Consider the following 57218-nt stretch of genomic DNA (forward strand, 5'->3'; position numbering starts at 1 on the left):
AACTGTCGCTGCCCGAAATTGATTTGGGTATCGCCACCTTCTCGGGTGCGAACATTCTAGAGGTCATCGGCGGGCGCGCTTTGGCGCTTGATCTGATTCAGAGCGGCAGGGCGATGAAGGCTACCGAAGCATTGGCGAGAGGGCTGGTCCGCGAGGTAGCCCTGCGAGACGAACTCCAATTGAAAGCTTCGGCGCTGGGGCAGGCGTTGGGGGCAAAGAGCCCGCGCACGTTTGCCGAAAACAAGCGGTGGCTCAATCGTTCGCTGAGAGCTGCATTGTTGCAGGCTCGGGACGAGCATGCACGACACCGTGCACTGGCTCAGGCCGAGCAATAGCGCAGCGGGCAACGAGTGTGGTTTTGCACGGGCGGCGTGTCCATATCGAACTGAGGGAATATGATGTCTGATCTAGAAGTCAGTACCGTTGGCCGGGTCATGGTAGCCAAGCTAAACCGGCCCGAAAAAAAGAACGCCTTGAGCGAGAGCATGCTGGATTCACTTCGCGCTGCATTGCTGGCTGCCGATGAAAATGATGACATCGGTTGTTTCGTCATCACCGGTGCCGGTGATGCATTCTGCTCCGGAGGCGACTTGGGCCGTCGGGCCGCCGAAAGCGCAGAGGGGGATCCAACGCCGCTCGAGCGTAAAATCAGATTGCAAAAAGTCACCCACCAGGTGGCATTAGCGATCGAGAACTTTGAAAAGCCACTCATCGCGGCGGTAAACGGCGCGGCGGTGGGGGCGGGCATGGATCTTTCGTTGCAGTGCGATATGCGTTTCGCATCAGAGTCAGCTCGATTTGCTGAGGCTTATATTCGTGTTGGCCTGATCCCTGGAAATGGCGGCTGCTATTTGCTGCCGCGCATAGTCGGTACCGCGAAAGCCCTGGAATTATTATGGACGGGCGATTTCGTCAGTGCTGAGGAGGCGTTGGCATTGGGCATCGTCAACCGAGTATTCAGTGATGACGAACTCATGCAGCAAACGCTGGATTTTGCTACACGCCTGGCGGATGGCCCTCCCATCCAGCAACGCAGCATAAAGAAGCTGCTATACCAATCGCTGCGGACTGATTTGCGGACGAGCTTGGAGTCGGTGGCTGCGCAGATGGCCGTGGTGCAATCCACGGATGACTACAAGGAGGCCATCAAAGCTTACAAGGAAAAAAGGAAACCGCGTTTCATCGGCAAATAGCGTGTCGTGCCTGGGCCGACCGGTCCAGGCATCGTTGTGATTGTGGAGGTGTCCGATGGAACTGCGTCAACTGCGCTACTTTGTCCGGGTAGTTGAGTGTGGAAGCATGGGGCGAGCAGCGCTTGAGCTCGATGTTGTCACCTCGGCCCTCAGTCAACAAATCAGCCGATTGGAGAATGAACTGTCGGTTCGGCTGTTACTAAGAAAGAAGAGCGGCGTGCAGCCCACCAGCGCCGGATTGGCATTCTGGCATCGAGCACAACTGGTGTTGCGCAACGCGGAGGATGCGGCCCACGCGGCCAGGACTGGACGGTTCGCCGGGCATGTCACGGTGGGATTGGCACCATCCACCTCAGGCGTCGTTGCACTGCCGTTCATGGAGGCGATGCGAGAGCGGTACCCGGATATTTCCCTTCGTATTGTCGAAGCGTTATCGGGCAACCTGGAGCGGATGCTAAGCGCTAGACAGATCGATCTTGCGATATTGTTTGGCGCTGATCATGGGCGCAGGTTCAGCACTCAGCCGCTGGTAAATGAACGTCTTTTCGCTATTTCCGCAGCTGACTTTTCCCTGGTCCGCAAGAGTGAATCACTTTCAATCAGTGAGCTTTCCAACGTCCCCCTCATATTGCCCGGCAGTACACACGGCCTCAGGGCCCTGATAAACAATGCTTTTGAAAGAGAAGGCTGCACGATGAACGTCATCGCGGAAATCGACGGGCTAGCGATACTCATGGACGCGGTGGGGGCGGGCTTGGGGATGACGGTGCAACCTAGCGCGGCGCTTGCAAGGCATGATAAAGACCGTTTCGATACGGTACCCATTTCCGAGTTCAATTTTACCCGCTTGAATCAAGTCGCCAGTTTGTCGGACGATGAGTTGTCGCCGGCGGGTTTGGCAGCACGTGTTGTTTTGGCTGACGTCGTTCGCACGTTGGTTTCGGATAAACGTTGGCTGGGCACGCAACTGGTAACGGTGCCCGACTGAACAAGGCGCGGCCGCCAGCGGTCTCGATACGCCTCCGTTCTCGAGTCCGGTGGGTGGAACTGAAGTTGGCGAGTGAAATAGCGTCATGCTAGTATATTATTTTGAGACTGATTCTCGTTTGTTGGCGAATGAAGCATTTCGTGTCGAGGAGGATCGTTACGATCAACGATTTTGATGGGGTTTTTCAAGAATGATGCGCTCTGTGCAACGTATCTTGGCAGTTTTCGAAAGCTTTAGTTCAGACCGCAGCAGCCTTACGCTTCAAGACATTGCAGACCGTATCGAGCTACCGAAGTCGACGACGTTTCGTATTGTCCAGAGTCTTGAAAAGGCTGGCTACCTGGTACGTCTCGAGCAGCAATATTGCTTGTCCTTCCGATTCACGCGCTTGGCTGGCCTGGTAAAAAGTACCCTGGGTATTCGTGAGATCGCTCGACCCGTATTGCAAGAACTCGCTGAGCAGACTGAAGAAACAGTCTCCATCCATGCGGTGAGTGATCGCAATCGAGTCTGTCTCGACTCGGTCACTACCAGCTCGGCACCGTTGCGCGCGGTGGTCCAGGCGGGTGAACAGATTCCCTTGTTGGTAGGGTCTGCTTCAAAGGTCTTGATGGCCTATATGCCCAAAGCCCAGCTCACCCCGTTAGTCAAAAATGTTGCCAAAGCGACGAAGCGCACCAATGGCGCGGTGCTTGAAGAGTTCGCCATGATCCGGGAGCAGGGTTATGCCGTTTCCCATGGCGAACGGCTGTTAGGCATCTCGGCGATCTCGGTACCCATCAAGGACGTCAATCAAGAAGTGCACTATTGCTTGTCGGTGGGGGCACCGACTGTCCGAATGAACATGAATGAAAAGGAGTTTATCGAGTTGGCAGTCAAAGGTGCCGAAGTCATATCGCGACAATTCGGTGGAGAGGTGGCCTTGCCCGCCCCTACATCCGACTGATGATGTGCGCCTGACCTCAAGCCTGGATGTCTTGACAGCGGCTCATCGCGAGAACGAAACGCTCCGCGGGTCACTTCCATGCGAATGGACCAGTTGGGACTTCCAGGCGAACGACGACGGTTCACGATTTGAAACGTCCCACCAGACCGTTCAGTTCATCTGACAGACTCGACAACCTGCCGGAGTCATCCTGTGCAGAGTTGGCCAAGCTCTCCACCAGCCGAGCCTCGTCATAAATCTGCTGGATATGCCGATTGATCTCTTCGGCCACGCTATGCTGCTCTTCAGCAGCGGCGGATATCTGCAGGTTTTGATCCCTTATTTCATTGACCGACAATTGGATGCCTTCAAAGCTGTCCCGAGTGCTCTCGATGGACGATACGCTGGCGTGCGAGAGCTCCAGGCAACTACCCATTTTGCCCATGACCTCCTGGGTCTTGCTGCCTAGTGCGCCGAGCAGTTGCTCGATTTCACCGGTCGAATCGGATGTGCGCTTGGCCAGTGCTCTGACTTCATCTGCCACCACTGCAAATCCTCGGCCTTGATCGCCCGCCCTGGCGGCTTCAATGGCTGCGTTCAGGGCCAGCAGATTGGTTTGCTCGGCAATGGCGCGAATGGTGCCAAGGATCTGGTTGATGCTGCGGCTGCCGGCTTCGAGCTCTGTCATGGACTGCGAGGACTCGGTCAGACGGCGTCCCAGGCGATTCACGTTGTCCGTGGTGATCTCGATCTGCTGCTTGCCCTCCGCCACACGGCGATGTCCGTTCTCGGCGGACTCTGCTGCGCCGCTGCATGAGCGGGCCACCTCATTGGCGGTTGCGACCATCTCGTTGAACGCGGTCGACACCAATTCCACCGCTTCGCGCTGTCTTCCGGCGGCCTCGTTCATGTTGTTGGCAACCTCGCTGTTAACCCTCGAGGCATTTTGCAGATTGCTCGATGCGGCGCCGATGTGTTGGATCAACTGACGTATGGCGCTGAGAAACTTATTGAACCAGCCTGCCAGTTCAGCGGTTTCGTCGTTACCCTGAAACTCTAGTTCGCGACGCAGATCTCCCTCGCCCTGTGCGATCGATTGCAGTCCGGTGCTGACCTGGCTGATGGGTTTGACGATGGACTTGGAAAATGCCACGGCGACCAGGGCAAAAATGACTGTCAACCCTCCCACGATGAGGGTGGTGAGGTAGGTCATGCGAGTGGCCGCGCTCATGACTTCACTGCGCTCGATCAAGCCGATATAGCGCCAGCCAAGATCAGGCGACGTCCAGACGTTGGCCATGTAAGGGATCCCATTGAGTTCAACCTCGGTTGATCCCTGCGGGATGGCGGCCAACTTTGCATAGGCCTCGCCCAGGTCCTTGAGCGGCTTGAAGCTATGCGTCGTGTTGCGGGGGTCTACCAGGACGATTCCGTCCTCGATCAACATCACGTAGCCGCTTTCGCCAAGCTTGATGCTTTTGACCAGCTCGGTGAGGTTTTTCAAAGACACGTTCACGGCTAACACACCTTTGACGATGCCATCGCTCGTGATCATTGCCCTGGCTGTCCCCACCAGTGCTGCATCTTCCTTACCGTAATCATAGGCTGGATAAAAAGCGGGTGTTCGTACGGTTTTTCCAGGGCTCGCCATCGCCGCTTTATACCAAGGGCGTGAACGCGGATCGTAGTTGGCCAGCTGAGGATCATCTGGCCATTTGGCATAGGAGCCGTCCTCCATGCCGATGGAGAGAATCGCCGCGGACGGGTGGGCCGCACCGTAATGCGCAAACCTTTCGATCAGTTGCTGGGCCGCAGGAGGCAATGGCCGGCTGGCGGCATCGCCGGTCTGGTAGTTCTTCAGCGCGCCAACCGATACATAAACTGGATCGGTTGCCATTTGATCGATATTTTGCTGGCTGGCGTCGAAAAACTGGCGAATGTTGCCATCGATCTGACGTATTTCCCGCGTACTGCCATCCATAAACTGATCAACTGCCAGCGTTCGTGTGTTAGTCACCGAAATCACTGCGACCAAGCTCACGGGTATAAACGCGACCAATACGAACGTCAGCACAAGCTTGTTTTTTATTTTCATTGTTAAGCCCATAAACAGGGAGAACGGGCAAACGGCCAATTTGGAGCGGTAGTCGCCTTTACACCCGATCCCGTTCGGGTGCGATATGTTCGGCGGCTCAGCCGATGAGGCGGACTGTTTTCAGTCCGCGCACATCTTGAGCCGCTCAGCGATCAGTTGACTGCAAAAAAGGGTTATGTAGAAAGCTCTTGCCGCATTGCTTTCTGGGGCTGCGGCAATTCACTCGCCTTGTTGCTTGTCTTGTTGCCCACCGAGGTGCGCAGGTTTATTCCACGAGTCTCAGGAACAAACTGAGTTGTGATCAGACAGAGCACGGCAATCAACGTGACGTAAAAGGCCGGCGCCAGCGGGGAGCCAAACGCCTGGGACAGGTACGCAGCGATCAATGGGCACGTTCCGCCGAACATCGCGACACTTGTCTGATAGGAAATGGCGTGTCCGGTTGCACGGAACGATGTCGGGAAAAATTCCGCTGCGGCCACAAAGCTGGCTGCCCCATAAATCCCCAATCCGGCAGCGAGGAGTGTTTGTCCGGCCACAGCGCTAGCGAAGGAACCCGAGGCAGCCAAGTACATGGCCGGATACGCCGAGAGTGCTATCCATGCCGCACCAAATGTCAGTACTCGCTTGCGGCCAAACCGATCGCTCAATAAACCTCCTAACGGAAGTAGGGCTGAAAGTACGATGACGGCGATGGCGTTTGAGATCAAAGCCGAGGTGGAATCCAGCTTCCCGACCTCAATTAGGAAGGTGTACATAAAGCCGAGCAATAGGTAAGCCCCTACCGAAAAAACCGGTTGGACCATGAACACGTGCAACATACCCCTCAATCCACCGCAGCGAATGGCGGCTATCAGCGGATTTTTCTTGATTTTGCTGGCTTTACTGGCCTGGCGGGCTTGCTTGTACTCTTCAGGCTCATCGATGTTGCGGCGCAACCAGAACCCGACAACTCCGATAATGCCTCCAAGAAGGAAAGGGATGCGCCACGCCCAGTCTGAATACGCTTGATCCCCCGCTCCAAGCTGGAGTGCGACAACCAAACCAGCCACGACGGCGTTGGGCAGGTGAGAGAAAATCAGCGTGAAGCCAAGCCAGTATCCTCTGCGGTTTTCCGGTGCCGACTCGACGATGTAGCTGGTCGAGCCGGTCGTTTCGCCACCCAGTGCCAAGCCTTGTGCGATTCGACAGAGCAACAGCAGTAATGGTGCGGCGATCCCGATGGTTGCATAGGTCGGAAGCAGCCCGATGATCGCGGTGCCTAGTGCCATGAGCCAAACGGTCATCGCCATGACCCTGATACGGCCAAGGCGGTCCGCCAGATAGCCAAACATCAAGCCACCCAGGGGGCGGGCTACGAAGGCCACTGCATAGACTGCGAACGTGCTCAGAAGCGCGGCAGTTCGATCTGAGCCGGGAAAAAAATGGACGGATAAAATGGGTATTGAGAACCCGAATACAGCGAAATCGTAGATCTCACCGAAGTTCCCGATAGCGCCAGCGGCTAGCGATCGCCGAGAGCTGGTCGTTTTCGTCTTCGTCATGCGTCTTCTCCTGTGACAGGATGGTTTTTATTAGTTGATGCAAAGCTGATGCATCAAGACTGCAGGATGAAACAGTGTTGCTTCGCCATCAGGCCTTAGAGATGTTCGAGGCGTGGATCAATGTTGCGTTTTCGCCGGATGAATCGTGGTAGTCAGCGAGCGTAACGTTTGTGAAAAGCGTTTCTGCGATGACGCAATCCGCTAACGGAGGTTATGTTAGAAAGACGCGTGTTGCTGGGGTTTAAAAGCAATACGCGTTCACTATTTGTTAATAGGTTGGCGAGGTTTGCCGGGCCAGGCAGGTAGCCGAGCGTGGGCTTGTTTCCTGCAGAAGGTGCCACTGGTTTACCGCCGCATCAGGACAGATTTTGGTTTTCATATAGACCTCGATCGATTCCACGCTCACTATTCGTGAGCCGCCAATCAATTGCAGTTGGAGGAGGGCTTGAACTGAACCGCGGAAATAGAGCTGTAGAACGTGCTCAAGTCTTTTATCGGGACGGGTTCGCTGATCTGATGATCCGCTTGCTCGAAGAGGCTTCGTGCAGCATTGGCGATCAACATGGGAGCGCCAAGATCGTTGCCGCGCAAACAGGCCGCTTTGAGGATGGTTTTTTCGCTCGAGAGTGCCGTGTTATCCAGGGCGTGACTGGATAACAATTGGTTATAAATAGAGCGAGAGGATTCACTCCATCCCGATGTCTTTTCCAGGACCAGTGCCATGTCTTCCAATGCCAGCCCATATCGCAGGCCTGCCGCCGTGCATTCATAAGTAATCGCGCTGCATAGCGATGCGATCGCACCCGTGACCAGCTCGATGGCGTGATCTTCAGGGCACGCTTGAGGGGCACCATCCGTGTTCGGCGTCACGGTATCGCCGTCGTACAATTTTGTCGCCGCCATGCTTTCGATGAGCCCGACCATGTCTTCGAGCTGCGCGTTTGGCCCCAAGGTGTTGGTTCCGATTTGCAACAATGCCCTGACCAGAGCGGTTAGCGGCATCGGGACATCCCTGGACATTCCCAGCGCGACGGCTTGATCGACGTCTTTGAGCATCAAAGCGAGGGCGAAATTGGTGGAGGGTTTTCCCTGGGCGAGCGCGGGCAGCATCCTGTCTGTGGTTTGATTTCGCGCTTTGTTGCGGTTCAACACGTCCGCCATCAGGGGCAGTGAAAGGCCGGCTTTTTTGCCCATGGCCACGACCTCAAGGGTCCCTAGTCGGCAGCCAGCATTCATGGCGTTGTTGACCATTTTCATGGCTTGGCCGTCGCCGACCCTGTCGCCACAACGATAAATCGTTTGGGTAATAACTTGTAAAACGGGGAGGGCGCGCTCGTAAACCGTATCCGAGCCCGCAACCATCAGCGTGGCTTTGCCTTCGGCAACGACCAGCGGACTTGCAGACACCGCAGCATCCATCATGTCGATACCGCGTTCGGCCAGTTCTTCGGCCATACGTCTGGTCTCACCCGGAATGCCACTTGTCTGATCAATGATCAGTGTCCCCGGCACCAATCCGGTCGCGAGGCCGTTTGGACCGAACAGCGCAGACCTGACGTCCGAGCTGCGTGGCAGGCACAGGAAGATGACGTCACACCGGCGAGCCAGGTCGGCCGCCGTGGGCGCGACGTCGGCGCCCAGTTTCTTGAACGTGTCGACGGCGGCCGTGTTGATATCCCACACGCATAACGAGTGAGACAGGAATCGACGAGCGAGTTGACTGCCGAGGGCACCGAGTCCGATGTATCCGATTTTCATTGCCTGTCGCCTCTCTTGTGACCATTCAACCGACGCATGCGGCGTATCGGGGGAATGGTGCAGATACTTTTATTGTCCTGGGGTGCGATGAAAGCGTATTGCCTGAACGCTAAAGCAATGAACCGATCATGCCGCCATCAACGCTGATGCTCGATCCAGTGATGAAACCCGCCTGTGTGGATGCGAGAAACGCGACCACGCCACAGACCTCGTCTTGCTCCCCCATGCGGCCGAGCGGTGTGAGTTTGCGGCGTGCCTCTGCCTGCTCCGGGGTGTACGCGGCGGTGCCGGTGCGGTGCGATGTGTCGATCAATGCCGGCGCTACACAATTGACAGTGATGCCGCAAGAGCCCACCTCGTTCGCGAGATGTTTCATGTACGCGGTGACGCCGGCGCGAAAAACGGTTGAAAGGCTATGGTGCGGCATGGGCTGCTTCACCGATGCCGAGGTAATGGCGATGACGCGACCCCATTGTTTCTTGAGCATCTGAGGAACCATTTCCTTGGCGACCTGGATGGTCCCCCAGAGTTGATTTTGATAGGCCTCTTGCCACCGTTCCTCTTCAGTTTCGTCGAGCGTCGCCCGCAGCGGATTGGGGGCTCGTCCCGTGTTCAGGACGAGGATGTCGGTGCCGTTGAATGTAGCGTTCACCGTGTCGGCGAGGCGCTTTACATCAGCGGCGACGCGCATGTCGCCGGGAACCGCGACTGCACGCACGCCGTGCTTTGCCGTTATTTCCTGGGCGAGGGCGGTCAGTTTGTCCGCCGAACGTGCAAATAGCACCACATGAACGCCCTCGGCTGCCAGCGCGTGAGCAATGTTTTTGCCTAAACCTGCGCTGGCGGCGGTGATGACTGCCACTTTTCCGTTGATCTTCAAGTCCATGATTTACTCCGACACGATGATTTCATTGCCTTCGACGCTGAATCGATGTGGCATGTCTTCGGAGGCCCACTCCAGGTAGGAAAGCACTTCCTGGAATCGAGGATCGTCGTGATTCAGCACTTCAGGCCGATACCGTGCGTCCATGACCATCGGAAGGAACGAAACCTTTTGTATGCCGTCTTTGGTCGCCACTGCTTTGGCGAGCAAGCTCAACGTACAGGCCTTGCCGTAGGGCATAAAAGGATATTCGGGATCGAGGTCCGCATGATTGCGAACCGCACCGTGAGACCAGGCGGGCTCGCTCCATGAAGGCGCGGGAAACGACTTGGTCATTGCGAACACGCCGAGACTGTAGAAGACGGCTTTGCCCTTATACATCTCGATCGCTTTGGGAATATGCGGTGCGTGGCACACCACCATATCTGCACCTGCATCAATGGCAGCATGGGCTACGGTCACCTGGTAATCGGAGATCACGCGAGGCAGCCGGATGACGCCGGAATGAAAAGCCAGGATAACGACGTCTACCTCACCTTTCAGCTTCTTGATGTCCTCGACCAGGTTCGCCAGGTCGCTGGAGTCAGGTTCCGTGCGAATGCGAACGGGCTGGTGGGGACCTCGTGTTTCATAGGAGGTATCGACCTTGATACTGGTCACGCCAGGTTTTTGCAGTCCTGCCTCGCTGCCGGCAGGACCGAGCGAGGTATAGCCCAAGTAACCGACCTTGATGCCGTCGTGTTCAATGATGGCTGGACGTCGTGCTTCTTCCAGATCCCGACCTGCGCCTGTCACCTGGATGCCGCGCGAGACAAAAAAGTCCCGGGTATCCACGAGGGCATCCGGGCCGCTGTCGTAGCTGTGATTGTTTGCCAGAGTCACCGCGTCGAACCTGCCATTGGTGAAAATAGCAGCCATTTCAACGGGCTGACCGACTTGAGGGGCATGGTCTGCGCGCACGGTGCGATCCGAGTAGGTGCGCATGCAGTTGATGAAACGCATATCGGCCGAGGCAAGAGTCGGCAGGACGAGTTCTGTGTACCCCTCCACCGGGAAGCCGTCTTTCGCTCCATGCGTGGGGCCGCAGTCCCCGCCGATCAGTATGGTGGCGTTCGATGTCATTTTTCCCTCCTATTATTTTTGTGGGAAATTTATGGTTTCGATCAATGAAACAGATGCTGCTAGATAGAACTAATAATAACACCGCGAAAACGGCATGACCACGATTTGTACAGGCATCATGTCGTTGGATAAAGAGTCAGTCTGGATTTTCGTGGTTCTGATGATTGGAACAGGTATCGATAATAAGAACATGTGATAGTATCGATTTTGACATCCGTCCGGGCGCAGGCGTTACCTACCTGACCGTCTCTATGGCAGGTCGAGGGTCGACACCTGTTCAGGAAAACGACGTTGGTGCCAGTCTACTATTTGAAATTATCAGTTAGTTCAATTGCTTACATGAAAATAAGAGAGGGCGGAAATGGCAAGCTCACTGGATCAAACGCAGGGGCACACACCGGCAGGGCGGCTTGCCGGGAAAGTTGCTGTTGTTATTGGTGCTGGACAAAGCCCGGGCGAAGGCATGGGTAACGGTCGAGCGGCGGCCATTCGATTTGCGCGTGAAGGGGCGCACGTCCTGGCCGTTGATCGGCAAATCGAGTCCGCTGAGGAAACTGCGGCGATGATCATTCAGGAGGGCGGTTCCGCTGCAGCATTTTCTGCGGATGTGACCCGGGAAAACGAGTTGGCCCTTGCCATGCAGATGGCAAAAAAACGTTGGGGGTCCCTGGATGTCCTGCACAACAATGTGGGGGTCAGCCTCGCCGGTGGTGACGGCGACTTGATGGACATCACCGAAGATCAGTTCGATAACATTTGCCGTATCAATCTTCGCGGTACCGTCTTTGCTTGTAAGCACGCAGTAGCAATCATGCGTGAACAAGGGGGCGGGGTTATCGTCAATGTGTCATCCGCGGCGGCATTGGGTAAGTATCCCTACGTAACGTACAAGGCTACAAAAGCGGGTGTCATTGCTTTCACCGAGCAGTTGGCGCTTCAAAATGCCCCTTATGGGATCAGGGCGAACTGCATCCTGCCAGGCTTGATCTCGACGCCGATGGCGGTCGAGGCGCGTATTCAAGCGTGGAACCAGACGCGTGAGCAGGTCAGCGCGGAGCGCAACGCCAAGGTGCCGCTCGGCCGCCAGGGAACCGCTTGGGATGTTGCGAACGCGGCCCTGTTTCTTGCGTCCGATGAAGCCAATTTCATCACGGGTATCTCGTTGGCGGTGGACGGCGGCCGGTTGCTCAATCGTATTTAATCGTAGTCCCCCACTGCTGGCAGTGGGGGACCATCGGCGCATTACCGCTCAATCAACGTAGCCCGACAATACCCATCCAGTACTGAAGTTGATTTCCTGACGTCTCGACATCAACGCTTCGAGCGTACTTGAGATGCCCGTCATCACCTATCCGGAATATCGACAGTGTCGCGGGCGTTACAGTCAGCCCTTTTTCATCATCGTATGCGGCCAAGGCCTTGATACTCGCCGTGACGAGCAAGCGGCCACTGGGATCACAGGCAAATGTTCGGACGTGAAAGGAACGAGTGTCCACATGCTGAACAAGTGTGGGCTCGCCTGTTTCAGGGTTGATAGCGTAGACGGCTATGTTGTTTTCACCTCCGGAGAACACTGGGTGCCCCTGGTGGGAGTGCGTCGCATCTGCGCGATTTACCAGGTAAACAAACTTCCCGCTTGGATGGACATGGATTGCACCTGCGAGTTGTCGTGGGTGCACGTGCTCAGGGGTTCGCAGCGTTCCCCGCGTGAAGGCTGGCTCGGCCTCGATCCGGTCACCGTCATGTCGGAACATGTAGAGACGGTTGGTTCGCTCGTCGGCTGCGTAAAGCCATGGATGCGTCGGATGAAAGTCGACATGCCGCGGGCCGAAGTCATGGCCATGATTCGGCGCAACCACATCGCTCATTTGAAGATGTTCTTCAGTTAGCCGAAATGAACGGAGTGCCCCGGGATCTTCCAGCTTGTCTGTCGTTGCGTTATTGCCGCGGTCAACTACCAGGACGTGTTTGGCGGATGGATAAAACATGACCTGGTGCGGATAGACCCCAAAGTCGGTGTTCGGATCCTGAGCCTGGCAGCTGCCAATTGTGCAGTCTGCGTTGATGCGGTGCACAGTCAATGAGCCGCGCTTGAAATTGTGGGCATTGACGATAAATCGTCCCAGGGGGTCGATACACAAATGTACCGCTCGGTAGGGAAGTCGCGCAGGTAAGCCGTGAGTGTTGAGTTGCCCGTCAGGTCCCAACGAGTAAGCGCTGACGTGATTGTGATGGGACTCCACCCTCGGGCCACCGTCGCTTGTTGAGACATACAGGAAGCCGCCGGATGGATGAGGCCATGCGTATTGCACCTTTGAGGCCACAGTGACGCTTTCCATCCTGTAGAGCGTTGCGCTGTCTACGTCAATCATATAGCGCGTGATGACATCACCTACGGCGCTGTAGAGTACGGCGCGGCTGCTCATTCAAGCCTCCGAATGGTCAATGGTGAACATGGGAACGGACATGCCGCTTTCTGATTCTTTAAACGCGACCCTGACCCGCTGCCCGATGCGAACACTGTCCAGATCAACATCGACAATGTTCGTAAGCATCATCAGTCCCTCGTCGAGGCGCACATAGGCAATGCAGTACGGTGCTGATGCGCCACGTCGTGTGATGCTGAAGGTGTAGATCGCCCCAGTCCCGCTTGCGGTGATCCATTCGACATCGGTGCTCCAGCAAAACGGGCACAACGCACGAGGATAATGATGCGGTTGATGGCAGGCATTGCAGCTCTTCAAGAGCAGACGCCCCTCGGCCGCCGCGTCGAAATAGGGGTCATCACCGGGGTTCAGGATAGGGTCGCTGATGGGGCGTTCTGTGTAGGGGGTCGACATGTTTTTACTCCCTTTCCATGATGACGGTGGCTGCACCGTGCCGATGACCTATCGCGCCGCCGATGCCGGTGGCGAGGGCTAGCGAACAGTTGGGAACTTGCACCTTTGGATGAGCCTCGCCTCGAAGCTGTCGTACGGCTTCGATTATTTTTGTGATCCCGCCGCGATTGGCGGGATGGTTATTGCACAGGCCGCCGCCATCGGTGTTGAACGGCAACTTGCCGATGCCCGAAATAAGGTTGCCGTCCGACACGAATTTTCCGCCTTCGCCTTTTTTGCAGAATCCCAGGTCTTCAAGTTGCAGGATGACGGTGATGGTGAAGCTGTCATAGATGGAGGCGTACTGGATGTCGGCCGGCGTCACACCTGCCTCTTCGAAAGCTCGAGGGCCGGTCCACGCGGCGCCGGTATAGCTCAAGTCGAGGCGTCCGCCCATCTGGTGTTTAGTGGATTCACCGCAGCCAAGTATCCGTACCCGTGGTCTGTTGAGGGCCTTGGCAATCTCCGGGCGGGCAACGATAACTGCGCCGCCGCCGTCGCTCACGACGCAGGAGTCGAGACGCCGCAGGGGGTCAGAAATCATCGGCGATGCCAATACATCTTCGACCGAGACCACTTTGCGCAACATCGCCAGAGGGTTGTGTTGCGCATGATGAGAGGCAGCGACCTTGACCCAGGCCAGTTGCTCGCTGGTTGTGCCGTACTCATGCATGTGGCGCATCGCACACATGGCATAGAGGTTCAACGTGACTGGGTTATAGGGCATCTCGAATGGCGCGTCCGGTAGATTGACGCCTCGTACGCGCGCCTGTATCCCAGAGATACCTTCAGAGTTGGGGCGGCCGGCCAGTGTAATCAGCGCCACGTTGCATCTGCCCGCTGCTATTGATTCTGCTGCGTGAGCGATATGGGCGAGATAAGAGCATCCTCCCATATCGGTCGAATCGACATGCCTCAGTTTGTCCAGATTCAGGTAGTTGGCCATCGACCATACATTCCCGCCGGGTGCATCGCCCGCGCAGAAATATCCGTCGATGTCATCTTTGCTTAATCCCGCGTCTTCAATTGCCCCTTTCGCCGCCTCCGCATGTAGCTGCGCCACCGAATGGTGGGGGGCCTTGCGTAGGGGGTGCTCATACGCTCCGACGATGTATGCCCTGCCTTTTATTGTCATCTCTAGGGTTTCCTCAGTGCATGAAGATGAAGCTCGAATGTGCTTTCCGGTACCTTCGTTCAGGGGGATCGGCCCAGCGTCAAAGGCAAAAGTAGCATGGCGTAAAGTTCCGATCAGTGAAATCTGTGCTGATTATCAAAACTCATGCTACCATCGATTCAACGTTGTTTGGAGCGCAGGATGGCACTGCACTCAAATTTCCGGGCCAAACCAGGATGCTCATTGGATGCGAGCGGTCGCGGGGTAGGGGCAGGCCTTATTTTTTTGAGACAGGAAGATGAGATGAGCGAAAGCCTGATGGTCAGTTACGAAGTCGAAGGCGTTGTGGCCGTAATCACAGTCAACAATCCGCCCGTCAACGCCCTGACTCCCGAGATGAGAGGGAGCATCATTGACGCCGTTGCCCATGCGAACGCCGACCCGGCTGTCGCGGCGATCGTGTTGATGGGGGGCGGTCAGAATTTCATCGCGGGTGCTGATATTCGACAGTTCGGCAAGGCGAGAACAATCACTACCCGCATGAGCGCCGCGGCACTTGACGCCAGCGCCAAGCCGACTGTCGCGGCTATTCATGGGTATGCGCTGGGAGGCGGTCTTGAGCACGCCCTCGCTTGCCATTATCGGATTGCATTGCCCGCAGCCAAGCTCGGATTGCCCGAAGTCGCTCTCGGGTTGATACCGGGAGGCGGCGGTACGCAGCGCTTGCCGAGGCTGGTCGGGGCTGCCGTAGCCACCGGTTTGCTCGTCTCAAGCCGCCATGTCCATGCCGCCGAAGCATTGAAGATCGGGCTTATCTCCCAGATTGTTCCAGGAACACAAAGCCAAGAGCTTCGTGATGCCGCCGTAAGCTATGCAAAGGCCGTGGCGCAGGCTCAACCGCAGCGCGTACGCGATTTGGTGCTCGAACCGATGGATGCGACAACCATGGATGTGCTGCGAGCGGCACGCCGCGAAGTAGCCAAAAAGTCTCCTCACAACAAAGCGCCACAGTACGCGATCGACTGTATCGAAGCAGCTTTCAGCCTGTCGTTTGATGAGGCTCTAGAGGTTGAGAGCCGCTTGTTTTCTGAGCTGGAGGGTTCTGATGTTGCCAAAGCACTTCGCTATGCATTTTTTGCTGAGCGTGAGGCCGCCAAGGTTCCGGATGCGCCACCGGGTTTCAGGCCGGCTGGTGTGACGTCCGCTGCGGTGATCGGCGCGGGAACAATGGGCGCGGGTATTGCCATTTGCTTCGCTGACGCAGGCATTGTGGTGAAGCTCCTGGAAGCGAGTGCCGAAGCACTGGACAGGGGCCTGCAGCGCATACGTGACATCTACGCCGTAAAGGTCAAGCGCGGACGCATGACCGTGGAAGAGATGGATGCGTGCCTTCAGTTTGTCCAGCCTGTCTCCCACTACGAAGAAATCGGCGACTGCGATGTCGTGGTTGAAGCAGTGTTTGAACGGATAGATTTGAAGAAGGACGTATTCACCAAACTCGATGCCGTGATGAAGCCTGGCGCGCTGTTGCTGACGAACTCTTCCGCGATTGATATCAACGTCATGGCCAACATGACAGGTCGACCGCAGTACGTCGCCGGCGCTCATTTCTTCGCTCCCGCGAACGCGATGAAACTGTGCGAAATCGTGAAGGGTGATCAAACCTCGATCGAGACAGTTGTGCGGGCCATGAAGATGGGCCGCGATCTTAAAAAAGTCTGTGCGGTCTCCGGGACGTGCGATGGCTTCGCGGCAAATCGCAGTCGCGCGCCGCTGGTCACGGAAATGATGCTACTGCTTGAGGAGGGTGCACGCCCTGAGCAGATTGACAGGGTCATGGTTGAATTTGGCTATCCGATGGGGCCGTTCGCTGTGAGCGATCTGTCCGGTCTGGATGTCAGCTATGACACGCGCAAGCGCCGCGCGGCGGCTGACCCTCAATACAGGAAGCTCCATGTTCCGGATCGGATGGTGGAACTGGGCCGCAAGGGCCAGAAAAATGGGGCCGGTTGGTATCGCTATGAAGAGGGTGACCGTACACCTCGTCACGATGAAGAAGTGATGCGGATCATCGCGACCGTCGCCCATGAACTTGGCACGCCTCAGCGTACCTTTACCGACAGTGAAATCCTCAAACGTCTGTTATTCGCCTCGATCAACGAGGCCTGCAAGATCCTGGATGAAGGCAAGGCATATCGAGCCAGTGACATTGATGTCATGTGGTTGTACGGCTTTGGATTTCCTCGCCATCGAGGTGGGCTGCTGTACTGGGCTGACACGATCGGGGCCACGGAAATCCATCTGCAAGTGCAGCAATGGCATGAGCAATACGGCAGGCGTTGGGCACCTAGTCCGCTGCTGTCGAAAGCTGCCAATGAAGGGCTGTCCCTGAGAGAGCTGAAATCAGTCATATGAAAAGCACGGCAATGGCAACCATGGCTGCGTGCGGCCGGTAACAGCTGTTCTGGCAAAGTGAAAGCAACGCCCTGGTTGCTGTCCCCCAAGGGTTACGAAACGCTTCCCATGGTCGGCAAAGGGGCCAACAAGTAGAAAATGAAACGGAAGAAAAATCATGAGCAATGACACGTCCACACGAGCCTTGTCCGAGGGCGAATTCAAAATTTGGCAATGCATTTTATGCGGTTTCATGTATGACGAAGCCGAAGGTATTCCGGAAGAGGGCATACCTGCTGGAACTCGGTGGGAAGATGTTCCCCAGGATTGGATTTGCCCTGAGTGTTCGGCGACGAAGCTGGACTTCGAGATGGTCGAGATTTGATTGATTGCCTTTTCGGCACAGTGTTTTTTCGGTGATTGAGGGCGATATCAACCGCGCCCCTCGGCGCCAAATGTAGAGGGAATTCAGATGTCCATTGAAACCAATAATAATGTCATCGCCGATGCTGATCATCCGCGCGTCGGCCTCTTCATCGACGGTGAATGGATTTTCGACCGCCCCTCTTGCTTTGAAGTGTTGGACCCCAGCACCGAAGCATCGCTCACGAGCGTCCCCGGGGCCACGACCGCTGACCTGGAACGCGTGTTGGTCGCCGCTGAGCGGGGGTTCAGGATCTGGCGGGACACACCAGCGGCTGAGCGTAATATCATCATCAGTCGCGCCATCGCCGGCGTGCGTGCACGTTCCGAAGAAATCGCGCAGATCATCACCCGAGAGAACGGCAAATTAATTGCAGATGCGCGTGGGGAGGTTGAGCGTTCGGCGAGCTTCTTCGATTGGGACATGGCACAGGCCCTGCGAGCCTACGGGACCATCGTTCCGGGCGAAGCCCAAATGCAGAAATCGATTCTTCGTCAGCCAATCGGTCCAGTTGCGGCATTCACGCCATGGAATGTGCCGCTGAGCGCGCCGTCGCGAAAAATCAGCGGTGCACTGTGCGCCGGGTGCTCCATCATTTTGAAAGCCCCAGAAGAAACCCCTGGCGCGGCAGTAGCAATGGTTCAGTGCTTCGAGCGAGCCGGTTTGCCTAAGGGCGTATTGAATCTGGTGTTTGGCAACCCGGCGCTAGTGTCTTCGACCCTGATCGAGTCGCCAGTGACCCGCATGGTGACCTTGACGGGGTCGGTGGCAGTCGGCAAGCACTTGAGCCAACTGGCGGGTGCGGCCATGAAGCCGGTGCTGATGGAGCTCGGCGGCCATGCCCCGGTCATCGTTTGCGAAGGGGTCAATGCCGCGGAAATCGGCAAGATGGCACTCAAGAGCAAAATTCGGATCAACGCTCAGTGGTGCGCTGCGCCAGGTCGCTTCCTGGTACACGAGAGTATCTACGACGAATTCGTAGCGGCGTTTGTGGCAACCGCCGATCAGGTACGTGTGGCCGACGGCATGGATACGAAGTCTGACATCGGGCCGGTCACCAGTGTCCGGCGCCTCGCCGCGATGCAGCATTTTGTCGATGACGCATTGGCGCGTGGCGGCAAGGTTGCCGTGGGTGGGCATCGTGTAGGTGAGCGTGGTTATTATTTTGCGCCGACTCTGCTGGTCGACACTCCACTGGATTGCGCCATCATGACCGATGAGCCTTTTGGCCCGGTCGCTGTCGCGGTTCGTTTCTCGACCCTTGATAAGGCCATCGAGATTTCCAACAGTCTATCCGTGGGTTTGGCTGCTTTTGCGTTCACCAATTCACTGGAACAGGCTGAACGATTGAGTCGTGAGCTGGATGTTGGAGTCCTGTCGATCAACCATTTCGGTGCGCCGGATCCTGACACGCCGTTTGGCGGTGTGAAGGACAGTGGTATTGGAAGAGAAGGGGGGCCGTGGAGCCTGGACTCGTACATGGTCAGCAAGACCGTGCTACAGAAAACTGCTCGCGTCTGACTCAGTGCCCCCAGTTTCCGTGGCGGGCGTTGGGGGCTTTGGCTTTATTCGATGATCAAGGCCAATCCAGTGACCACTTGGATTCATAGGAGCATTCACTGAGGCAGGCATTTCCTGAAGCTGCTTCCTGCTAACGTCGGAGTTTTTTTGATGCGCAAGGCATCAATGCGCTTCGCAAGAACGCATCCGACTAAGGAGTCTGCCCATGAGTGCCCATAGTGGTCGCCTGCCTATGATCGGGCTACTTGCCCTGTCCACTACAGCGTTTCTCACCATTCTGACCGAGACGATGCCGGCAGCGGTTCTGCCTGCGATGTCGGAGAGCCTTGGACAGCCCCCCGCTGGTATCGGTTTATTGGTTTCCATCTATGCATTGGCCTCCGCTGCAGCCGCAATCCCCATTGTGGCGCTCACTCGAAGTCTGCCTCGCAAATCGTTGTACATCATGCTCGTGCTGAGCTTTGCAGTGGCTAACGGTATTACCGCCATCTCGACGTCTTATGCGCTGACGGTCGCGTCACGGGTGGTGGCTGGCCTGGCCGCTGGAGTTGTCTGGCCGGTCATCTGTGGTTATGCCATCCGCTTGGTCGATCGCAAAGACATGGGACGGGCTGTAGCGATTACCCTGGCGGGGAGTACCGTGGCCATGGTCGCCGGTTTGCCCCTGGGTAGCATGCTGGGCTCATTGCTTGGATGGCGTTTCAGCTATGGATTGCTTTCGCTGCTCGCACTGCTTGTCATCGTTTGGGTTTTGCTGGTCGTGCCGCCCATGCCGGGAGAGGAGCGCAAGGACGGCACTTCGATTCATGACGTTATTCGCACTCCGGGGTTGAGAGTGATCTTGTTGTCGGCTTTTTGCGCGATCCTGGCTCATTACACGCTGTACACCTACATGGCGCCGCTCGCGCAAAAAACCAGGCTGTCAGGCGGGACCGCTCAGGGCCTGTTTCTGTTCGGTACGGGCGCCATCCTGGGCGTACTGATCGCCGGACGTTTCGTCGATACGAGGCTGCGACTCATAGCGACCACCGCGTTGACGTGCACGGCTGTGACGATGGTTGTGCTGATAGCGGTTCCGTATCAAATGATCGCTTCGGCTGCGATATTCGTCTGGGGGGCTTCGTTCGGCGGCATGCCTACTGTTTTCCAGTCAGCGACGGGGCGGGTGGCAGAAGATAATGCGGAGCTGGCAACGGCGATATTGACGACCATCTACAACTTGGGGATTTTTGGCGGAGGTGCTGTAGGTGGTTTGCTCCTAAGCTACTTCGGGACAGTAAGTCTCTCGGGTTTTGCGCTGCTCATCGTTAGTGCTTCCCTCGTGGTGGTCATGGGAGGGAGGCGTCACGCCTTTCCACGGCAATAAATTATTGCGGGATATATCTCCCAGGAAGAGCGCGCGGCGTAGATGCAATCCTCACGACTGCGTTTCATTGCTGCCTTATGCTCAGTCGGCAGTCACCGAATCGCGACCCGGCGGTGTTCGAATGATGCCGTTCCGTTTATCGCGATACCTCTTAACTCATTGTTTTCATTGGTGCCTTCTTGATTCGGCGACATCTATCTTTGTAGAACGTGCCGCTCATGGCTTAGTCACCGTTGTTCAACGGGACTCGTGGTGGCGCAGTTCAAGCACAAGCACTGTTGAAAAAAGTTCATGAGCGTATCAACAAGGTGCCGTATAGCCAGCGGCCGATGCCGGGGCTAGGTTTGTCTCGCTGCTGCAGCAGAAATGCTTTTGTTGGATGCGGAACTTGAACGCGCGCACCACAGGCATTGCACGCAGTCGTCATTTAATTTTATTACCCAAGCAAAGCAGGGCCGGATATGAATATCGCCGCAGTTAATACCTTGGAGATTCGAGTGATCGAAGAGGTTGACCAACACTTTGAACAGCGTTTAAAGGCGTACGCGGAGACTTTTGAAAAAGTACACGGATGCCTGGGCTATAGCGTGATTCGCAGCTCCCACGATCCTGGTTTGTGGGTCTTCAGTGGCTACTGGAGCGCGGCATCGATGATGACTGAGCACTTTGAAAGTGAGTCGATGACGGCGTTGGTCAATCATTTGGTAACGTCATGTTCCAACCTGACGTTTGCCAGTTTCACGCCCCAAATCGGAAGGGGGCCGCACGATGAAGCTTGATGAAGCGCTATTTACGGCGATCGATCTCAATGCCTTGTTCATTCTCTTGGTGGTCTATCGCGAGCGAGGCGTGACGCGGGCAGCCGAACGACTAAACGTAAAGCAGCCAGCGGTGAGCAATACGCTGGCGAAGCTGCGCGTCCACTTTAAAGACCCCTTATTTATCCGACGTTCGAAGGAGCTGGTGCCCACGGCCAAGGCCAACGAAATCGTGCGCGGGTTGGCCCCGGCATTGATGAGGATCCAGGACGTTATACGCCCCTCTGGAGGATGATCGGCAGTGCTGTCCCTTCTTTTTTTAAGTACCCATTCAAGCAGGAGCTTATCGATGAGAATAACGTTTGCCGTGTCAGTGCTGAGCGCAACCTTGATGATTTCAAGCTCGTTGCACGCTGCCGATGAGCCTGAGAACACGATGCAAATTGCCAGAAACGGGGAGCAACCTGCTGTCCTGGGCTCGTCCAGCAATTTCGTCGGCACCGTCAGGGTTGATCCATTGTTTGCAGCGCGACCGCCATCGAGGGTTACGGCAGGTGCTGTAACCTTCCAACCAGGAGCCCGATCAGCTTGGCACACTCATCCTGCGGGCCAGAATCTGGTTGTCACGGCCGGCGTTGGATGGATCCAGCAAGAAGGGGGGGAGAAAATCGTCATCAAGCCTGGCGATGTGATTTGGACACCTCCGGGTGTAAAGCATTGGCACGGGGCCACGAATTCCACTGGCATGACGCATTTGGCAATTCAAGAGGTACAGGACGGGAAAAATGTCGAGTGGCTGGAACCGGTTACTGATGAGCAGTACGGGCACTCGCAATGAAGCCGACCGGGCATCTGCGGTTCCACGCGGTCTAAAAAACGGGATGGGAAAGTCGACAACTAGGTCTGCATTATTCTGTTACATTGATGCTTGGCGCGGTGGGTCGCCGGTATCTTTTTTTGTCATTGATTGAAGGGTAGGTCTATGAGCCTCCCGAACTCCGTGGGCGCCCCTCGAGCTGCCGCTTATAAAGTCGTCAGCGCACCAGTCTCCGACCTCAGGTAATTCGACCGCTATTAATTACTTTTATGCATGGCGCCATTCAATGGGATGTGGTGTTTTTCGGGCAGCGCCTCGAATAAATTGACGTCGACGAATTGATCCCTTGTGGGCTGAGACGCAATGCCATGAGGGGAAGCGCCCGGCATAAAAAACCAATGCCTCGTTCGGCGTAGCTGACCAACTCACTGGATTGGACTCACTGGCGCTCGTCCAGCCTGGGTCAGGCCGCAGTCGTTCTGGATGTCCACACATCGGTTCTTAATTAGGAACAACACCATGAAGAAATTATTTTTAACGCTGGCCCTGCTGGCTAGTTCGTTTACTGCGATGGCAGCCGATATGTCCAACGGCGCGAACAACTTTTTCAAGAGTGATAAGGTGACTGAGCAAAAGGTATCCTTCAATAATCAGTACCGCATGAAAGTCGTTGGGAATCTGTATGTGCCGAAGAATTTGAATCAGGCCAACAAAAGCCCTGCGATTATCATTGGCCACCCGATGGGTGCGGTCAAAGAGCAAAGCTCAAACCTTTACGCTCAGAAACTCGCTGAACAAGGCTTTGTGACCCTTGCGATAGACCAATCATTCTGGGGCGAAAGCGAGGGGCAACCGCGTAACGCCGTGGCGCCGGATATTTACTCCGAAGCGTTCAGCGCAGCGGTCGATTATCTTGGAACCCAGTCGTATATCGATCGCAACCGCATCGGCGTTCTCGGTATCTGTGGCAGCGGCAGTTTTGTCATCAGCGCGGCAAAAATCGACCCTCGGATGAAGGCGATTGCCACCGTCAGTATGTATGACATGGGCGCAGCCAACCGCGACGCGCTCAAGCACTCGCAAACACTTGAACAGCGCAAGCAGATCATCGCAGAGGCGGCTGAGCAGCGTTATGTGGAGTTCACCGGTGGCGAAACCAAGTACACCGGCGGCACCGTGCATAAACTGGACGCGAGCACCCATCCCATCCAGCGCGAATTCTTCGATTTCTATCGCACGCCTCGTGGTGAGTTCACCCCGGCCGGGTCTTCGCCTGAAGTGACGACGCATCCAACGCTGACCAGCAACGTGAAGTTCATGAACTTCTATCCGTTCAACGATATTGCGTCGATTTCGCCTCGTCCTATGTTGTTCATCGCAGGCTCTGAAGCACACTCGCTGGAATTCAGCCAAGAGGCTTACAAGCTGGCGGGTGAGCCCAAGGAGTTGGTCATCGTGCCAGGCGCAGGCCACGTGGACTTGTATGATCGGGTAAATCTCATTCCATTCGACAAGCTGACTTCATTCTTCCGGACCAACCTGAAGTAACCCATCTTTGAAGCCGCAACTGCCCGGTTGCATAGGATGTTGGGGCTTCAAGTCTGAACGTAGGTCGTAGTGCGCATCGCTCGACTTGCCCTTGGTGGAACGTTCATCCCTTGAGTCTTCATGGCTCTTTCAGGCCCTGCACGCTGTGCAGGGCCTTTTTTTATCCGTCATGACTCGTGTCGCAAGGCGGCGATCAATAACGTCATAGCCCCTGAGGGTTGCCTACGGCTTGGGTAATAGAGATGAAGTCCTGTCCACTGGGGGCACCAGTCCTTCAGTACCGCAATCAGGTGGCCGGCCTTGACGTAGGGCTCGGCGATGTCTTCAGGTACATAGGCGATACCCAAACCGGCAATGGCTGCATCAAGGCAATCATAAATGCTGTTGTAAATCAGCTGGCCGTCAACCCGAATGTTAAGTTGTCGACCATCCTCCCCGAACTCCCAAGGCCACAATCCGCCATGGGTGGGAAGACGCAGATTGACGCAATTGTGCTGAATCAGGTCTTCGGGTGTCTCTGGTTTTGGTCGACTGGCGAAGTAGCGCCTGGTCGCTACTGCGGTAAATCGCATGTCAGGACCGATGCGTACGGCGATCATGTCTTGGGCCACCGCTTCACCCAATCGAACGCCGGCATCGAAACGATCCGCAGCGATGTCGATGAGTCCATTGTCTGCGAACAGCTCGACTTTTATCCCAGGATATTTCGGTAGGAATTTCTTTAGCTTTGGCGAGATGATCGATCGGATGGCGTGATCCGATGCGGTGATGCGTACGGTCCCGGTTGGGCTTTCGCCCAGTTCTGACAATGCCAGTAATTCAGCGTCGATCTCTTCGAAGCGGGGACTGACCGTTGCCAGTAGTCTTTCACCGGCTTCCGTTGGTGAGACTGAGCGGGAGTTGCGGGCGAGCAAGCGCGTGCCCAGATTCCGCTCCAGTGAGCTGACGGCATGGCTGACCGCTGATTGAGACAGGCCAAGATGCGCCGCTGCTCGAGTAAAACTCTTTTCGCGGGCGACGGCAATAAAGGCCATCAATCCACCAAAGGACTGCTTAAGGATGTCGTCTTGCATGGCTTGAATGATCTTCGTGGGTGCGCATGAACAATAACATTCCGGTGCGTGGTGCGTAGAGTTTACGGAGGAGTTTGCTAGCGATGGTGATCGACAGGGAAGTGTTGCCGAGTAGGGGAAACCAGCCCTCGGGCATGCGGACATTTGCGGTGTGGCTTAAGCCTATGACGTTATCTGACGGTGCTCAGACAAACGAATGATCAGCCGTGCCACAAAAGCCCCTGTCAGGATGACCGCAAACAACCGCAGGGTCTGCATTGCCAGCACCAGTCCCACGTCGGAATGCGTGTCCACCGCGATGATCGCCATCGTGTCGAGTCCACCCGGGCTGGTGGCCAGGTAAATCGAGAGGAAGTCCCTGTCCGATATTGAGGCTAATAGCCAGGCAGATAGTGCGCACAGCGCGATCAAAAGCGTCGCCCCCATTATCATCGCCGGCAGGCGCCGCCAGACGTACCCAATCGTTGGGCGGTCAAAGCGCAAGCCGACGTAGCAACCCAGCGCGCCATAAGCAGTAGCGAGGAGCCAGTCGGGCAGCGCGATGTGCAACAGGCCGCTGATTTGCAAGGCGCCACCCAGCAGCAACGGCATCAGCAGCGCACCGGCGGGCACTCGATTGCCCAGTGCAACACCAGCAAGCAGCGTGGCGATGGTCAGGCCTAGATTCAGTAGTCCGAAGCTTTGCGGCTCGACGTTTGTCACGTGCGTTTCGCCGCCTGTCGGTGCCCCGACCCAGTGGCTCACCAGTGCGCCGATCATCACGACGCACACGACTCGCACGTATTGCATGGTGGCGACCACTCGCGAATCGGCACCGTACTCATCCGCCATCGAGACCATCGCCGAGGCAGCGCCTGGAGCCGTTCCCCATGCGGCGGTGCTGGCCGGAATGCCTGCCCATACCAAGGCGAGCCCCACCAGAGCACTGAGGCAAACCGTTGCGGCGGTTGCCAGCAGCATCATCGGCCAGGACTGGGCCATCGAGAGAACCACTGCCAGCGTCATCGAGTGGGCCGCCAGAATGCCTACACAACCTTGGCCCAGCTTGAAGGCGTAGGGATGGAGCTGTATGCCCGCACCGAACGTTCCAAATACGATGGCGACCATCATCGGCCCCAGGAACTGACCGGCTGGCACCCCTAGAAACTTCAGCAACTGACCGGCTGCTCCAGCCACTAGCGCAAGCGCCAACCATTTGAATGGCGCGGGGTAGGCATGTAGAGAAAATCTGGCAGAAGAAGACAAGAGTCGTGCTCCAATCGCTGGTCGCCTTGAGGGCGTGGCATCGCTATCGATGTGCTGATAATTATTGATAACGTATTTGATAAAGTCTATTTTCTAATATCGATTGATTGATAACTTTGGTTGATAGATATGGACCTGCGTGACCTTGCCTATTTTGAAGTCATCGCCGAGCTGGGCCATCTGGGCAGGGCTGCACAAAAGCTCAACCGCAGTCAGCCGGCGCTGACTAAAAGCATCCAACGACTTGAGGAGTCGCTAGGTGCCCGGCTGTTCGAACGCGACGGGCGTCGGATCAAGCTGACGGCAGTGGGGGAGTTGCTGAAGGTGCGTGGCAAACAGCTGCAGCAGAGCGTTGCCGAAACCCAGCGAGAGATACGTGATGTTGCCAACGGGGTGATGGGCAATATTCGCCTGGGCTGCGCTGCTTCCATGGCTGATCACCTACTCCCGCACCTGACCGCGACTCTGCTTTCACGTGCGCCGCAAATCACCTTGAACCTGGTGATTGGGCAGGACGATTTACTGCGCGAATCACTTTTTTCCGGGCGGCTGGACATGGTGATCTGCCCGCAGTACGAAGCAGATCCTTTGTTGGAATTTCATGCGTTGTTTGACGATGAGGCGGTAGTGGTCGCCAGCCGCAACCACCCGCTGTTTAGCGCAGCTTACGAGTTGCGCGATTTGTGCCAGTACCGTTGGGTGCTGCCGGCCACCGCCGTGCCGGCCCGACGCTGGATAGACAATGCGTTTCAGTCCAGAGACCTGCCTTTGCCTCAAGTACAGATCGAAACGACGTCGATCTCCTTGCTGCCACGCCTGATTGGTGAAACGAACCTGCTCAGTTTTCTGGCCCGGGAGACTCTCGAAGACGTAAAGGGTGTGACGCACCTTCGGGAGATCAAGCTCAAGGAAACAACAATGAAACGCACGATTGTCGTTTTCGTGCGAACCGGCGCCTATTTGTCGCCGGCGGCGCAAGTACTGCTGAATGTGCTTAAAGATGATGCGCCGCTGTTATTGAGGTAGCGGATGCATAGCGACGGCTTGGGCGCAAGAGGCTATCGGGCGGGCGTGGACTGGGTAAGCCGCCCGCCATTCCCAACGACTAGCGCTGCCAGGATGAGCAATACGCTGCCGCCAATCAGCGGGGCTGTCACCGATACATGATCCAGCAAGCTGCCACCGAAAGCGCCTCCGACCATGATCGCCATCTGGATAGCTGCAACCATCAGTCCACCGCCAGTTTCGGGCTCATCGCTTACCTCTTTGGCGAGCCAGGTCGACCAGCATACTGGGATGGCCGAGTACAACATCCCCCAGGCAAACATCATGATGGCGGCGGCTGCGAAACTGTAGCCCAGCTCGGCCAGAGCCACCGTCATGACAGCCAACGCCACCGGAAGCCAGCGCAATAATTGGAAGAGGAATTGTTTTTCCAGCAGTCGGCTGACGATGTACGTACCACCGAAACCGGCGATGCCCAGGCTCAACAACAAAACCGACAATTGAGTGGAGTCGACGCCAGTAACCTGTTCGAGAAATGGCCGCAAATAAGTGAAAGCGGTGAACGTACCACCAAACGTCAGCATGGCGGCCAGCAGACCGAACATGACGTTCCGACGTTTCAGCACCCCGAACAGCCTGGAAAGGGGAATGGTTTTTTCTGGCTGCATTGCGGGCAAGCTTTTGTATTGCCAGATCACGTTAATGATGACAATCGGTACAAGCGCCGCGAACACAAAGCGCCACCCCAGATGACCTCCCACATAGGCCCCAATGGGGGCGGCAAACGCAGCGGCCACTGAGTGGCCCATATAGATCATGCCCAAGGCTTTGGGCACAGCCTCCTCCGGGACTATCCGAAGCACAGTGGCGGTGGACAAGGCCCAGAAACCACCGATTGCGACGCCTAGAAAAGCTCTGGCGATCATCAACCAGGTGAAGCCCGGTGCCAAAGCGATGACCACCAGCGAAATGAGCATCAGCAGGGTCATTGAGACCAGGACATGACGGCGATCGAAGCGTCCGGCAATAGAGGCAATGCAAAGACTTGCCACCACCGCAAACAAGCCGGAAATGGAAATGGCCTGGCCAGCCATGCCTTGTGAGGTGTGAAGGTCGTTGGCGATGGGCGTCAGGAGACTCACCGGCATGAATTCTGCCGCGATCAGCAGAGCGACGCAGAGTGTCAGAGACCCCACGGCGCTCCAGATCCGGCTGTCAATCTGGGCCGCATTCAAAGTTGAGGTAGTCATCGGTGTTCCTGTGAAATAGCCAATACATGACGCCCTCGATAACTAGGGAGCCGGGGAATGGACGAATAATGAAAGGAAAAATGACCGGGGATCGACCCCAGCGGGCGATGGGACACTGTCTCATCGCGACTTGCTTGAGACGAAATGATAGGGCGCTAAGGATGATCTGTAATGATCTTAAATCCGAAAGCGCCTATGAATGATGGCGAATAATTCAGCTGCGAAAAAGGAAGGGCACAGGGACAAAGGTGATTATCCGGGGTACCGTAACTCATCGATCAGAACCTGCATCGCCCGAGACTTTTCGCGCTCGCTCGAGTAGTAAAGGTGCAGCCCCGGAAATGTTCTCCACCAAGCTTGCATGACAGGGACCAGAGTGCCGCCAACCAGATGGGGATGGGCGATGTCCTCGGGGACATAGGCCAGTCCGAAACCGGATACAGCAGCATCCAGAATCTGATTGATGCCGTTGAATACGAGTCTGCCTTTGACTCTCGTATTGATTTCCTGACCGTCCTTTTCCAGTTCCCACGCGTACAGGCCGCCACGTGTCGGCAGGCGCATGTTTATACATTCATGTTCCACCAGGTCCTGAGGTCTGGTGGGTATGGCACGAGACTCCATATAGGACGGAGCGCCCACCATGACAAAGCGCATGTCGGGAGCGATACGAACGGCTTCGATCCCGTTTGCCAACCCGTCCCCGAGTCGGATGCCAAAGTCGAAATGGTCGGCCACGATGTCCGTCAAGCCATAGTCGATAACGACTTCTACACTTATTTGTGGGTATTTCGGCAGGGCTTGCGCCAATTTCGGCCAAAGCACAGTTTCGATGACATGGTCGGTTGCGGTGATGCGAATGTTACCGGCGGGGGTGTCGCCAAATTCAGCCACGGCGATCAGTTCGGTCTCGATTTCCCTCAACCGCGGTTCAACGGTATTGAGCAGACGTTCACCGGCCTCGGTGACGGATACGCTACGGGTCGTCCGAGTGAGAAGACGTACGCCGACCCGAGCCTCCAATCTCTGGATGCTATGACTGAGCATCGATTGAGAGATTCCCAGCTGGGAGGCCGCCCGCGTGAAACTTTGCTCTCGTGCAACTGCAATGAGCGCGAGCAGGTCGCTGTAATGTTCCTTTGCCATTCATCAATCTCTGCGTGGAGGCGAATACTGTATCAGCTCAAGCCACTGCTCCAAGGACCAATCTTCATGAGCTGAAACTCGCGAGGGGATTAATCAATTCTGATCATACCTCTATTCGCCGTCGAGCCTTTCACCCGAACGCCATCCGTGTTTTTAATCAAGAAAATAACAAGAGGCCTTATATGAAAATAGGAATTCTTGGCTCCGGCCGGATGGGGAGTCATCTGGGCGCAATGTTCGCCCAAGTGGGCCATGAGGTCACTTTTAGTTACTCGCGAAGTGAGCAGAGGCTAGCCGATGTGGCTGCCTCGGCCGGAAACAATGCGCATGCCGGCACGCCTGCAGAAGCGGCGTTCAACGCTGACTTGGTCTTCCTGGCCGTGCATTGGCTTCAAGTGCCCGACGTCCTCAGCCAAGTGGATGATTTGAGCGGCAAGATCGTCATGACGTGCTGCAATCCTTTAAACGCAGAGGACACGGAGCTCGTCATCGGCCACACGATTTCCGGTGCGGAAACACTGGCACAGATGATTCCTGGCGCGCATGTCGTTGCAGCCTTTCAGTCTACGCCCAGCGAGGTGTTCTTCGATGTGTTCGCGGCAAGAAACGAGGCGCTACGCCCCAGTTTGATCTTCTGTGGCGAGGACGAAGCCAGTAAAGCCACAGTTTCGGATCTTATCAGTCAAGTGGGCTTTGATCCGGTGGACGCTGGGGCTCTGAAGGTTGCCCGTTATATAGAGCCTTTCGCGATGCTCTCCGCAGTGTTGGCTTACGAAACGGACCAGGGGCCCGAATGGGCTTATCGCTTCGAGCGTTTTGACAGGCTGTTCAAAGGCACTTACCGCGTCGGGAAATAGCGGGAGGAGCGGGTACATGCAGATTTATGATTACATCGTTGTCGGTGCCGGTTCTTCGGGCTGTCCGGTTGCGCGCGGTTTGTCTGACGATCCCCGGAACAACGTCCTGCTTATTGAGGCGGGACCTGCTTCAGATCGTTTCTGGGTCAATACGCCTGCGGGAATGGGCAAGCTCTATTTCAATAAGTCATTGAACTGGAATTTCCGCACCTCGCCAATGGAGAAGCTTCAAGGGCGTCGGATGTACTGGCCTAGGGGCAAATTGCTCGGTGGATCCAGCTCCATCAACGGCATGGTATTCATCCGAGGTCACCAAAAGGATTTTGACGGCTGGCGTGCCTTGGGCAACCCAGGCTGGGGGTATGAAGATGTCTTGCCGTATTTCAAAAAGATGGAGCACTTTGAGCGGGGCGGCGATGAATATCGCGGAGCGAATGGTCCGCTATGGATCAGCGATCCGGTCGTCAAAGAAAAGAGTAGCTACGATTTTATAGAGGCCGCTAACCGTATCGGTATCCCGGTGACCGAGGACATGAACGGCGCCTTGCACGATGGCGTAGGTTTCATGCAGCACAACATCCAAGACGGGCAACGGATGTCGACTTACCGGGCATTTATCGAGCCTGTCATTGAACGGCCGAACCTGACGGTTCGAACCGGATGCGAGCTGCAGCGCGTTTTATTCGAGGGGCGTACCGCCGTCGGCGTAGAGGTTTTGAAGGGCGGTCGCTTGGAAAGGATCTATGCGGCGCGTGAGGTGATCTTGTCAGCGGGTTCACTGAAGACTCCGCAGATGCTCATGCTATCGGGTGTCGGCCCACGGGCTGAACTGGAAAAGCACGCGATACCTGTGGTCCTGGATTCCCCGGGGGTGGGGCAGAACCTGCAGGATCACTTCTATATCCACACAGGTTGGCGTTGCACCCCGGACAGCTCGTACAACGCCAACCTTGTCGGTCTGCGAAAGTACTGGGAAGGCTTCCGTTACCTGATGACCCGCAAAGGTTATCTAGCCCTCGGCTCTTCCCAGGTGGCGGCGTTCGTTAAAAGTAGCCCGGACGAGGACTATGCTGATCTTCAAATCAGCTTCAGGCCCATGACTTTTCAGTACTTTCCCGACGGCACGGTTGACGTTGAAAAGCATCCCGGGCTCGGGGTGTCGGTCTATCAGTTGCGTCCCAGCACCACGGGAACAGTGACGCTGCGCTCGACCAACCCGTCTGACCCGGCCGATTACACGCCAAATTTTCTGAGCAGCGATTACGACATCAATGCCGTGATCAGTGGTGTGCGCTGGATACGCAAAATCATGAACAGCGAGCCCATCAAGTCTCGCGTGGTTTCGGAAGAATTGCCGGGGCCCCACATTCGTACCGATGAAGATATCTACAACTATCTGGTCGAAACCGGCAATTCGGCCCACCACCAGGGCGGCACCTGCAAGATGGGTAACGACGCGATGGCGGTGGTGGACGAACGACTGCGTGTCCGCAGTATCGAGCGACTGCGGGTGGTGGATGCCTCGATCATGCCATTCATCACGTCGGGCAACACCAATGCGCCGTCCATCATGATTGGTGTGAAAGCCGCCGACCTGATTCGTGAAGATGCAATGGCTCGCCGGGCAAGCAGTTCGCCGGTCGAAACTGTTGGTTGAATAAGCGGGTACCTTGTTGCCACGTGTCACGAAAATCCTCACCGAATAACAACAACTGGAGGCACCAGCAAGATGCACGATTACGCGAAGTTTTATATTGACGGTGAATGGGTAGAGGCCGCGACCTCCCAGCGCCAGGAATTGATTGATCCGACTACCGAAGAAGCGTTTGCCACGGTCGCCATGGCGACCGTTGAAGAGGTGGACACTGCCGTGGCCGCAGCTCGGCGTGCATTCAAAAGCTATTCGCAGTCTTCCCTCGATGAGCGTTACGACCTGATCAATCGCATCATCGAAGCCTACGAACTGCGCGTCGATGATTTTGTACAGGCCATTGCGCAAGAGGTGGGTATTCCCTGCAGCGCCCGTGCTCAGGTCATGGGGCCAATCGAACATATGAAGGTCGCTCGCGACCTTTTGAAAACGTACGAGTTCGAGGCTCGAATTGGCAATACGATCGTTCGCCGTGAACCCCTGGGTGTCTGCGCACTGATCTCGCCTTGGAACTGGCCGATCCAGACAACCGTCATCAAGCTGATCTATGCGCTGGCCGCCGGTTGTACAGTCGTATCCAAGTCCAGTATCAACTCTCCGGTCAGCGCTATTTTGCTGACAGAGGTGCTGGATGCCGCGGGCGTACCCAAGGGCGTTTTCAACATGCTCAACGGCTCGGGGCGAGTGATTGGCGAGGCGATGTCGAAGCATCCCGATGTCGACATGGTTTCCTTCACGGGCTCGACCGGTGCCGGTGCGCAGGTAGGCGAGGCAGCGGCACGCACCATCAAGCGTGTGTGCCTGGAGTTGGGCGGGAAGTCGGCGAATATCGTGCTGCGAGACGCCGATCTGGAAAAGGCCGCGTGCTGGAACATTCAGCGCGGCTTCTTCAATACGGGACAATCCTGCCACGCGCCGAGTCGCATGTTGGTGCATGAAAGCCAGGTGGAGCAGATCATTCCGTTCCTGGTTGACGAAGCAAACCGATTCCGTCTCGGAGACCCGCGAGATCCCGCCACGACCATGGGGCCAATTGTCAGCCGGGCACAATTCAACAGCATCCAGCGTCACATACAGTCGGGCATCGATGAGGGTGCACGGCTGATTGTTGGCGGACTGGGGCGCCCCGAAGGCTTCGAACGTGGCTTCTTCACCCGTCCGACCGTGTTCGTCGATGTGACGCCGGAAATGACTATTTGCCGGGAAGAGATTTTCGGGCCGGTCTTGGTGGTAGTGCCTTATTCCACTGAGGCGCAGGCATTGGAAATAGCCAATGACTCGCCTTATGGGTTGGGTGGCTATGTATTCGGTGAGGACCGGCGCAAGGCGTATGAGTTCGCCAGCGGCCTGCGCGCCGGGCGTGTTTGTTTTAACGGCGCGCCGACTAACTCGCTGACGCCTATGGGGGGCTACAAGGAATCCGGCATTGGCCGCTCGATGGGTGTTTTCGGGTTGCAAGAGTATCTGGAAATCAAATCGGTCTATGGCTTTGACGAGGAAGCCGCAGGCCTGCCGTCGTTGAAAGCCTGATACGGCTATCCAAGACCAAACGCTGCCGCACCGATGATTGGCGCGGCACGCCTGCTGTTTGAAGAGCATATTTATTCATCTGATTAATAGCACCTTGCGAGCTGACTCACGTGGTTCGCTTGCTGTGCCACGGACGCGCCCAGTAGGGTAAGGCTCGTCTAAAAATACGACGTTGCAGTTGTTGTTATTGCGAATGGTCAGTTGCCAACGATTATCCGCAGGTCGTGTTCGACCAGGTTTTTCACACTGTTTTCAATCGAGGCATTCTTACAATGGAACTCAACGTAAATGGCACTGTGTATGAGGTTGAGGCGGATGCGGATACACCATTGTTATGGGTGATTCGCGACGATATCGGCCTGACCGGAACCAAGTACGGGTGCGGATTGGCGCAATGCGGCGCCTGTTCGGTCATGGTGGACGGCGTGCTGCTTCGCTCATGCGTTACACCGGTTGAAGGTGTAAAGGGCAAACAGATCCGCACAATCGAAGCCATTGAAGACGACGAGTTGGGCAAGCGCGTAGTGGCGGCCTGGGTCAAGCATCAAGTCGCCCAGTGTGGTTATTGCCAGTCTGGCCAGGTGATGGCCGCCACTGCGCTGTTGCAGCGCATTCCCAAACCTTCCCAAGCCGATATTGCTGCCGCCATGACGAATCTCTGCCGTTGCGGCACTTATAACGCGATCAAGACTGCTGTCGATGAGCTTGCTGGTGCTTGAACACGCGCAATTCGACTGAGCTGCGACGTGCCTGGCGACAATGCCGACGGCTAATCCTGACCACCTTTAATGGAGCAGGGATTGGTCTGCTGCCAGGCCGAGCATTGAATGCAAACACAGGGGAACACTATGTCAAAACTGGATGATTCAATCGCCGAGCGCGGCGTACTTTCCGACGCGCAACCTGTGAACGTCTCTCGCCGCCGTTTTTTGCAGGCATCGGCTGGCGTCACGGCGGGTGCGCTTGTTATCAGCTTCGGAATTCCCCTTGGCCCGTTGCGTGCTGCCGAGCGTGCCCAGGCACTGCCGGCTGGCGCCCGTGTACCGGCGTTCCTGGAGATTCGTCCGGATAATACCGTTCGCCTGCAGAGCCCCTTTATCGAGGGTGGGCAGGGCATTTTCACAGGCATGGCACAGGTCGTGGGTGAGGAGCTCGATATAGATCCAGCCAGCTTTCTGGTGGAGAACGCGGCGCCCGGGAATGACTTCAAAGTCATGGAAGGTGGCATGCGCTTCACCGGTGGTAGCCGGTCGATGCGCGCGAGCTACATGACCATGCGCCGACTGGGCGCATCGGCGCGCCTGATGTTATTGCAGGCTGCGTCATCCCACTGGAAGGTGCCGCTGGCGCAGCTGACTACCGAGCCAGGGCGGGTCATTCATGCCGCTTCCAATCGATCGATCACCTATGGTGAACTCGCGCCGCTAACGCTCGACTTGCCCATTCCCGATCCGCAAACCGTTACTCTGCGCGACCCTGCCACATTCCGCTGGATCGGTAAGCCGGTCCAGCGAATAGACGTCTACGACAAATCCACTGGCAAGGCGCAATACACCATCGATACTCGCGTCGAAGGCATGCTCCACGCTGCGGTACAGCATGCGCCGCGGCTGGGTCTGCAAGTGGGGCAGGTGCGCAACGAGGATCAGATCAGGAACCTCAAAGGCGTGCATTCGGTGCACCGTCTTGAAGGGGCAGTGGCGGTGGTTGCGCAACGCTGGTGGGTGGCCAAGCGTGCCGTCGAGGCTCTGCAAGTGGAGTGGACGGAGCCGGGTGGCGATTCAACCGTGCGCTACATGCCGGCTAATTTCGACACCCAGGCCTATGCGGAGCAATTGAGTAAAACCACCGACGCCGGGGATGAGGCCGAACGTGAGGGCGACCTGCAGCAAGGGCTGGCCGGTGCCAAGAAAATCGTCAGTGCGACTTACAATACCCAATACCTCAACCACGCCCAGTTGGAGCCGCCCTCGGCCCTGGCGCGCTTCGGCGCTGAAGGCAATCTCGATCTGTGGCTGCCGAACCAGGCCCCGGATTTGTTTTTGGCCGACGTCGCCAAGCGTACCGGTCTGGATCCTTCCAAAATCACTCTCCACTCACCGCTGCTGGGTGGCTTTTTCGGCCGGCATTTTTTATACCCGAATGCATCACCTTACCCTCAAGCTATCCAGCTGGCTCAATCCACAGGTCGACCGATCAAGGTGATTTGGAGCCGCGAGGAAGAATTTTTGCGTGACGTGCTTCGTCCTTCCGCCGTAGTGCGCTTTCGCGCAGGCCTGGATGAACAGGGCATGCCGGTGGCCTTCGAAGCAATTAGTGCCACGGAGGGGCCAACCGAGGGTATCGCTAACAAACAAGGAGACAAAATCGACCCGACCGCCGTCGAGGGCCTGGCCGGTAAAAAATACGCCATTGCCCATCGTCGGATCGCTCAACTGTACTCGCAGACCCCGATGATGTTGGGATACTGGCGTTCAGTCGGGAACTCCATCAATGACTTTATGTATGAAGCTTTTCTGGATGAAGTGGCGGATGCCGGCGGTCAGGATCCCTATGAGCTGCGGGCCAAGCTGCTGCAGGGCAACGAGCGGCTAAGCCACCTGCTCAAGACAGTGGCCGACCTGTCCGGGGGGTGGAAACGAGGGCCGTTCACGGCGCAAGACGGCACCAAGCGAGCAAGAGGCGTTGCAATGGCATCGCCATTTGGTACCGAAACGGCGGTGATCGCAGAGGTTTCCATCAGCAACGGAGCGGTGAAGGTTCACGATATCTGGCAGGCAATCGATCCGGGTAGCATCGTCAACCCCGCCATCATCGAGGCTCAGGTCAACTCAGCCGTGGCCCTCGGCTTGTCTCAAACCCTGATTGAACAAGCCATTTACAAAGATGGGACGCCGGTAGCGCGTAATTACGACCTCTACCGCATTCTCACACCGGAGATGATGTCCAGGGTCCATGTCCGCGTGGTGGAGAGTGGTGCGCCAATGGGCGGAATCGGCGAACCGCCTCTGCCTGCGGTGGCACCGGCGGTTGCTAACGCCGTCTCGCGACTGACCGGGCAACGAATTCGCAGCATGCCTCTATCGCAGTACCGCTTCGACACCTGATGAGGAATGGCTCGTGAATAAAACTATAAAGTATCTGCTGCCAGCAGGCATCGTCGTGGCAGCCGGCTTGGGCTGGTTTGTCAATCGCACGCCATCTTCGCCTTTTGCTGATGAGACAGCTCCCCCGTCGACAGATGCACAACTTGTCCAACGCGGTGAATATGTTGCCAGGCTGAGCGACTGTGTGGCCTGCCACAGCACGCCAAAAGGTGCGCCGTTTGCCGGCGGGTTAGAGATGGCGACCCCGATGGGGTCGATCTATGCCACCAACATTACCCCGGACAAACAAACGGGCATCGGCAGTTACAGCCTGGCCGACTTCGATCGCGCAGTACGCAGCGGAGTCGCGGCTGACGGGCACAGGCTGTATCCGGCTATGCCGTACCCATCCTATGCCAAGCTCAGCGACGATGATGTGCGGGCGCTTTATGCGTTCTTCATGGCCGGCGTTAAGCCGGCGCAGCAGCCGAATCAGCAAAGCCATATCCCCTGGCCGCTCAACATGCGCTGGCCGTTGGCTTTATGGAATGCGGCGTTTGTCGATGACGGTGCCTATCAGGCTAAGCCGTCAGAGGATGCGCTGTGGAACCGCGGTGCATACATCGTTCAAGGCGCGGGGCATTGTGGCAGTTGCCATACCCCACGAAGCTTGACGATGAACGAGAAGTCGCTGGATGAAAGCAGCGCTACTTTCCTCAGCGGTTCGCTGCTTGATGGGTGGTACGCGCCGAGCCTGCGCCAGGATCCGAACACTGGATTGGGTCGCTGGAGTGAGCAGCAAATCGTCGACTACCTGAAGACCGGACGTAACGCTCACAGCGTGGTCGTGGGCACTATGGCTGAAGTCTTCAACAACTCGACGCAATACATGTCTGACCCGGACCTGAAAGCCATCGCGCATTACCTGGTGTCGTTGCCGGGTGACCCAAAGCGTGACGGGCCGCCATGGAAGCCAGCGGCCACACTGGCGGTAGAACAATCACCACCGTTGTCGACACCAGGGGCCGCCAACTATATGGCCAAGTGCAGCAGCTGCCACGGCAGTGACGGCAGCGGGCAAGCGCCATGGATACCTCCTTTGGCAGGCGCATCTTCATCGATGGTGAAGGAAAGCGCTACTAGCATCAATGCCACCTTGAACGGTTCCGAACGTGTCGTTGCCAACGGTATTCCGGATTCGTATCGCATGCCCCCGTACCGCAACCAACTTTCTGATCAGGAAGTCGCCGATGTACTGACTTTCGTTCGCACGTCATGGGGTAATCAGGGAGGCGCAGTGAAGGCTGACGAGGTGAAGGAACTGCGTGAACGAACCAATCCGGCCAGCAGCAACCCGATCATCCTGCAGATGCGTTGAGAGAGTATGGTGAGGGCTTGGCCAAGGCCCTCGCCATACACAAGGAGTCCTCGTCGGGGAGAAGTGGTTCGTGAAAAGGCGGTCCGTGTTTTCGATCATTACGCTTCGGCGTGCATGATCCAAGCAGAACTCTGGTGGTAACGCCGTTGTGGGGCTAGCAATCAGAGGGAGGGACAGGCGCCACTTTCGACGTTTGGGTGCGTTCAGGGAACGTTGTGACCAGCCGCTCGGATCAGCCCGTACCATTCGGGGCGGGTGAGCGGGATATTCGAGCCCGCGGCTGCCTCGACGAGGCGCTCGGGTCTCGTGGTACCCAGCACTACTTGGATGCCGGCGGGGTGACGGGTGATCCAGGCTGTTGCGATTGCGGTCGGAGTGACATCGTACTTCTCAGCCAATCGTTTGAGTTCGGCATTCAGCTGCGGGTAGTCGGGAGAGTCGAAGAACACCCCCATCCTGAAAAGCTTTCTGAAATTGAGACCACGCCTGCAGTGTGATCTTGTTGATCCTCGCATAGTCGACGATGCCGCCGCCGTCACGAGTGATTGAGTCGTCTTGCCGGTGGACTCCAGATGGTCAAACGCGCGGGCGACTTCTTCCGGCACCACGAGTGCGTCGGGACGGTGCAGCAGTAGTACATCCAGGTAGTCGGTACCCAGCGCTTTCAGCGACCTTTCGGCCGATTCCACGATGTGCCCGCAGGACTGATCGTAGTGCCACGGGTTGTCCACGATGCTGGTCTTGGACTGGAGGAAATCTGCTCGCGCTCAGCTCTGCTGAGTCGCAGCGCCTCGCCGAATCGGCGTTCGCACAGATGCGGGCCACCGCCGGGATGGTTGAATCCGTAGAGGTCAGCGTGATCGAAAAAAATGACGCCCGATTCGCGCGCCGTGGTGTAGAGCGCGCGGATCTGGTCATCGGTGCTGCCGGCGATGCGCATCATGCCCGCGACGACGTTGGGAACCCGAGTGTCGGTTGATCCTAGTAGTAGGGTTTTCATGAGAGCTCCTTATCAGGACAGTGGTGGGCTGTCGGACGCCTTGCGTGACCGCAATGCACTCACCAAGGCTGGTTCGCAGGGCCAACTGTGAACTCGTTGATTGTCGTGTCATCGGGCTGGTCGATTGCGAAGGCGACAACGTTGGCGATCCGGTCTGGAGAAATGCCGTACTTGTCATAGATGTCCTGCATCTGGTCTAGCGCCTGCTTATCGCTGATTGTCGCCAATAGTTCAGTGTTGACTGCGGCCGGGTAGATCGTCGCGGTGCGAATGTTATTGCCCTCCATGGCGGACTCCATGCGCAAGACTTCCATGAAGTCGCGCACGAACCACTTCGTACCGCCATAGACGGCGCCGCCCGGATAGGCCTTGAGCCCCGCCACCGACGAGGTGGTGATCACGTGCCCGGACTTCTGTGCCAGGAACACGGGCAGCACGGCCGCTACGCCATTCAGAACACCTTTCACGTTGACATCGATCATCTGGTGCCAGTCTTCGGTCTTCAGGGCGGACAGCGGCGAGTTCGGCATCAGCCCTGCGTTCAGGAAAATGACGTCCACACCGCCGAATGTTTCTTTGGCCAGTTGAACGATGCGGTCGTTGTCCTCTTGCTTTGTCACGTCCAGCATCTGATAAACCACCTGGCCTCCGCTCAGGAGAATCTCGTCCGCGATCTGCTTGAGCTTGTCTTCGCGTCGCGCACCGAGCACGATTTTGGCGCCTTTGCTCGCGAGCAGCTTGGCGGTTGCCTCGCCGATTCCGGACGATGCCCCGGTGATGATGACTACTTTGTCTTTGATAATGATTTCTCTCTCTGGATTCGGGCTGCGAAGGAGGTGCAGCAGATGATGAGGCGGTATCTCAGGTCGGTGTTCAGCGCATGGAGACTACTTTGTCAGCGCACGCTGCTCTTGGGAGAACACCACCCGAACATCGCCACGGCCGAGCGCCTGGGCCAGGCCAGTCGGATCGTCCACGCGGCCTAGACGGGTGTATGAGTAAGCTGAGTCGAAGGTCTTGTAAAAGATGACCACGGTGCGCGATCCCCAAAGCATAAGGTCTCCGTTGCGGATCGTGCCGGGCCGGCTCTCACTGGTGGGCAGTGCGTCAGGCAGCTCTTTTTTCTTCTCGTTTCCGTGGAGGTCCTCCATGTCCAGTGTCAGCGGCAGCGTGGCGGTGAATGCGCGAGTGGCCTCGTTGTCGTCCAGTGTGATGGCGAAGCGACGTTCCCCGACGGTCATCCACAGGCGTGATTCATCCGATTTCTTGGGTGCTTGAGTGACATCCTGCTCAGCGGCCACGGGCAGCGCAGTGCTGGCGGCGTGGGCGGGATGGCCGCTGCACAGTGCAAGGAGAAGCAGCGGCATCCCAAGCTGTTGCATGGCCCGCCGGTGCCAGGAATGCCTACGACTTGCAGCGCCAAGAGAGGAGAGAGTGCCGCCTGCACCGACGTCAACGTTTTCGCAATTCATGTTGTTCTCCTTGTAATGCGGAAAATGGGCCAGACGCGTTGCCGCGCCTGCACGTGAATTCGCAGGTGTCGAGCGCGAATTCACGCAGCAATATGGCGAAGACGCTCCTCATCGAGTGGTCTATTGCCAGTTCTGGTTGCGATCCCCACTGGAAAGTCAGAAGTGCTGAGTGGCATGAATCCATACCGTAGGGCGCGTCATCCCGCTCAGTCGCATCCAGATGCATTGTCCGCCTGGATGCGACTGCCTCAAGACGTCAAGCGGCGCGTGCCGCCGTGGCCAGGTGCTGCGTGAAGAAGGTCGTCAGCTTGTCGAAAGGAATCACGTCCACACGGTCATACAGATCTGTGTGGCTGGCCTCTGGAATGATCATCAGCTCCTTCGGCTGCGCCGCGGCCGCGTAAGCGGTTTCGCTGAAGTAGCGCGAGTGGGCGTTTTCACCGTGGATGAACAGGACCGGACGTGGAGAAATTTCCGCGATGTAGGTCAGGATCGGCATGTTCATGAACGACAGGGGTGTAGTGATCCTCCACGAGTTGCCCGAGTTGACCGCCCGCGGATGGTGTCCGCGGGTCGTGCTGTAGTAATCGTGATAATCGACCATGAACTGCGCTTCACCACCCTTCAGTTCGTTGTAGGGGGGCTGGTAGGCAGGGGCACCATTTTTCGCGTCGACCCAACGTTGTGCGCTCAGTTGTTCGAGCCCTTGCGTGCGCTGTTCTAGGGTTACGCTATCGTTGTAGCCCTTGGACATGACGCGGGTCATGTCGTACATGGTGCTGGCGACAACCGCCTTGACGCGCTTATCCAAGGCCACGGCATTCAGCGCCATGCCGCCCCAACCGCAGATGCCGATGACACCAATCCGCTCGCGATCAACGGAGGGTTGCAGGCCAAGAGCATCAACTGCCGCGCTCACATCCTCGGTGTTGATGTCTGGCGAGGCGACGTTGCGCGGCTCACCGCTGCTTTCCCCGGTGTAGGATGCATCGAAGGCCAGCGTGACAAAACCGCGCTCGGCCATGGTTTGCGCGTAAAGCCCGGAGGCCTGCTCCTTCACCGCGCCAAACGGGCCACAGACGACAATAGCTGCGAGTTTTGCGCTGGCGTTCTTCGGTTGGTACAGGTCGCCCGCTAGGGTGATGCCATAGCGGTTCGTGAAGGTGATCTTCTTATGGTCCACCTTGTCGCTCTTGGCGAAAGTCTTGTCCCATTCCTGTGTCAGTTGCATGTGCTTGCCTTACATGTAGTTGAGATTGTTCCTGCCAGCCTGGATACCCGTCGAGCAGCGGGGGGCTTGTCGTCGGCGTCATAGGCTTTTCGAACCATGGGGAACATGTTTCGTAAATGACGTCGCCCGTCGGGATCGGCTTTGCCAGCTAATGTATGCCTGTCACTGCCCCAAAACATCGCACGAAATTGCAAGCATCTATGCACGCTATTGGATAATCGGTTCTGTGATCCAAGCTGTTCGGAATGGGAACCTACCGGTGAAGAGGTGGATTCGCATTTGGGTGAGCGGTGAGTTCATCCGAGCTTCGGGCGGTCTGTGTGGCGTTGGCTAATGAACACGTCAATTGAATCGAGCGGTGTGGGCCTGGTTTGGATTTCTTCTGCCCTTGATGCCCATCGAAAACAAGTCCAATCGCTATCAACATGATCGCGGCAGGTCATCCAAGTCTTCTGATCCGCACGCTGATGCCGTTTCCCCTTTCTACTTCGGCTCGCCTTCGACGATATAGGCATTGGTATGGCCTGATCGCTGCCGGAAGGGCCGGATCTTGGCGTACTCAGGTGAGTTGTACCAGGCACGAGCCTGCTCAAGGCTATCGAACTCGATGATGATCAATCGATGACTCGGTGGACTGCCTTCGAGCGGGCTGACTCCGGGGGCACGCACTATGTATCGTCCGCTGTAGCGCTCAAACGTGGCATCCACCTGCTCCCGGTATGGCTTGATTCCCTCGGGGTCGGTCAGTTCGAATTCGGCAACATAGTAGGCAGGGGCGCTTCCTTTAGACTGCTGGGCCAGGGGAGTCGGCGTCTGAGCTTGGGTAATGGGCGCGCCAAGGGCCAAGATTACAGTCGCGACGGCCATATAAAATGCGGAGTTATTCAACTTCATGGGTAATGCTCCTTCGCAAGATCGAGGTGACGTTGGTCGTCAGTCAGGTTGTAACGCTTTGGCGCTGAGTTGGATGGGCTGTGTTTCGATCAGCTTGCGCGACACGATCATTGGCTGTGTGATCGCTACGTATTTCTTGAAGTGCGGGGATTCGATGTGTGCTCGATAGGCTTCTTCGCTGGCGTAAATCTCGAAAAAACGAAGACTGTTGGGCTTTCCCTTTTCCGCTACTGAGTAGATGGCGAGCACGCCGGGTTCAACACGAATGGATTCTTCCATCTCTTCCCTGACGGCCACCTTGTAGGCTTCAAGCTGTGTCGGATCGATCACCAATTCGGCAATGCGTACAACGGTCGTGGAAGCCTCTTGTGCCTGCACCGTATCTGCTCCGAGGCTACCTGCCATGCCAGCGAAAAGTACTGCCGGCAGGAGTCGGTTTCTGTTCTTTGTCATGTGATATCTCCTTGGGTCAATGGGGGCTGATAGTTGCGCCTGGTTTAACTTTACAGTCGAGGGTGCTATCAGTCTTGCGGGTATTTCTCCAAATCGCAGACAAGCACGTCGATCGCAAGTCGAGATCGAAGTGGCAAATATTGAGCAGCAGGCCAGACCACGTAGCACTCCATGGCTGCTCTAGGCCGATCTCCCCATATCTCTACGAGTGAGCCCTGCAGCATCCGATCCCGGATCAGCCAGTAAGGAAGCCAAGCCAAGCCCATGCCCTCGGCGGCAGCGTCCGCAATCACCTCCAAGTCGTCGAAGCGCAGGCGTGAGGTGACAAGAACGTCAACGAGCGCACCTTTTTCGTCGGGAAGCTTCCACGCCAAACCGTAATCGTTGCGCCAGTATGGGAGCAGGTTATGGTCAGTAAGATCGGCTAACGTGTGTGGCTCGCCCCGTCTTTCGAGATATACCCGTGAGGCGCACAGCACCTTTCGTTGACTGACTAACTGGCGCGCACGCAGGGTCGAGCCATTGCCTAGCTGACCGTTGCGCACTGCGAGGTCAAAACCCTCGGCGATCAAGTCAACCTGGCGATCGCTGAAATTTAGCTCCAACTTGAGGTTGGGATGTTGGCGCGCATAGGCGCGCAAGATGGGCGCGACGCGATAGCGCCCGAACAAAACAGGAAGCGTGACTCGCAACTTGCCGACGACCTCCCGCCGGCCGTTCTCCAGCATGGTCTCACCCGCGCGCAACTCATCGATCGCACGGAGGCAGCGCTCATAGTACTGCTGGCCGTCCTCGGTCAGATACTGGGTTCTCGTGGTCCGCTGAAACAGCTGAACGCCAAGGCGCTCTTCTAAACGTGCGATCGCCTTGCCGACTGCCGAGCGCGTTAAGGAAACCCGTTCACCGGCTTTCGCAAAACCACCGGCGTCGACGACTTCGACGAACAACTGCACACCATCGAATCTATCCCGCAAGGTTGGTTCTCTGTGATTGTAGAATTAAAGGATGCATTGGTGAGAACTATTGCCTCCAATGCTTAACAAGATTCTACTTTAAAGTAACACAGCAGCACACGTGTCTTTGTGCTTTCGCAACGTGTGGTTCACACCAGAACTACCTGCCTATGGATACTCGCGTATGGCCAAAGAACAGGGGAGCTATATGAAGTTGATCTCAGGCAAACGGGTCGCCCAGACTGCCCGTCGATTCAATTCTGTATAAGCCATTTCGCCTCAAATCCAATCCAGGAGCAAGACCATGAAATTGCTTTGCCTAGACGTCCCGCAGCCCGGCGCCACGATGGAAAAATATGCACCGCACATGGCGGACGAAGTGCGCCACACCTGGCAGATGTACAAGGGCGACATTATTCGGGATATCTATTTCCGGCAGGATCGTCCCGGTGTCGCGATCATCGCCGAAGCCGAATCTGTCGAAGTCGCCAAGGCAGGCCTCATTGATTGGGAGGTTATTCCGCTCGGTCCCTTCACCAACTGGCAAGCGCTGTTCGCGCTATGTGCCGTTACGGTGGTACCGTCCCGGAGGACATGGTGAGCGGGCGATTCTAGGCCGATATTTGCTGGGTTGTCGCGGCGGTGCCGAGTTATCTGGAGCGGTTCGAAACGCCCGAACATTCGGATGACCTGTTGAATCACCGGTGCATCAGCAACCGTCTTGGAGATGATCGGGTTTATCGGTGGGAATTGGAGCACAATGGTCAGGGGGCCCAAATCACCGTGCCAACGTCCGTCACGGTCGACCAAGCTGTGACGGGCCTCATTGCGGTGCTTGGTGCTGACTTGATGTATTTCCCGGCTCCGTCTGGTGCTTACGGAATGGGCAGCTTTTCGAACAGTACGTCCAAGGGGGCTTCCCGTCCGAGTGGCTATGGGCCGAATAAAATGACATAGCATGGCATATCTCCTTTAATGGTCCTTGATACCCTTCAGAAACAAGTCCAGAATCAAGTCTTTTCTTGCTTCGGAAAGAAAAGAAACCCTTTAGATTTCAACGAGTCGGATGCCAGATACGAGTCTCGTTTCCCGCTCCAATTATTTTCTATAGACTTCCATTGAAGTATTTAGAAGACAAAAAAAGAGGCTTTGGCCTCTTTTTTCGTTCCAGTAAAGTCCACTTTGATACATCAACAGCCGCAATTTTTTAGTACATTTTTTGTACATCAATTCGACGCTTGGTAAATCAGTTTTTTGAGCAGCTTAGTACTCTGAAAACTGTACAACACACCTTCATTTCATATGAGGGAGTTAGTACGATGGTCCTTACCAATACGGCGGTTCGACACGCCAAACCTCGCGCCAAAAACTATACCCTTCCTGACTTTGATGGCCTCGCACTTTTCGTGAATACGAAAGGCACCAAGAGCTGGCACTTCCGTTTTTCTTGGGCGGGCAAACAGCCTCGTATTTCGCTCGGTACTTATCCTGAAATAGATCTACGCGATGCTCGCGCGCTGTGTGATATCGCCAGGGCGCTGGTCGCGAAGGGTATCGATCCCCGCGATCAGCGACGCCTTGAGCGCAATGCCAAACTGTTTGCCGAGAAAATACCTTCTTAGGACGATGTGATGCAGATCTTCAGCTCTAGGGGGTAGGGGCGGGCCCCCCCGATCTGACGTCGTGGGCCGCTGGGAAGTAAGCGAATGGCAAAGACACCCTAGGTTAGGTGGTAATGCCCAATTTTCTTGTTGATCCAGCAATCATAGGACACGCCACAATGTTTCACGAGTTGTGGCGTCCAAGGTCAGCCATTGACGATCCATAACCTGTTTCAAGCCCTCAGCTATGTGTTCACTGGGCATCGTACGGAAGCCGTGTTTGCGGAACCAAGGGCCATTCCAAGGAGGCTCATGAAAAGTTGTTAAGGTCACTGCTTGAACCCCAATGCTTTCAGCATGCTCTATAACTGCCGTGAGAAGCCTTGCCCCAATCCCACTCCCTGAAGCATCCGGGTCGACGGAAATATTGTCTAAATATAAATGCCCGTCCAGTGGCCGCATTGCCGCAAAGCCCATTATTTTCTGGCTTTCGCTATCGAGCGCCACTACGACCCGACAGGCTTCAAATCTCGCTGGGGGCAGTGCGGGTGTTTCAGCAATATGGGCGAGATTTGGAATGGCCTTGTAACGCAGACGTGCTTGAGCCGAGATACGGCATAAATCTGCCACATCATCTATGCCACTAAGCCGGAGTTGGTAGCTATGCATGCTTTCTTCTCTCATTAAGATCGCTGGATGAGTATTCCTCTTACCTCAAATGACTCAGCCAGCTACCCAATGATGCGGCAGCAGTAGCTCAATTTCGCTCGCCTGTTGCGTCGGCAGGCGCGTCAGGACATCTTTGAGATATACATACGGATCATGCCCATTCATGCGCGCAGACTGGGTCAAGCTCATGATCGCCGCCGCCCGTTTGCCGCTGCGTACCGATCCCGCAAACAACCAGTTCGAACGCCCAAGTGCCCACGGCCGGATCTGATTCTCGACCGGATTATTGTCGATTGGCACAGCTCCGTCATCAAGGTAGCGCGTCAGCGCTACCCAGCGTTTAAGGCTGTAATCCAAGGTTTGGGCCGTCGCTGATCCGTTGGGCACAAGATCGCGCTGGGTCAACATCCACTCGTGCAGTGCTTTCGCCAATGGTGCTGCTTTTTCTTGCCGTATTCGCCAGCGATCCTCGTCACTCATGTCTCGCGCTTGGCGTTCAACTTCGTACAAGCCGCCGATCGAGTGCAGCGCCTGTTCAGCCAGCTGGCTTTTATTTGCCACGTGCAGATCGAAAAACTTGCGACGGGCGTGAGCAATGCAGCCGATTTCGGTCATGCCTTTTTCGAAACCAGCTTTGTAGCCAGCAAAGTCATCGCACACCAGCTTGCCCTTCCACGAGCCGAGGAAGTTACGCGCATGCTCACCGGCACGGCTCGGACTGAAGTCATAGACCACAGCCTTGAGCACCGAAAACGGTGTGGTGCAGTAAGCCCAGACATAAGCGCGGTGCGTTTTCTTCTGTCCGGGCGCAAGCATCTGCACCGGCGTCTCATCGGCGTGGACAACCTGCTGCGCCAGAACAGCTTCTCGCAAGGCATCAACCAGCGGCTGAAGCTGTACACCGGTTTGCCCACCCCATTGAGCCAGTGTGGAGCGCGGTATCGCCAAACCGGCGCGCCCGAAGATTTTCTCCTGCCTATGCAGTGGCAAATGATCAGCGAACTTCGCCACCATCACATGAGCCAGCAGACCTGCAGTCGGAATGCCCTTGTTGATCACTTGGGCCGGTACCGGCGCCTGGATAAGTGTTTCGCACTGACGGCAGGCCCATTTTCCACGTACATGTTGCTCGACGGTGAACACGCTAGGCGTGTAATCCAGCTTCTCGCTGACGTCCTCGCCGATGCGCTGAAGCTTGCAACCGCAAGTGCACTGAGTGTTTTTTGGTTCGTGATGAATGACGGTGCGTGGAAACTGCGGTGGCAGCGGTGCACGCTTTGGTTTTTGGCGCACCACTTCTGGAGCGGGAGCCGGCTGGAGTGCCGTCAGCTCATCGTCGATAGCCTCAAGATCAGTGTTAAGCAGATCGTCGAGCAAGCTGCCTTGCTCAGGGCTGATCTGCTCGCTGCGCTTGGCAAACCTGTGCCGCTTGAGGATCGCGATCTCGTGAGTCAGCTGTTCGATGATGGTTTGCGATGGATCTTCCTGCCCATGGTGTCGACCTTCGACATCAACTGCGCAGCGAGGGCGCGCAGTTGGTCGGGGGGCATTTGGTCGAGGTTGGGCAAGGAAGTCATGCGGTGGATTTTACCAAAGCAGACCGCCTACGGCAGCAGACCGAGACGTTAATTACCACCTTTTTAAAGGATCGTGATTGCGCCACCAGCGCCCACGCGCTGCCACGGCAAACCAAGTATTAAGGCCTGAAGTTGCTCGGTATCCAGTTCCAGCTCGCTACCTTGTCGAATACCTGGCCATTGAAACTTGCCCTGGTTCAACCGGCGTGCCACCAACCAAACACCAATCCCGTCGTGAACCAGCACTTTCAATCCGATTGGCCCGTCGATTGGCAAATAGATAAGCGCAGTGCGGCTTCGCCGCACCAAATGCCGTAATGACTCTGGCCAGCGCGGTCTCGGTACCAGCACGCATATCCATGGGCTCGGTGGCGAGCCAGATGGCGTCGATGCGGATCATCGCAACAGGTCTCGAAGAAAGGTCGCGCAGACAGCAGCACTTCCAGTTGGCCAGTTTATTTTAACGTGCCGCGTGGGTGCTCGATCTCAACGCAGATATTCGATGACGCTGCATGCGAACCTGCTTCGGCCAACGGCATGGGTAATGGAATAAATGCAGGTTGCAGCGCCGTGCTGTTCTGCGTTTGCAGGCGAATCCATTTGTGGACGAGGTTTGCATTGAGGCTATGGCTGAGCGCGATGCTGGCAATCGAAGCGCCGGGCTGGGCACACTCTTGAATGACCTGGGCTTTGAAGGACTTGGAATAGGAACGGCGTTTTGGCTGCATGAAATACCCGCTTAAAAGGCTAGAACTGGTGCCCACTTAAATTTAAGTGCACACCATGTCCTGGCTTTGCGGGGCTGGGTAGATGACTTGGCCGGACGCTTACGCTGGGAATTCAAGCAGTGCTGAACTGGGTTGCCACCTCTTTCAGTCTGTTGCTCATCTTTAGCTCGCCCGCACACCTGAAAGCTAAGATCGTAACCCTTAGACTTTCAGTCCCAGAGCCACCGTGCTGATCGACGGCATGGCGTGCTCCACTCAAATCTACCTATGCATTCAGATGAATGGAGCTTAGGCTGGAGCTAGGGTTATCAAGACTATGCTAGGATTAGATAGCGTAGATAACTGGTGAGGAGATTTCCATGAGCGTTACAGAGCAGTCGGGCGTCTCCACCTTGGTCGGTACGCCTAAGGAGGCTCGGGCTAGCTTAAGCCGCTCGCATGCGGACCGAGTGCTGGTCGTGTCTTTTGATCAGGTCAACCTCAGCGTATTTGAGGCCTTGGCGGAAAACTTCGCCAACGTGGCCTCCTCAATGTATGAGGTGCTGCAGGAGCGTCAGGACCCTAAGTCGCTCGAGCGACTGGCCGAGGTGTTTGTGACACGTAAGCCGCCTTCGCCTCGCCTGCTCAAGGAAGCGGCAATGCTGGTCCAAGCCCGCAAAGCGGTGTTGGAAAGCGGTGACTGGCTGACCGCCGCGGATATCGCCCAGGTTGCACAGTTGAGTACACGAAACCCGAGTGCCCAGCCCAACAAATGGAAAAAGCAGGGGCAGATCTTTGCCATCAGTCACGGTGGGGTCGATTATTTCCCGGGTTACGGCTTGGATCCGGATGCGGGCTATCGGCCGTTCAAGGCATTAGCCAAAGTCATTGAGGCTTTCGCTGGCCACAAGGACGGCTGGGGTATGGCTTACTGGTTCCGCTCAGATAACAGTTTTCTGGGCGGCAAAAGGCCCCAGGACTTGCTGGCGTCGGCGCCTGATCGGGTGATTGCTGCCGCACTGGATGAGATCCAGGGCATTGTCCATGGCTAAGCAGCGTACCGAGACCAGTGAGGGTAGGGCGACGCCTCCCACGGATTTGGCGGCGTCCGTTACCCCAGCGCCTGCGGCTACGTTGCACGTCACTTTTACCGTGATCGCCAAAGGCGATGTACTTCATCGTGTGCACCAGGATACGTATCAGCCTGATCAATTCAATCCTGGTGTGCACGGCAACGCACGCTTCAGCCCGATCCAGGATGATCAGGGGCGGGCGATTCCCACCTTGTATGGAGGCACGACAGTCGATTGCGCCTTGATGGAGACCGTCTTCCACGACGTTCCCCATACGGCTGGGTTTAAGAGCTTCGACAAAGGCAAGCTGACTCGACAGGTGCATTCTGCCGTCCAGGTTAGCCAACCGCTGCACCTGGTTGATCTGTCCAGCGTGCCCCTGCGGAAACTGGGCATCACTCGCAAACAACTGATCGACACTGAAAAAGATCAATACCCTGCGACGCGCAAATGGGCCGAGGCAATCCACCGTCAGTGTCCAGATGCCCAAGGGCTGTCTTGGGTGTCGCGACAAGATGATTTGGCACGTGCGGTGGTGCTCTTTGGTGACCGGATTCCTGACGGCGCACTCCATCCGCAGGGGGCGTCACGCAGCTTGACCGGCGACTCGACTATATTCGACACGGTGCTCAATCTGGCAGAGCGGATTGGGGTCGTTATCATCGCGGGAAAAAGCTGAGTCAAAATGACCGAACAGTGGCCCCTGGAATCCGCTCTCTGAGGCTGGAATTGCCATTCCCTCAGTCATTAGATCTTGCCGGAAACGGCGAGTTTTTCAATGGGGGTATTAATGGTAATTTCCGTACAAGTTTCACGTAGTGTCTATCGCCAGACTCGTTTCGCGTATATCCCAAGGAAGGGGAGGTGCCTGCCACAGAGCGCAGCAACAACGGTGGCTGGTTCCGTGCTGGCCTAGAAATGCGGAGCTCGTTATGGACGTCAACCCGATGTTAAATGATGAACTGGTGAGCCGGCTGGAAGAGAAAATTCCAGCCATGGCGAAAGGCGCGATTAAGGCGGCCTATATCAATACGTTGGCGGCCGGACTCAGTGTGATGGAAGTCAGGGATGGCATGCTCGTTGAAACAACGGCCGATGGCCTGCACACGGTTATTCGGATGGCCAAGCCCAAGCATAAGGTAGCTTCGGGCAGGATTATCAAGGTGCGCCACCTTTCATAGCGAGAGGTTGAGCGCTGTATCTTAACGACGTCGCCGCGGGGGGGGGCGGGAAAGAGTGTAGGGCGGACGGAGACGCTAACTCTGTATTGTTGATATTTCTTTAGGGGACACGATAGAAACTGCAATAATATGTAAATTAATGCTATGCAAAGCGAACGCCAGTGCAGAGACGCTCGCTTTACGAGCGTGGTTATTTCCTTGGTTTTGCAACACTCAATGGGTAGACGCCATAACGACCATTTACTGGGTAATAATCACCTTTCGGGTTTTTTGATACAAAGAAAAGATAAGATTTTCCGGCCTCGCAACAGTTGGGTTGGGCTTCAGGGATCGTTCCATTGTATGCGATTTTGATGTTATCCGAGGGGTTGCTTTTTAGCACCTCTATCGGCTGAGTAATGGCTAAGTCGTAGCCAAAATCCTGGTTTTTTTTTGAGATTTAGTGACAAATCTAATGAATACGAGATCCGATGAGGAAACTTTATCCTCAAGCGACATTTTCTTTAGCTCCAAGCAAAAAGCAGAGCTCGTCATAAAGCTCATTGCTGCAAAGGCTGTACTGACTGATATAATTTTAGATATTCATATTTCACTCCCTGTGGCCAAGATCTTGAGCCCTTAAAGGCTCTTTCTTTATCTCGGCTCTGACTTTGTTCTCATTGGAAACTGCATTGCCTGTGTCGGAGCCAACCATTCTTGGAATCGCATGCCCAACCATCTCGTGCATTAATGCGCCTCCTTGATCTGGGTTTACGCTTCCTCCATCTTGTGCTCCACAACTTGTTATTTCTTTGCCGACAACGACAAGATGGGCAGATCCGACGCCAAATGAAGTAGTTGCAGCGCCTCCATAATCTGAAATACTAACATCTCTTCCCTCTTGGGCGCTATACAATGAATCAGCAAGCTTAATGTATACGGAGTTCTTGCTCGCGATTGCTTGTTCCAGCCTAGCGCTATAATATTTTGAGCCTCCAGAAGGGTTGTTGTCTCCGGTAACCTCTAGTCGGTTGGAACTATTAAAGCCAAATATTTTTGATGTGTGGCTATTAATCATGCTTGCAATGATTTTATTATTTCGGCTATCGGCAGATACCGCTTCTCTACCATCTGATCATGGAGCGGGCGTCTGGATCGGTCAGTGAGGCCTGTTTATCCGGCGATTCGTTGAGCTGGATTTCGATCGCTTTAAGCTCTTTCATTTGCGTCTTCAGCTTGGCAATTTTCTCCTCCAGCCGCACGGTGCTGGGCTCGGAGGCTGTTGGCTCTTGCCATCGGCGGCATCGAGTGCTGTCAGGTAACGGTTGATGCTCGATTCAATTTCTTCCGTTCGCCGCTTCAGTTTGGCGCTGGTGAAATTGCGGTCGCGGTTGTTGACTGCTTTGAATTTACTGCCATCGATGGCGACCAGATGTTCTCCGAACAGTCCCAACTGCTGACAGAGCACAACGAACTGGCGACAGACGCCTCGAATGGCCTTGCTGTTGTCTTTTCGGAAGTTGGCGATGGTCTTGAAATCCGGCATCAAATGCCCGGTCAACCACATCAGCTCGACGTTGCGTTGAGCTTCCCGCTCCAGGCGTCGGCTTGACTGGATGCGGTTGAGATCCGTAGATGTAGATCTTCAACAAGACCGAGGGATTGTAAGCAGGTCGGCCAGTGTCGGCTGGAATGGCACCTTCAAAACCCAGACCCTCTTCGCTGGGCGCGGAGCTCGAAGAGGTTAAGGCTAAACACAAGCGTACGACGTCATGGTTTGCAACGCAGATGGTCAGAGTAGGCCGAGTCGAGTTGACCGTAGTTCATTGCGGGAAGGGGTTCACAACCTCCTTTACGATTCTAATCGCTCATTGGCATTTGGGATCCGGTCGGCCTTCCATCGAACGCTGGCATCGGATCAACCTGAACGCTGCTAGCTAGTAGGGCGGCCCATGCATCACAAGCGAGTTGGTGACGCGCTGCCGCTTCGGCCCAGCGAACGCCCGAAACCTCTCCTGCTGTCACTAGCATCATGAGATGATTCGTTGCTGCATCGACATCCAACAAATGCCTATGCGCTCTGAAGCGGAAATCATCATTGGTGCTCATCGGAGTACTCCACCTAGGATGGGCAGCCATTCCCTTTAGAATCCTGCTTGGAAGTATCGCATACCGCTTTTCATCTGATGAGCCTAATTTTGCCCCCAAATCAAGCAAACGGACGGCCGGAGGATATGGCTTTTTTCGGGATGCAGCTGGCTGAGCCTAGTCCCATCTTCGGTGGGTTCACCGCTGTGTTGCTTCCACCCACTTGCACTCACGGGAGCTCATTCGATGGAAGGTATGGAGCGATTCAGGGAAGAAAGAGTAATTAGCAGCTTGCTTGGCAGAGGTGGCATAAACCCGGTTCTGCCATCTCCTTTCTCTTAATTCATGCGGTAAAAAATAACCCTAACTCGAATGGCACTTACTTAACCTTCTTTGGGTGTCCATTCTTCCTGACCTCGGCCCTTGCTGATCGACGTGTTTTCATCAGCGTGGGGTAAGGCTTGGGCCTTCGTTTTATAGCGCGCGGCTCAATCCTGCCAGGACGTTGACCGACCCGTTTCTGAGCAATCAGCTCAAGCAAATTCAGCAGCCGATCCTTTGCTCTTGAGCCCCATACTGCCTCAACGCCAGGCACAGCTGAAGGCAATGCTTGAAGCTCAGTTCGCGAGGCAGACAGTCGGCTAGCAGAGCTGATTTCGTCATGAGCATCCGTATCAGGTTGTGGGCCAGCAAGTAGACCCACAACTCTTTGACGGCCATGCCCGGTGTCTTGCAGCTCAGTACCTCAAGCCCCAGGGTAGTCTTGAGGTTGCGCGGATCCAATTCCACATGCCATCGGTCCTTGAACAGTGATTTGAGGGCGCTTTTGGCACCTGCTGTGGGCAATTCAAAGTAGTGACCAGGATTTTCCCACCGGCCTTCAACTCACGTACTGTCAGCGTTTCAGGTGCCTCGTCGTAATAGGCCTGACTCATCCAGGACGGCTTTGCCTTGGGCTTTTTCAACTCAACCAAATGATCTTCCGACCCCAAGGGCTTTCCCAACTGAAAGTCCGTGCTACGCCGTCGAGCGCCATATTGTTCGAACACCCCGTCCACGCCTCGATGTTGCAATTCACACAACAAAAAGTAGGTTGCGTAGTAGGCATCGCCCAGCACAATGTCACCTCGTTCCAGAGTATCGAGCATGGTCCTGAGCAGCGTCTGCTCATCATCTCCTTTACCGCGGAAACGTCCCAACGAGGCATCCAAAACAGCACCGCTGGCGAGGCAAACAATTCCCACCACCCGGCAGATGGGAAAGCTCAGTCCGGCTTTCTGCCCACGAGATTGCGGATAGGCCTCTTGGTTGGCCGGCGTATCCGGCAGGGTAACTGTAGTGCCATCCACGAGGCGCACAGGTCGCCCTTTCCAACGCCACGATGACGGAGCCCGGTTGCTCATCAATGACCCCGTGGAGCGCAACAAGGTTGAAACCATCTCCACCGGCAGCCGCGCTCTGGCTTTGCAGTAAGCACCGGTATGAATGCTGTTGGGTTTCAACCCTTCGCAGGAGCGTTTGATAGACAAATCATTCACGGCATTCTGGCAGGAGCGATCGGCGCTCATCGCCTGGGACAAAAACAGGGACAGTGTTTCGGTCGGGGCGAATAGCCGCTGGCGATGCTTGGGTATCGACGACTCGACACCCCGCAATAGCTCTGGATCGGTGAGCAGCTTGAAGAAAGCATGAGCATTGCTGTTCGTGGCGTGCTGGCGTATACGGTGCTGTTGATGACGGACGATTTGGCGTCTACGATTCACTCGGGCTGTGTCCTTGCTTGATCGGTGTGTGTTCGCAACTATCACCGTAGACCAAGGCCAGCCTTTTTTCATTTTTTGCAGGCGTATCAGCTAGTTAGCCGTTAAGTAAGCGATTTAACCCTAACTCTAATTTCCTTGTAGTCCAGGCGAATGGGGGGCGGGGGTTATATTAGTTGCTACTTATAGAGATCAGCCTGAGTAACGGTAGATAGAGCAGCCGTGCTCATGTTTTTGGCTGTCGCTCGCGGGTATTGCCACTAATGTTGCTTCGATTTACTTTAACCCGGACGGTTTTGCAGCGCTTTGGCCATCGGGACTTGGCGCAGTCGGGCTGCTTGCTTGGTATATCTGGGGAATGTTCGTACCCAAACAATGCGTTAGTTTTGGTAAGCATGCAGTTCGCTGCATGAGTATCAATCGATACGGTGATAGGCGTAAGTACTGAGCAACGTAGTGTGACTAACCTAAGCGCTCGTCAGTCAGAGTGGGCCCGGGTAACTGTCAGTGATATGGAAAAACGTTCAGCTTTTCAGTGTGTAGTATGCAAGCATGACTGGGTGGAAGTAGATCAATACAAGAAGAAAGGAGGTTGTTTTCTAATAGATGCAGGGCGAAAAGACTAAAAAGGTCGAATTGAGCTTAAGTAAATTTTACCTGATAATTCTATAGAGTTAAGTGTGATTGTCGGTGCTTCATTGGTTACGTGCTTATTCGAGCTTCGCAGTTATAGGGGGGGTCGCTAGATTGGTTTTTTATGCTTTCAGCAAGCGTCGTCCATTACATTATAAATTGACACTTAGGCTGTTTCAGGTGGTCGGAACTTAGTGTTGTCGGCCAGCTTGGCATTCATCACTTAGGCCGCCATCTAATTTTTGGCCCCTAGTTTTGCCAGCTCTTGCTTACTGTCCGGCATTTTCTCCGATATTCCATAAAGCGCCACGGACGTTGTTGGCAGCGTCTACAAGCCCTTGCTTTTCCGCTTGTAACGTGAGCTCCATAATGGCGGACTTTAGCCCGAGCTGATTCTCGTTCATTCGTTCCAGCAAGCCTGATAGGGAATATTCATTGGGCATCGGCGTTAGCTCCAATTGGGAGAAACTGAGCATAGCAGCTCCGCCGAAGGTGAGCGGGGCGCAGCTACCGACGCATTTCTGATGATATTGAAGAAGCGGATCGCAACGAACTAGGGCGGTGAGCCGAGCGTCCCTGGTTTCGTTGGGGTAGCCGAACAAAAAAAGCGGACGCATAGCGCTGGTCGGTCTAGCATTAAGTGACGAGCCGCACACCACCCAGCATAATGCTACGGAAGTCGAATCGACTTGTTTCACTGCGTAGTGATATCATTTGGCCTTCAGTTGGCAGGGTTAGGCTCAGCTAGCGTTCATATAATCACAGCTCCTGCGTCGCTAGCGAACGCCAACCGCGCCACACTTGGAGAGGGAATTGTTAAGACATCGCGTTGCGACGACTAAGGCAGCTTTGATCGCTGTATCGGCTCTGCTGGTTACAGTGGTTCCTATGTGGGTGGCTCTTGATACATGGCTTGATCACGAGCTAGCCATGGTGGAACAAGCGGCTGGCAACGATGCCTCGAATTTAACAATAGCATTTGAAGAGCACGTTCAGAGCGTGGTTCGTTATGCTGACGCTTTGCTCCTAGATATACGTGAAGACGTCCTAGAGGATCCTGAAGGGCTAGATGAGGTAGTTAAGGAGGAGCTGGAAGTCTATGGGGACATGTTTGCGCAGGTCGCAATAATAAGAGCGGATGGACAACTGGTATACTCCTCGTTGGGTCCCATATCTGAAGAAATAAATCTAAGCTCCCGTGAGCATTTTCAGGTGCACCGGAATAACCCTTCTCAAGATAAGCTTTTTATTAGTAAGCCGGTGCTTGGCAAGATTTCTGGTGTTTGGTCTATACAATTCACCAGACCAATACTGTCTCTGAATGGATTCGCCGGGGTTATCGTTCTGTCAATTCCCATAAAATTCTTCACGGATTTTTATGAGAAAATAAACATCGGTCAGAATGGTCTTATAGCACTGGTCGGATTGGATAGAGTACCTCGGGCTGCTGCGTCGAAGAATCTTTTGAATGTAAAATTGGAAGGGTTAGTTCTTCCAAAGGATAAGCTATATTTTTACGGCTCGAATCCTAGGGAGGGGGTCATCCGGGAGGCGAGCGCATTTACTGCTATGGATAGTTTGGTTGCGTATCGCAGGTTGAAACAAACAGAGTTAATTGTAATGGTTGAACTTTCGCCAGCAGATTACCTCGCCCCCTATGCTGAGCGCAGGGATTTTTTAGTTTACAGTGCGGGGATAAGTTCAGCGCTTCTGGTTGCCTTTGTTGTGTTTGTTTTTTTTGCCACCAAACAGCATTTAGGAAATGCCGCTGCCCTTAAGCAAGCGCATCAGGCTCTCCAGCATCTCGTTAGCGTCGATCTTTTAACAGGGGCAAGGAGCAGGGGAGATTTTTACGAGGCGCTTACCGTAGAATTCAACCGTGCAAAACGACACAATACAGAGCTCAGTTTAATATGGTTTGACCTTGATCATTTCAAGAAAGTGAACGACACATACGGCCATCCGGTTGGTGATGTCGTGCTGAAACAAATAGCGCGTGTTTGTAGTAACGTGCTCCGGGGACACGACGTGTTTGGTCGTCTCGGTGGCGAGGAGTTTGGTGTCATATTGCCCCATACGGATAGTAAGGAGGCCCTCAACGTGGCCGAGAAATTACGTTTAGCTGTAGAGAACACCAGTATCGGTACGGAACGTGGGACGATCCAGGTCACGATAAGTTTAGGTGTTAGTTCTGCTCTGCCTAGTGGAGATAGTCCTGGTCAACTCGTCGTGCGGGCGGATGATGCTCTCTATAGCGCTAAGCGCGCCGGGCGGAACACGGTGGCCGCTGCCCCTGTCAGTCCGCTAAATAAAAATATTGCTTGAGAGATTAATAAGGGGACGCACAGCAGTGAGTAGAGAGTTCATACTCTAGGTCTCCTGTAGGAATTGCGTTGG

Annotated in this window: 53 protein-coding genes and 5 pseudogenes (1 of these 58 cut by a window edge); 27 read left to right on the forward strand and 31 right to left on the reverse strand. The window is 55.7% G+C overall.

The window, feature by feature from the left end; all coding sequences use genetic code 11:
- The 4 genes from J3P91_RS11385 to J3P91_RS11400 all read left to right on the forward strand — a co-directional run.
- Positions 1-335, forward strand: the final stretch of a protein-coding gene (locus J3P91_RS11385; RefSeq protein WP_434604179.1) for an enoyl-CoA hydratase/isomerase family protein. It extends 403 nt beyond the left edge of the window; 335 of the gene's 738 nt are visible here — the last part of the coding sequence; the start codon falls outside the window, past its left edge; its stop codon occupies positions 333-335.
- Positions 336-395: 60 nt separating this feature from the next.
- The gene (locus J3P91_RS11390; RefSeq protein WP_434604181.1) at positions 396-1193 is read left to right on the forward strand and encodes an enoyl-CoA hydratase/isomerase family protein; all 798 of its coding nucleotides are present in this window, start codon (positions 396-398) and stop codon (positions 1191-1193) included.
- Positions 1194-1248: 55 nt separating this feature from the next.
- Entirely contained in the window at positions 1249-2181 is a 933-nt protein-coding gene (locus J3P91_RS11395) for a LysR family transcriptional regulator (RefSeq protein WP_013692814.1), read from the forward strand.
- 193 nt (positions 2182-2374) lie between these two features.
- Entirely contained in the window at positions 2375-3127 is a 753-nt protein-coding gene (locus tag J3P91_RS11400) for an IclR family transcriptional regulator (RefSeq protein ID WP_013692815.1), read from the forward strand.
- Between the two features lie 121 nt (positions 3128-3248).
- Here J3P91_RS11400 and J3P91_RS11405 read toward each other — a convergent pair whose 3' ends face one another.
- The 6 genes and pseudogenes from J3P91_RS11405 to J3P91_RS11430 form a co-directional block, all read right to left on the reverse strand.
- The gene (locus J3P91_RS11405) at positions 3249-4016 is read right to left on the reverse strand and encodes a methyl-accepting chemotaxis protein (protein WP_434605082.1); all 768 of its coding nucleotides are present in this window, start codon (positions 4014-4016) and stop codon (positions 3249-3251) included.
- A gap of 135 nt (positions 4017-4151) precedes the next feature.
- Positions 4152-5213, reverse strand: a pseudogene (locus tag J3P91_RS11410) (cache domain-containing protein); the annotation flags it as partial.
- Between the two features lie 161 nt (positions 5214-5374).
- Positions 5375-6745: an MFS transporter gene (locus J3P91_RS11415; RefSeq protein WP_013692817.1), complete on the reverse strand. Its 1371-nt coding sequence runs from the start codon at positions 6743-6745 to the stop codon at positions 5375-5377.
- 423 nt (positions 6746-7168) lie between these two features.
- Positions 7169-8503 carry an NAD(P)-dependent oxidoreductase gene (locus J3P91_RS11420; protein WP_434604183.1) on the reverse strand — a complete coding sequence of 445 codons (1335 nt, stop codon included), beginning with the start codon at positions 8501-8503 and terminating at the stop codon, positions 7169-7171.
- A 109-nt stretch (positions 8504-8612) separates the two neighbouring features.
- Complete coding sequence (locus J3P91_RS11425; protein ID WP_048392916.1) at positions 8613-9389, reverse strand: SDR family oxidoreductase; 777 nt, start codon at positions 9387-9389, stop codon at positions 8613-8615.
- Positions 9390-9392: 3 nt separating this feature from the next.
- The gene (locus J3P91_RS11430; RefSeq protein ID WP_048392918.1) at positions 9393-10508 is read right to left on the reverse strand and encodes a CapA family protein; all 1116 of its coding nucleotides are present in this window, start codon (positions 10506-10508) and stop codon (positions 9393-9395) included.
- 361 nt (positions 10509-10869) lie between these two features.
- On the opposite strand from J3P91_RS11430, the gene J3P91_RS11435 reads away from it, so the two are divergent.
- Positions 10870-11709 carry an SDR family NAD(P)-dependent oxidoreductase gene (locus J3P91_RS11435; RefSeq protein ID WP_434604186.1) on the forward strand — a complete coding sequence of 280 codons (840 nt, stop codon included), beginning with the start codon at positions 10870-10872 and terminating at the stop codon, positions 11707-11709.
- A 52-nt stretch (positions 11710-11761) separates the two neighbouring features.
- Here J3P91_RS11435 and J3P91_RS11440 read toward each other — a convergent pair whose 3' ends face one another.
- From J3P91_RS11440 to J3P91_RS11450, 3 genes are read right to left on the reverse strand one after another with little or no spacing between them, the layout of a single operon-like run.
- A complete protein-coding gene (locus tag J3P91_RS11440) occupies positions 11762-12934 on the reverse strand; it encodes a lactonase family protein (protein ID WP_434604188.1) in 1173 nt (390 codons plus the stop codon).
- Positions 12935-13348, reverse strand: a complete 414-nt coding sequence (locus J3P91_RS11445; protein ID WP_434604190.1) for a Zn-ribbon domain-containing OB-fold protein — start codon at positions 13346-13348, stop codon at positions 12935-12937.
- A gap of 4 nt (positions 13349-13352) precedes the next feature.
- On the reverse strand, positions 13353-14522 hold the full coding sequence (locus tag J3P91_RS11450; RefSeq protein WP_013692824.1) for a thiolase domain-containing protein: 1170 nt from the start codon (positions 14520-14522) through the stop codon (positions 13353-13355).
- A gap of 282 nt (positions 14523-14804) precedes the next feature.
- Here J3P91_RS11450 and J3P91_RS11455 point away from each other — a divergent pair, with 282 nt between their 5' ends.
- The 8 genes from J3P91_RS11455 (at position 14805) to J3P91_RS11490 (ending at position 23329) form a co-directional block, all read left to right on the forward strand.
- Positions 14805-16916 carry a 3-hydroxyacyl-CoA dehydrogenase NAD-binding domain-containing protein gene (locus J3P91_RS11455; protein WP_434604192.1) on the forward strand — a complete coding sequence of 704 codons (2112 nt, stop codon included), beginning with the start codon at positions 14805-14807 and terminating at the stop codon, positions 16914-16916.
- Positions 16917-17148: 232 nt separating this feature from the next.
- Positions 17149-17280, forward strand: a complete 132-nt coding sequence (locus tag J3P91_RS11460) for a rubredoxin (RefSeq protein ID WP_041931358.1) — start codon at positions 17149-17151, stop codon at positions 17278-17280.
- Between the two features lie 87 nt (positions 17281-17367).
- Complete coding sequence (locus J3P91_RS11465) at positions 17368-18840, forward strand: NAD-dependent succinate-semialdehyde dehydrogenase (protein WP_434604194.1); 1473 nt, start codon at positions 17368-17370, stop codon at positions 18838-18840.
- A 205-nt stretch (positions 18841-19045) separates the two neighbouring features.
- A complete protein-coding gene (locus tag J3P91_RS11470; protein WP_434604196.1) occupies positions 19046-20206 on the forward strand; it encodes an MFS transporter in 1161 nt (386 codons plus the stop codon).
- Positions 20207-20667: 461 nt separating this feature from the next.
- The gene (locus tag J3P91_RS11475; RefSeq protein ID WP_434604198.1) at positions 20668-20985 is read left to right on the forward strand and encodes an antibiotic biosynthesis monooxygenase family protein; all 318 of its coding nucleotides are present in this window, start codon (positions 20668-20670) and stop codon (positions 20983-20985) included.
- Positions 20975-21259 (forward strand): LysR family transcriptional regulator, encoded by a 285-nt coding sequence (locus J3P91_RS11480; RefSeq protein WP_259194248.1) that lies wholly within the window; start codon positions 20975-20977, stop codon positions 21257-21259. Before J3P91_RS11475 ends, J3P91_RS11480 begins: the two co-directional genes overlap by 11 nt.
- Before the next feature lie 54 nt (positions 21260-21313).
- Entirely contained in the window at positions 21314-21802 is a 489-nt protein-coding gene (locus J3P91_RS11485; protein ID WP_434604200.1) for a (R)-mandelonitrile lyase, read from the forward strand.
- Positions 21803-22300: 498 nt separating this feature from the next.
- Entirely contained in the window at positions 22301-23329 is a 1029-nt protein-coding gene (locus J3P91_RS11490; protein WP_434604202.1) for an alpha/beta hydrolase, read from the forward strand.
- Positions 23330-23496: 167 nt separating this feature from the next.
- On the opposite strand, the gene J3P91_RS11495 is transcribed toward J3P91_RS11490, so the two are convergent.
- Together J3P91_RS11495 and J3P91_RS11500 are read right to left on the reverse strand one after the other, a co-directional pair.
- Positions 23497-24402, reverse strand: a complete 906-nt coding sequence (locus J3P91_RS11495) for a LysR substrate-binding domain-containing protein (protein WP_434604204.1) — start codon at positions 24400-24402, stop codon at positions 23497-23499.
- A gap of 162 nt (positions 24403-24564) precedes the next feature.
- Positions 24565-25647 carry an AbrB family transcriptional regulator gene (locus tag J3P91_RS11500; protein WP_434604206.1) on the reverse strand — a complete coding sequence of 361 codons (1083 nt, stop codon included), beginning with the start codon at positions 25645-25647 and terminating at the stop codon, positions 24565-24567.
- A 129-nt stretch (positions 25648-25776) separates the two neighbouring features.
- Between J3P91_RS11500 and J3P91_RS11505 the strand changes: the two genes are divergently transcribed.
- On the forward strand, positions 25777-26673 hold the full coding sequence (locus J3P91_RS11505) for a LysR family transcriptional regulator (protein WP_434604208.1): 897 nt from the start codon (positions 25777-25779) through the stop codon (positions 26671-26673).
- A gap of 32 nt (positions 26674-26705) precedes the next feature.
- Here J3P91_RS11505 and J3P91_RS11510 read toward each other — a convergent pair whose 3' ends face one another.
- The gene (locus tag J3P91_RS11510; RefSeq protein WP_434604209.1) at positions 26706-27902 is read right to left on the reverse strand and encodes an MFS transporter; all 1197 of its coding nucleotides are present in this window, start codon (positions 27900-27902) and stop codon (positions 26706-26708) included.
- A gap of 252 nt (positions 27903-28154) precedes the next feature.
- Entirely contained in the window at positions 28155-29048 is an 894-nt protein-coding gene (locus J3P91_RS11515) for a LysR family transcriptional regulator (RefSeq protein ID WP_434604211.1), read from the reverse strand.
- 182 nt (positions 29049-29230) lie between these two features.
- Between J3P91_RS11515 and J3P91_RS11520 the strand changes: the two genes are divergently transcribed.
- The 6 genes from J3P91_RS11520 to J3P91_RS11545 all read left to right on the forward strand — a co-directional run bounded on the left by J3P91_RS11520 (position 29231) and on the right by J3P91_RS11545 (position 37550).
- A complete protein-coding gene (locus J3P91_RS11520; protein ID WP_434604213.1) occupies positions 29231-29905 on the forward strand; it encodes an NADPH-dependent F420 reductase in 675 nt (224 codons plus the stop codon).
- 16 nt (positions 29906-29921) lie between these two features.
- Positions 29922-31562, forward strand: a complete 1641-nt coding sequence (locus J3P91_RS11525; RefSeq protein ID WP_434604215.1) for a GMC family oxidoreductase — start codon at positions 29922-29924, stop codon at positions 31560-31562.
- 72 nt (positions 31563-31634) lie between these two features.
- A complete protein-coding gene (locus J3P91_RS11530) occupies positions 31635-33086 on the forward strand; it encodes an aldehyde dehydrogenase family protein (protein ID WP_434604217.1) in 1452 nt (483 codons plus the stop codon).
- Between the two features lie 272 nt (positions 33087-33358).
- On the forward strand, positions 33359-33805 hold the full coding sequence (locus J3P91_RS11535) for a (2Fe-2S)-binding protein (protein WP_013692840.1): 447 nt from the start codon (positions 33359-33361) through the stop codon (positions 33803-33805).
- 129 nt (positions 33806-33934) lie between these two features.
- Positions 33935-36193 carry a molybdopterin cofactor-binding domain-containing protein gene (locus J3P91_RS11540; protein ID WP_434604221.1) on the forward strand — a complete coding sequence of 753 codons (2259 nt, stop codon included), beginning with the start codon at positions 33935-33937 and terminating at the stop codon, positions 36191-36193.
- Between the two features lie 13 nt (positions 36194-36206).
- Positions 36207-37550: a c-type cytochrome gene (locus tag J3P91_RS11545; RefSeq protein WP_434604224.1), complete on the forward strand. Its 1344-nt coding sequence runs from the start codon at positions 36207-36209 to the stop codon at positions 37548-37550.
- Positions 37551-37753: 203 nt separating this feature from the next.
- Here the strand turns inward: J3P91_RS11545 and J3P91_RS11550 are convergent, their stop codons facing one another.
- From J3P91_RS11550 to J3P91_RS11585, 8 genes are all read right to left on the reverse strand, one after another.
- Positions 37754-38281 (reverse strand): aldo/keto reductase, encoded by a 528-nt coding sequence (locus tag J3P91_RS11550; RefSeq protein ID WP_434604227.1) that lies wholly within the window; start codon positions 38279-38281, stop codon positions 37754-37756.
- Positions 38215-38550: a hypothetical protein gene (locus J3P91_RS11555; protein ID WP_434604230.1), complete on the reverse strand. Its 336-nt coding sequence runs from the start codon at positions 38548-38550 to the stop codon at positions 38215-38217. The genes J3P91_RS11550 and J3P91_RS11555 overlap by 67 nt, the downstream gene beginning before the upstream one ends.
- 59 nt (positions 38551-38609) lie before the next feature.
- Entirely contained in the window at positions 38610-39353 is a 744-nt protein-coding gene (locus tag J3P91_RS11560; protein ID WP_434605084.1) for an SDR family oxidoreductase, read from the reverse strand.
- 84 nt (positions 39354-39437) lie between these two features.
- Positions 39438-40022 carry a cyclophilin-like fold protein gene (locus J3P91_RS11565; protein ID WP_434604232.1) on the reverse strand — a complete coding sequence of 195 codons (585 nt, stop codon included), beginning with the start codon at positions 40020-40022 and terminating at the stop codon, positions 39438-39440.
- 256 nt (positions 40023-40278) lie between these two features.
- Entirely contained in the window at positions 40279-41253 is a 975-nt protein-coding gene (locus tag J3P91_RS11570) for an alpha/beta hydrolase (RefSeq protein ID WP_434604234.1), read from the reverse strand.
- 483 nt (positions 41254-41736) lie between these two features.
- Positions 41737-42147: a DUF1330 domain-containing protein gene (locus J3P91_RS11575; RefSeq protein WP_434604236.1), complete on the reverse strand. Its 411-nt coding sequence runs from the start codon at positions 42145-42147 to the stop codon at positions 41737-41739.
- Between the two features lie 39 nt (positions 42148-42186).
- Positions 42187-42600: a putative quinol monooxygenase gene (locus J3P91_RS11580; protein ID WP_434604238.1), complete on the reverse strand. Its 414-nt coding sequence runs from the start codon at positions 42598-42600 to the stop codon at positions 42187-42189.
- Between the two features lie 68 nt (positions 42601-42668).
- Positions 42669-43553, reverse strand: a complete 885-nt coding sequence (locus J3P91_RS11585) for a LysR family transcriptional regulator (protein WP_434604240.1) — start codon at positions 43551-43553, stop codon at positions 42669-42671.
- A 304-nt stretch (positions 43554-43857) separates the two neighbouring features.
- Here J3P91_RS11585 and J3P91_RS11590 point away from each other — a divergent pair, with 304 nt between their 5' ends.
- Both J3P91_RS11590 and J3P91_RS11595 read left to right on the forward strand, forming a co-directional pair.
- On the forward strand, positions 43858-44154 hold the full coding sequence (locus J3P91_RS11590) for a superoxide dismutase (RefSeq protein ID WP_434604242.1): 297 nt from the start codon (positions 43858-43860) through the stop codon (positions 44152-44154).
- Positions 44155-44872: 718 nt separating this feature from the next.
- A pseudogene (locus J3P91_RS11595) lies at positions 44873-45139 on the forward strand (Arm DNA-binding domain-containing protein); the annotation flags it as partial.
- Between the two features lie 177 nt (positions 45140-45316).
- Here J3P91_RS11595 and J3P91_RS11600 read toward each other — a convergent pair.
- Positions 45317-45823: a GNAT family N-acetyltransferase gene (locus tag J3P91_RS11600; RefSeq protein ID WP_434604244.1), complete on the reverse strand. Its 507-nt coding sequence runs from the start codon at positions 45821-45823 to the stop codon at positions 45317-45319.
- A gap of 54 nt (positions 45824-45877) precedes the next feature.
- Positions 45878-47400 (reverse strand): annotated as a pseudogene (gene tnpC / locus J3P91_RS11605) (IS66 family transposase).
- Between tnpC and J3P91_RS11610 the strand changes: the two are divergent.
- A complete protein-coding gene (locus J3P91_RS11610) occupies positions 47299-47523 on the forward strand; it encodes a hypothetical protein (protein WP_434605257.1) in 225 nt (74 codons plus the stop codon). The pseudogene tnpC and the gene J3P91_RS11610 sit on opposite strands and share 102 nt — an antisense overlap.
- On the opposite strand, the gene tnpB (J3P91_RS11615) is transcribed toward J3P91_RS11610, so the two are convergent.
- From tnpB (J3P91_RS11615) to tnpA, 3 genes are read right to left on the reverse strand one after another with little or no spacing between them, the layout of a single operon-like run.
- Positions 47464-47646 (reverse strand): IS66 family insertion sequence element accessory protein TnpB, encoded by a 183-nt coding sequence (gene tnpB, locus J3P91_RS11615; RefSeq protein ID WP_434604246.1) that lies wholly within the window; start codon positions 47644-47646, stop codon positions 47464-47466. The two genes, J3P91_RS11610 and tnpB (J3P91_RS11615), sit on opposite strands and share 60 nt — an antisense overlap.
- A complete protein-coding gene (tnpB, locus tag J3P91_RS11620; RefSeq protein ID WP_434604248.1) occupies positions 47558-47800 on the reverse strand; it encodes an IS66 family insertion sequence element accessory protein TnpB in 243 nt (80 codons plus the stop codon). The genes tnpB (J3P91_RS11615) and tnpB (J3P91_RS11620) overlap by 89 nt, the downstream gene beginning before the upstream one ends.
- 55 nt (positions 47801-47855) lie before the next feature.
- Positions 47856-48128: an IS66-like element accessory protein TnpA gene (tnpA, locus tag J3P91_RS11625; RefSeq protein WP_434604250.1), complete on the reverse strand. Its 273-nt coding sequence runs from the start codon at positions 48126-48128 to the stop codon at positions 47856-47858.
- Positions 48129-48487: 359 nt separating this feature from the next.
- On the opposite strand from tnpA, the gene J3P91_RS11630 reads away from it, so the two are divergent.
- The 3 genes from J3P91_RS11630 to J3P91_RS11640 all read left to right on the forward strand — a co-directional run bounded on the left by J3P91_RS11630 (position 48488) and on the right by J3P91_RS11640 (position 50361).
- Positions 48488-49159 (forward strand): hypothetical protein, encoded by a 672-nt coding sequence (locus J3P91_RS11630; RefSeq protein WP_434604252.1) that lies wholly within the window; start codon positions 48488-48490, stop codon positions 49157-49159.
- Positions 49152-49859 (forward strand): RES family NAD+ phosphorylase, encoded by a 708-nt coding sequence (locus J3P91_RS11635; RefSeq protein WP_434604254.1) that lies wholly within the window; start codon positions 49152-49154, stop codon positions 49857-49859. The genes J3P91_RS11630 and J3P91_RS11635 overlap by 8 nt, the downstream gene beginning before the upstream one ends.
- A gap of 253 nt (positions 49860-50112) precedes the next feature.
- Complete coding sequence (locus tag J3P91_RS11640; RefSeq protein WP_434604256.1) at positions 50113-50361, forward strand: hypothetical protein; 249 nt, start codon at positions 50113-50115, stop codon at positions 50359-50361.
- A gap of 589 nt (positions 50362-50950) precedes the next feature.
- Here the strand turns inward: J3P91_RS11640 and J3P91_RS11645 are convergent.
- From J3P91_RS11645 to J3P91_RS11665, 5 genes and pseudogenes are all read right to left on the reverse strand, one after another.
- Positions 50951-51418, reverse strand: a complete 468-nt coding sequence (locus J3P91_RS11645; RefSeq protein WP_434604258.1) for a hypothetical protein — start codon at positions 51416-51418, stop codon at positions 50951-50953.
- A 55-nt stretch (positions 51419-51473) separates the two neighbouring features.
- A pseudogene (locus J3P91_RS11650) lies at positions 51474-52052 on the reverse strand (transposase); the annotation flags it as partial.
- Positions 52053-52200: 148 nt separating this feature from the next.
- The gene (locus J3P91_RS11655; protein WP_434604261.1) at positions 52201-52449 is read right to left on the reverse strand and encodes a hypothetical protein; all 249 of its coding nucleotides are present in this window, start codon (positions 52447-52449) and stop codon (positions 52201-52203) included.
- Between the two features lie 358 nt (positions 52450-52807).
- Positions 52808-54191 (reverse strand): annotated as a pseudogene (locus J3P91_RS11660) (IS4 family transposase).
- Positions 54192-55090: 899 nt separating this feature from the next.
- Positions 55091-55297, reverse strand: a complete 207-nt coding sequence (locus tag J3P91_RS11665; RefSeq protein ID WP_434604264.1) for a hypothetical protein — start codon at positions 55295-55297, stop codon at positions 55091-55093.
- Between the two features lie 337 nt (positions 55298-55634).
- Between J3P91_RS11665 and J3P91_RS11670 the strand changes: the two genes are divergently transcribed.
- The gene (locus J3P91_RS11670; protein ID WP_434604267.1) at positions 55635-57146 is read left to right on the forward strand and encodes a sensor domain-containing diguanylate cyclase; all 1512 of its coding nucleotides are present in this window, start codon (positions 55635-55637) and stop codon (positions 57144-57146) included.
- Positions 57147-57218 lie beyond the last annotated feature (72 nt).

It is taken from the genome of Pseudomonas sp. Z4-7 (assembly GCF_051131965.1).
Lineage (GTDB): Bacteria > Pseudomonadota > Gammaproteobacteria > Pseudomonadales > Pseudomonadaceae > Aquipseudomonas.

Coding starts and splice junctions, on each gene's coding strand:
- J3P91_RS11635 (WP_434604254.1), top strand. CDS start 49,152: ATGGCTAAGCAGCGTACCGAGACCAGTGAGGGTAGGGCGACGCCTCCC.
- J3P91_RS11405 (WP_434605082.1), bottom strand. CDS start 4,016: ATGAACGAGGCCGCCGGAAGACAGCGCGAAGCGGTGGAATTGGTGTCG.
- J3P91_RS11535 (WP_013692840.1), top strand. CDS start 33,359: ATGGAACTCAACGTAAATGGCACTGTGTATGAGGTTGAGGCGGATGCG.
- J3P91_RS11450 (WP_013692824.1), bottom strand. CDS start 14,522: ATGACAATAAAAGGCAGGGCATACATCGTCGGAGCGTATGAGCACCCC.
- J3P91_RS11645 (WP_434604258.1), bottom strand. CDS start 51,418: ATGATTAATAGCCACACATCAAAAATATTTGGCTTTAATAGTTCCAAC.
- J3P91_RS11600 (WP_434604244.1), bottom strand. CDS start 45,823: ATGCATAGCTACCAACTCCGGCTTAGTGGCATAGATGATGTGGCAGAT.
- J3P91_RS11520 (WP_434604213.1), top strand. CDS start 29,231: ATGAAAATAGGAATTCTTGGCTCCGGCCGGATGGGGAGTCATCTGGGC.
- J3P91_RS11485 (WP_434604200.1), top strand. CDS start 21,314: ATGAGAATAACGTTTGCCGTGTCAGTGCTGAGCGCAACCTTGATGATT.
- J3P91_RS11640 (WP_434604256.1), top strand. CDS start 50,113: ATGGACGTCAACCCGATGTTAAATGATGAACTGGTGAGCCGGCTGGAA.
- J3P91_RS11655 (WP_434604261.1), bottom strand. CDS start 52,449: ATGAGCACCAATGATGATTTCCGCTTCAGAGCGCATAGGCATTTGTTG.
- J3P91_RS11425 (WP_048392916.1), bottom strand. CDS start 9,389: ATGGACTTGAAGATCAACGGAAAAGTGGCAGTCATCACCGCCGCCAGC.
- J3P91_RS11540 (WP_434604221.1), top strand. CDS start 33,935: ATGTCAAAACTGGATGATTCAATCGCCGAGCGCGGCGTACTTTCCGAC.
- J3P91_RS11555 (WP_434604230.1), bottom strand. CDS start 38,550: ATGAAAACCCTACTACTAGGATCAACCGACACTCGGGTTCCCAACGTC.
- J3P91_RS11470 (WP_434604196.1), top strand. CDS start 19,046: ATGAGTGCCCATAGTGGTCGCCTGCCTATGATCGGGCTACTTGCCCTG.
- J3P91_RS11480 (WP_259194248.1), top strand. CDS start 20,975: ATGAAGCTTGATGAAGCGCTATTTACGGCGATCGATCTCAATGCCTTG.
- J3P91_RS11435 (WP_434604186.1), top strand. CDS start 10,870: ATGGCAAGCTCACTGGATCAAACGCAGGGGCACACACCGGCAGGGCGG.
- J3P91_RS11530 (WP_434604217.1), top strand. CDS start 31,635: ATGCACGATTACGCGAAGTTTTATATTGACGGTGAATGGGTAGAGGCC.
- J3P91_RS11395 (WP_013692814.1), top strand. CDS start 1,249: ATGGAACTGCGTCAACTGCGCTACTTTGTCCGGGTAGTTGAGTGTGGA.
- J3P91_RS11495 (WP_434604204.1), bottom strand. CDS start 24,402: ATGCAAGACGACATCCTTAAGCAGTCCTTTGGTGGATTGATGGCCTTT.
- J3P91_RS11490 (WP_434604202.1), top strand. CDS start 22,301: ATGAAGAAATTATTTTTAACGCTGGCCCTGCTGGCTAGTTCGTTTACT.
- J3P91_RS11465 (WP_434604194.1), top strand. CDS start 17,368: ATGTCCATTGAAACCAATAATAATGTCATCGCCGATGCTGATCATCCG.
- J3P91_RS11630 (WP_434604252.1), top strand. CDS start 48,488: ATGAGCGTTACAGAGCAGTCGGGCGTCTCCACCTTGGTCGGTACGCCT.
- J3P91_RS11665 (WP_434604264.1), bottom strand. CDS start 55,297: ATGCTCAGTTTCTCCCAATTGGAGCTAACGCCGATGCCCAATGAATAT.
- tnpA (WP_434604250.1), bottom strand. CDS start 48,128: ATGCAGCCAAAACGCCGTTCCTATTCCAAGTCCTTCAAAGCCCAGGTC.
- J3P91_RS11510 (WP_434604209.1), bottom strand. CDS start 27,902: ATGACTACCTCAACTTTGAATGCGGCCCAGATTGACAGCCGGATCTGG.
- J3P91_RS11475 (WP_434604198.1), top strand. CDS start 20,668: ATGAATATCGCCGCAGTTAATACCTTGGAGATTCGAGTGATCGAAGAG.
- J3P91_RS11565 (WP_434604232.1), bottom strand. CDS start 40,022: ATGAATTGCGAAAACGTTGACGTCGGTGCAGGCGGCACTCTCTCCTCT.
- J3P91_RS11440 (WP_434604188.1), bottom strand. CDS start 12,934: ATGAGCAGCCGCGCCGTACTCTACAGCGCCGTAGGTGATGTCATCACG.
- J3P91_RS11590 (WP_434604242.1), top strand. CDS start 43,858: ATGAAATTGCTTTGCCTAGACGTCCCGCAGCCCGGCGCCACGATGGAA.
- tnpB (WP_434604248.1), bottom strand. CDS start 47,800: ATGATCCGCATCGACGCCATCTGGCTCGCCACCGAGCCCATGGATATG.
- J3P91_RS11610 (WP_434605257.1), top strand. CDS start 47,299: ATGGATCTTCCTGCCCATGGTGTCGACCTTCGACATCAACTGCGCAGC.
- J3P91_RS11570 (WP_434604234.1), bottom strand. CDS start 41,253: ATGCAACTGACACAGGAATGGGACAAGACTTTCGCCAAGAGCGACAAG.
- J3P91_RS11460 (WP_041931358.1), top strand. CDS start 17,149: ATGTATGACGAAGCCGAAGGTATTCCGGAAGAGGGCATACCTGCTGGA.
- J3P91_RS11505 (WP_434604208.1), top strand. CDS start 25,777: ATGGACCTGCGTGACCTTGCCTATTTTGAAGTCATCGCCGAGCTGGGC.
- J3P91_RS11400 (WP_013692815.1), top strand. CDS start 2,375: ATGCGCTCTGTGCAACGTATCTTGGCAGTTTTCGAAAGCTTTAGTTCA.
- J3P91_RS11580 (WP_434604238.1), bottom strand. CDS start 42,600: ATGACAAAGAACAGAAACCGACTCCTGCCGGCAGTACTTTTCGCTGGC.
- J3P91_RS11390 (WP_434604181.1), top strand. CDS start 396: ATGATGTCTGATCTAGAAGTCAGTACCGTTGGCCGGGTCATGGTAGCC.
- J3P91_RS11420 (WP_434604183.1), bottom strand. CDS start 8,503: ATGAAAATCGGATACATCGGACTCGGTGCCCTCGGCAGTCAACTCGCT.
- J3P91_RS11455 (WP_434604192.1), top strand. CDS start 14,805: ATGAGCGAAAGCCTGATGGTCAGTTACGAAGTCGAAGGCGTTGTGGCC.
- J3P91_RS11415 (WP_013692817.1), bottom strand. CDS start 6,745: ATGACGAAGACGAAAACGACCAGCTCTCGGCGATCGCTAGCCGCTGGC.
- J3P91_RS11525 (WP_434604215.1), top strand. CDS start 29,922: ATGCAGATTTATGATTACATCGTTGTCGGTGCCGGTTCTTCGGGCTGT.
- J3P91_RS11515 (WP_434604211.1), bottom strand. CDS start 29,048: ATGGCAAAGGAACATTACAGCGACCTGCTCGCGCTCATTGCAGTTGCA.
- J3P91_RS11430 (WP_048392918.1), bottom strand. CDS start 10,508: ATGACATCGAACGCCACCATACTGATCGGCGGGGACTGCGGCCCCACG.
- J3P91_RS11575 (WP_434604236.1), bottom strand. CDS start 42,147: ATGAAGTTGAATAACTCCGCATTTTATATGGCCGTCGCGACTGTAATC.
- J3P91_RS11445 (WP_434604190.1), bottom strand. CDS start 13,348: ATGTCGACCCCCTACACAGAACGCCCCATCAGCGACCCTATCCTGAAC.